The following is a 56,945-nucleotide window of genomic DNA, read 5'->3' as shown; positions in this document are numbered from 1 at the left end:
GCAGATCACGACGCGCTTTCCCGCGGTGCACGGCGCGCCGGTGCATCTCGGTCATCCTGAGCAGATCGGCATCGCTGATATCAACACGCCGGACTACGGCGATCCGGTGCCCGTCGCCGCGGACGAAATCCCTGTGTTCTGGGCCTGCGGCGTCACACCGCAGGCGGTCATCGCCGCGGCCAAGCTGCCCTTCGCCATCACCCACGCGCCGGGCCTGATGCTGATCACTGATCTCAGGAACAAGGATCTCGCCGTCCTCTAGTCAGCCAGCTTGTGCTGCTTTTTGAGCCTTTACCACCGACGTCAACCGCTTCATCGATGCGCTTTCATCAGAGGATCTTGCCATGACCATTACGCGCCGTAACGTCCTGCTTGGAGCCACCGCTGCCGCTGCTCTCGGTCCGATCGCCGCCCGCGCCCAGACGTCGGAAGTGAAGATCGGCGTCATCTATCCGTTCTCGGGCGCCAGCGCCCAGATCGGCGTCGACGCGCAGCGCGCGTTCGAGACGGCGGCCGAGATCATCAACGGCAAATACGACTACGACCTGCCGCTGGCCCGTACCGAGGGTCTGCCGGGTCTCGGCGGCGCCAAGATCAAGCTGGTGTTCGCCGATCATCAGGCGGATCCGCAGAAGGGCCGCGCCGAGGCCGAGCGCCTGATCACGCAGGAGAAGGTCGCAGCCGTCATCGGCTCCTATCAGAGTGCCGTCGCGGTCACCGCGAGCCAGATCTGCGAGCGCTACCAGATCCCGTATCTCTCCGCCGACAACTCCTCGCCGAGCCTGCATCGCCGCGGCTTGAAATACTATTTCCGCGCCGCGCCGCATGACGAGATGTTCTCGCAGGCGATGTTCGACTTCTTCGATGCGATGAAGAAGAAGGGCACCAAGATCGAGACGCTCGCGCTGTTCCACGAGGACACCATCTTCGGTACGGATTCGAGCAACGCCCAGCTCAAGCTCGCCAATGAGCGCGGCTACAAGATCGTCGCCGACATCAAGTACCGCGCCAACTCGCCGTCGCTGTCGGCCGAGGTGCAGCAGCTCAAGGCGGCCAATGCCGACGCGCTGATGCCGTCGAGCTACACCACCGACGGCATCCTCTTGGTCAAGACCATGGCCGAGCTCGGCTACAAGCCGAATGCGATCGTGGCGCAGGACGCCGGCTTCTCGGAGAAGGCGCTGTATGACGCGGTCGGCGACAAGCTCGAAGGCGTGATCTCGCGCGGCTCGTTCTCGCTCGATCTCGCCGCCAAGCGGCCGATGGTCGGCAAGATCAACGACATGTTCAAGGCCAAGTCGGGCAAGGACTTCAACGACTACTCCTCGCGCCAGTTCATGGGCCTGATCGTGATGGCCGATGCCATCAACCGCGCCAAGTCTACCGATGGCGAGAAGATCCGCGACGCGCTGGCCGCGACCGACATGCCGGGCGAGCAGACCATCATGCCGTGGAAGCGGGTGAAGTTCGACGAGAGCGGTCAGAACAACGACGCCGACCCGGTGCTGCTGCAATATGTCGGCGGCAAATTCGTCACCATCTTCCCGACCCAGGCCGCGGTGGCCCAAGCCACCTGGCCGATGAAGTAGCAACCTCGAGTGTCGTCCCGGGCAAGCCGCGACGCGCGTCAGCGCGTGGCGGCGCCGACCCGGGACCCATACTCCGAGGCCGTGGTTGGACGATGATTGGTCGTCGTCGTGCCCCACAAAAACAGTCGTGGTTATGGGTCCTGGCTTTCGCCAGGACGACACCAAGTGTCACATCGAGAGTGGGGCAAGATCTGTGACAGCAGAAACAATCATCCAAAGTCTCGCCAGCGGCCTCTTGATGGGCCTGCTCTACGGCCTGATCGCCGTGGGGCTGGCGCTCATCTTCGGGCTGATGGACGTCGTGAACTTCGCCCATGGCGAGTTCCTGATGATCGCGATGTACGCGACCTTCTTCCTGTTCGCGTTCTTCGCGCTCGACCCGTTGCTTGCAGCGCCGCTGGTCGCCGCGGCATTGTTCGTGTTCGGCGCGGTGGTCTATCTGCTGATCGTCAGATTCGCGGTCCGTGCCAAGGCCAATACCGGCATGGTGCAGATCTTCTCCACCTTCGGGCTCGCGGTGCTGATGCGCGGGGTCGCGCAGTACTTCTTCACGCCGGACTATCGCAGCATTCCGCACTCCTGGCTCGGCGGCAAGACGATCTCGATCGCGGGGATCTACCTGCCGCAGCCGCAACTGGTCGGCGCGCTGATCGCGATCGCGGCCTTCGCCGGGCTCTATTTCTTCATCCATCGCACCGATTTCGGCCGTGCGCTGGAGGCGACGCGTGAGGACGCCGGCGCGGTGGCGCTGGTCGGCATCGACAAGAACAAGGTGTTCGCGCTCGGCTGGGGCCTAGGCGCGGCGCTGGTCGGTCTTGCCGGCGCGGTCATGGCGATCTTCTTCTACGTCTTTCCCGATGTCGGTGCGTCGTTCGCGACCATCGCCTATGTGACGGTGGCGCTCGGTGGGTTCGGTAGCGTGTTCGGTGCCTTCGCCGGCGGCATCGTCGTCGGCCTGGTCGAGGCGATCACCACGCTGATCCTGCCGCCGTCACTCAAGACCGTCGGCATCTACGGCGTCTATCTCCTCGTCGTCTTCATCCGCCCGCGCGGCCTGTTCGGATCGATCTGATGGACAAGGTATTCCTTCAACGTCGCCGGCGCGACCTCATCATTGCGGCATGCCTGGCACTGGTCGCGAGCCAGGTGCCGCGCTACGTCACCGACGTGTACATCCAGAACATGATGATCATGACCCTGATGTATGCAGCGCTGTCGCAGAGCTGGAACATCCTGTCCGGCTATTGCGGCCAGATCTCGCTCGGGCACGCGCTGTATTTCGGGCTCGGCGCCTACGTCACCGCGCTTCTGTACACCAAGTTCGGGATGCTGCCCTGGTTCGGCATGTTCGCCGGTGGGCTAATGTCTGCGGTCATCGCGATGGCGCTCGGCTATCCTTGCTTCCGGCTGGGCGGACACTATTTCGTCATTGCCACCATCGTGATCGCCGAGATCACTCTCGTGCTGTTCCAGAATTGGGAATGGGCGGGAGCAGCGCTCGGCATCACCATCCCGATGTCGAAACAAGATAGTTGGCTCGCGCTTCAATTCGCCAAGAACAAGCTGCCATACTTCTACTTCGCGCTCGCGCTGGCCTGCGTCGCCTGGTTCGTGACCTGGTGGCTAGAGGATTCGAAATGGGGCTATTGGTGGCGGGCCGTGAAGGACAATCCGGTCGCGGCCGAGAGCTTGGGCGTTGTCGTGTTCAATTCCAAGATGGGCGCTGCGGCCGTGTCGGCGTTTCTCGTTGCCGTCGGCGGCGGCTTCTACGCGATGTACGTCACCTATATCGACCCCGAGAGCGTCATGGGCTTCCAGTTCTCGTTGCTGATGGCGCTGCCTGCCGTGCTCGGAGGCATCGGCACCTTGTGGGGCCCGATGCTCGGTGCCGTCATCCTGATCCCGCTGACCGAGCTGACGCGTTCATATATTGGTGGGTCCGGCCGCGGCGTCGATCTCATCGTCTATGGCGGCCTGATCATCGCGATCTCGCTGGCAAGGCCGCAGGGGCTGGTCAGCCTGTTCTCCCGCAAGCCGAAGCGGGCTGCTCAGCCGGTCCGAGAGGCGGTGGCGTCATGACCGCGCTGTTGGAAACCCGCAACATCACCCAGCGCTTCTCCGGCCTGACCGCGAACTCCGACGTCTCGATTTCGGTCGGGCGCGGCGAGATCGTCGGCCTGATCGGGCCGAACGGCGCCGGCAAGTCGACCTTGTTCAACCTGATTGCCGGCGCGTTCAAGCCGACTGAAGGCGCGATCATCTTCGACGGCGAGGACGTCACGGCGCTGCCGGCGGCCGAGCGCTGCCAGCGTGGCATCGGCCGCACCTTCCAGGTCGTGAAGAGCTTTGAGAGCATGACGGTGATCGAGAACGTCATCGTCGGCGCGCTGGTGCGCAACACTGTCATGCGCGAGGCGCGGCGGAAGGCGCATGACGTGCTGGCCTTCTGCGGGCTCGATACGCGTGCCGACGTGCTGGCGAGCGATCTCGTCCCGTCGGAGAAGCGGCGGTTGGAAGTGGCCCGCGCCCTCGCGACCGAGCCGAAGCTGCTGCTGCTCGACGAGGTGCTGACCGGCCTCACGCCCGTCGAGTCGCAGAAGGGCGTCGAACTCGTGCGCCGCGTGCGCGACACCGGCATCACGGTGCTGATGGTCGAGCACGTCATGGAGATCGTGATGCCGCTGGTCGATCGCGCCATCGTGCTCGATCTCGGCAAGGTGCTGATCGAAGGCAAGCCCAAGGATGTCGTCCGCGATCCCAAAGTCATTTCCGCCTATCTTGGAGACCGCCATGCTGTCGGTGCGTGACGTTACCACCGCCTATCAGGGCCTGGTCGCGATCTCGAATGTCTCGATCGACGTCAACAAGGGCGAGATCGTCTGCGTCGCCGGTGCCAATGGCGCCGGCAAGTCGACGCTGCTGAAGTCGATCGCCGGCGCCGAGCGGCCGCGTGCGGGCACTGTCACCTTCGACGGCAATCGCATCGACGGCATGGCGCAGCATCTGATCACCGCCAAGGGCATCGCCTATGTGCCGGAGAACCGCCGGCTGTTTCCGCGGCTCTCGGTGCGCGACAACTTAAGGCTCGGCAGCTATCTGTATCGCGGCGAGGCCAATCGCGAGGAGCCGCTCGACTTCGTGTTCAAGCTGTTTCCGCGGCTGTCGGAGCGGCTGGAGCAGCGCGCGGAAACGCTGTCCGGTGGCGAGCAGCAGATGCTGGCGATCGGCCGCGCGCTGATGACGCGGCCGCGGCTCCTGATGCTCGACGAGCCGTCGCAGGGCATCATGCCGAAGCTGGTCGACGAGATCTTCCAGGCCGTCAAGCGCATCCGCGATGCCGGCATGACCGTGCTGATCGTCGAGCAGCGCATGGCCGAATGCCTGGAGATCGCCGACCGCGCCTACATCCTCCAGACCGGCCGTGTGCTGATGCAGGGCACGGCAGCGGAGATCAGCGGCAACAAGGATGTGCGGAAGGCGTATCTGGGGCTGTGAGTTGATGCCCGTGTAGGGTGGGCAAAGCGGCACCGTCAGGCGCCGCGTGCCCACCGGCGGTGCCGGTGAGGGAGGTCGGTGGGCACGGCGCGCGAGACACCTTTGCAAATGAGCGACGACCGCGGCGCGCCTTTGCCCACCCTACGTTTTCATGCAGCTACACCATGCCCTTACCAGCGTCGGAGCCCTGGCGGCGCTGGCGGGCCTGCAGCACCAGGATCACGGACAGCGCGGCGAAGATCACCACGAACGACACCGCCGAGGTCAGCGTGCCCAGCGCGTAGATGTCGGGCTTCGTCACCGTCGTTGTCAGGCCCTGCAGCTCCAGCGGCAGGGTGTTGACGGAGCCGATCGCCTGGCTGGAGCGGGCGAGCTCGTCCCAGGAGAGCGTAAAGCCGAACAGGCCGATGCCGACCACGCTGGGCAGGATGATCGGCAGCACGACGTGGCGGAAGGTCTGCCAGGGCGTGGCGCCGAGGTCGCGCGCGGCTTCCTCCAGCCGGCCGTCGAAGCGGTTGAAGATCGCGAACATGATCAGGAGGCCGAACGGCAAGGTCCAGGTCAGGTGTGCACCTAAGCCCGAGGTGAACAGGCCCATGGCGGTGGTCCAACCGTCCGCCAGCCAGCCCAGGCCGACATCGGCGCCGTGCTTGTTGATGAAGTCGTCGATCAGCCGGAATTCGAGCGCTATGCCGAGCGAGGTGATGATCGACGGCATGATCAGGCTGGCGATGGCCGTGTAGAACAGCACCGAGGCGCCGCGGAACGGCTTGCGGAAGGCCATGCCGGCGGCGACCGACAGCACCACGGTGATCACCATCACGACGAGCCCGAGCGCCAGCGACCGCTTGAACGCTGCGCCGATATCGACGATGCCGCCGCCGGAAAACACTTTTCCGAACCAGGTCAGCGACACCCCGTTCATCGGAAAGGTGAGGCCGCCGTCAGGCCCCTGGAATGACAGGATGTAGATCGCGATCATCGGCCCATACAGGAACAGCACATAGGCCGAAAAGAACAAGGCGAGGATGTAGAACGAGCGCGGCCGCTTGTCGCCCATGGCTCAGAGCTCCTTGCGCACGTCGACGATCCGCGTCAGCGCGGAGATGATGATGATGGTGATACCGAGCAGGATCACGGCATTGGCGGCGGCGGCCGGGAATTGCAGCGCGGAGAGGCGCGCTTCGATGATCTTGCCGGCGGAGGCAATCTGCTGGCCGCCCATCACGCCGATGGTGACGAAGTCGCCCATGACGATCGTGATCACGAAGATCGAGCCGATCACGATGCCGGGCTTCGACAGCGGAATGACGATGTTGACCAGTGTCTGCCAGCCCGACGCGCCGGCATCATAGGCGGCCTCGATCAGCCGCTTGTCGATGCGGATCATCGAATTGAAGATCGGCACCACCATGAAGAACGTGAACAGGTGCACCAGCGCCAGCACCACCGAAAATTCGGAGAACAGCAGCCATTCGATCGGCTTGTTGACGATGCCCACACCTTGCAGGCCCTGATTGACGAGGCCGTTGCGCCCCAGCAGCGGGATCCAGGCGATCATCCGGATCACGTTCGATGTCCAGAACGGGATCGTGCACAACAGCGACAGCACGATCTGCCAGGTCTTGCTGCGAACGTGGAAGGCGAGGAAATAGGCGACCCAGAAGCCGATCATCAGCGTCAGGCCCCAGGTCAGCAGGCAGAGCTTCAGGGTCTTGAGATAGGTCTTCAGGATGGTGCACAGTTCGGGCAGGTTGGCGACGCAGCCCTCGAACGTGTCGGTGTAGCCGCGGAAGCTGAACGCCGGGATCATCTCATATTCGTTGTAGTCCCAGGCGCTGACGACGACGACGAGCACGAGCGGCAACAGGAAGAACAGCGCGAACACCAGCATCATCGGGCCGGCCTGCAGCCAGGCGATCGAGCGCATGGTGATCTTGCGCAAAGCGCTCTCCGCCGGCGCCACGCTGTCAGGCGAATTGTCGATCGTCACGGCCACGGATGCAACCTGTCGTCCTGTGTGCGGGGAGAGAGACAAGGAGGCCTGCCGCGCGGGAAAGCACGGCGCGGCAGGCCGGGATCGTCACATCAGGCGGCGATGAACTCATTCCATTTGCGGACCATGTAGTCGTTCTCGTCCATGACCGCGTTCCAGCACACGACGTTGCCCATGCGGTCCTCGTAGGAGCCGCCGTCGCGCACGGCGCCGGCCTTCTCCATCAGGGTGCCGTCCGGCGCCTTGATGTCGGCCTTCGCCGGCTTGCCTTCCATCCAATAGCCCCACTCGTCCTCGGTCATGTTGGCCTTGGCGGTGGAGAGCACGGCCGAGTAGTAGCCCTGGCGGTTGAGATAGGCGCCGGCCCAGCCGGACAAGTACCAGTTGACGAACTCATAGGCCCAGTCGAGCTTCGGGCCGCCGGCCACCGCCTTGGAGACGCAGAAGCCCGAGGCCCATGAGCGGTAGCCTTCCTTGAGCGGCTGGAAGGTGCAGGGGATGCCCATCGAGCGCACCTTGGTGACCGCCGGCGACCACATCGACTGGATCACGGTCTCGCCCGAGGCCATCAGGTTGACGGACTCGTTGAAGTCCTTCCAGAACGCGCGGAACTGGCCGGCCTTCTTGGCCTCGGTCAGGACCTTCATCGTCAGGTCGATCTCGGCCTTGGTCATGTTGCCCTTGTCGGCATATTTGTACTGGCCGGTCGCCTCGACGACGAGGGCGGCGTCCATGATGCCGATCGAGGGGATGTTGAGGATCGAGGCCTTGCCCTTGAATTCGGGGTTGAGCAGCTCGGCCCAGGAGTTGATCGGGCGCTTGATCAGGTCGGGACGGATGCCGAGCGTATCGGCATTGTACACGGTCGGGATCAAGGTGACGAACTCGGTCGGCGTCGCCGAGAACGTCTTGGAGTTCGGGCCGTCGAGATAGAGCACCTTCCACGGCGCGGTGCCCTGGCCGCCGATCTTCTTGCCGTTCGGCAGCTCGCCCTTGGTGAAGACGGGCGTGATGTTGTCGAACTCCTTGATCTTGCGCGCATCGAGCGGAAAGATGTTGCCGGACGGCACCAGCTTCTTCAGCGAGAAATATTCGGTGTCGAGCACGTCGAAGGAGTTCGGCTGGGTGATGACGCGCTTGGTCACGTCGTCGGTCGTCGCCGTGATGTATTCGATCTTGATGCCGGTGTCGGCGAGGCACTTCTTCGAGATCTCGTCGCCCTCGTTCACGGCGGTGCCGAGATAGCGCAGCACCTTGGCGTCGGCTGCGTGGACATAGGGCGCGCTGAGCAGCGTGCCCGAGCCGGCGAGACCGGCGACGCCCGCCGCGCCCTTGAGCAGCGTGCGGCGGCTGACGGATGTTGTCTTCGATCGGTCGGTCATGATCATCTCCTTGGGAAAACGAGCAAACGAAATCAGGCGACCAGCTCAGCGGCCGGTGCGGCTGCTGCTGCGGGACGGGTCGTCAGCGCATCGGCGAGCGCCGGATTCCAGGTGACGACGACGCGCTCGCCGATGCTGTGGGTCTGTGCATCGAACTGATCGTCGCTGAGCTGCGCCGAGATCTCGGGGCCGCCATCGGTCGCGACAGCGACCAGCACGTAGGTGCCCTGATATTCGATCTTGCTGATCGTGCCCGACACCGCCGGACCGTCGATCGCAGCGTTCGGCGCCTTGAGCTGGATGCGGTCGACGCGCACCGCGAAGGTCTCGCCATTCACCGGGATCACGTTGTGGCCACCGATGAAGCGGGCGGCGAATTCGGTGCGTGGATGATTGAAGATCTCGCGCGGGCTGCCCTGCTGCTCGATGCGGCCGCCATTCATCAGCACCACGAGGTCGGACAGCGCCATGGCCTCGTCCTGGCCATGGGTGACATGGACGAAGGTGAGGCCGAGCTCGCGCTGCAGCCGCTTCAGCTCGGCGCGCATGCGCAGGCGCAGGAACGGGTCGAGCGCCGACAGCGGCTCGTCGAGCAGCAGGATCTGCGGCGAGGTGATCAATGCGCGCGCCAGCGCCACGCGCTGTTGTTGTCCGCCGGAGAGCTGCGCCGGCAGGCGGCCGGCATAGCCCTGCATGTCCACCAGCTCGAGCAGCTCGCGTGCCTTTGCGTGGCGCTCGGGCTTGGCGACGCCCTTCATCTTCAGCGCAAACGCCACGTTGTCGATCACCGAGAGATGCGGAAACAGCGCGTAGGACTGGAACATCATCGCGGTGCCGCGCCCGGCGGGCGGCAGCTCGGTGACGTTCTTGGCGCCGACGATGATGTCGCCCGATGTCGCCGACTCGTGGCCGGCGATCATGCGCAGGGTGGAGGTCTTGCCGCAGCCGGACGGACCGAGCAGGCAGCAATAGGAGCCGGCGGGAATCCGCAGATCGATCGCGTCGACGGCGGTGACGTGACCGTACATCTTCGTCACCCTCACCAGTTCCAAGCTCGCGCCCGCCGCCATCCGCCCTCCGTCGTCCTGTCGCGTGTCGGTCATGATCGCAGCTCGCTCCATCGGGCGGCTGCGATCCGACCGTCTCATGTCTGCAACGGATATGCCAAGGGTCGCCGTGGGGGCGGGGCGGTGCGCGAAGATTGCGCGCTGGGCGAGATGCGTATGCAACGCTCGAAAGGGCATTCCCCGGTCTAGGCGGCAGCCCGCTCAGATCGGGCGCCGATCCGGCCAAACAGCCGCGCCCACGCCGATGTGGAGGCATTTTGCCCTTGTCCTTTCGTGCTCCGGGCGTGCCGAGCGACGGGCTGCAATCGATGGTGGAAGAGCGGGGCGCATCCTCGCGCCGCGGCAGTGGTGTGCTGCCGGTGCCGTCCTTGTTCGATCGATCCGCCCGTGATTGCTGCCGCAGCCTTATCTTGCCTCAATATTAGGCATCGTTGCCGTCTGGAGGCAAGGCAGCTTGATCAGTGGCAAGGCGGCGCAGGCTCCGCGGCATGCAGGCAGGCCGGGCGGGACGCTAGACCCGCCGTGCCCGCGATCTGGCCTGCGCGGCGGCCACCAGCATGCGCTCAGCGATGTCACGGAGCTCGCTGACCGCGATTGGATCGGAGGCGGCGAACGCGTCATAGGAGTCGGTTGCGATCGGAAACCAGCGATAGAAGCGGGCCTCCTCATAGAGCACCCGGACAGCGGCATCGATCTCGGCTGGCGTTGTTGCGGGATATTGCATGCCCATCCATCCGGACCGGTGGGATCAGTGATGATCGCCGTGATCGGGCAGGCCGAGGCCGAACACTTTCACCAGATCGTCGACCTGTTGCGGCGAGAGGTGACGCGGGTTGAGTCCGCGCAGCAGCAGATACAACTTTGCGGTCTCCTCGAGCTCCTCCATCGCGAACACGGCGGCTTCCAACGTATCGCCGGACACCACCGGCCCGTGATTGGCGAGCAGCACCGAGGCGTATTTGCCGGCGAGACCCTTGATGGCATCGGCTACCGCGGGATCGCCGGGACGATGATAGGGCACCAGCGCGGTCTGACCGCAGCGCATCAAATAATAAGGTGTCAGCGGCGGCAGCGCGGCGCGCGGATCGATGTCCGGCAGCATCGAGATCGCGACCGAATGGGTCGAGTGCAGATGCACCACGGCGCGGGCAGCATTGCGCGTCTGGTACAGCGCGGTGTGCAGCGGCACCTCCTTGGTCGGCGCGTCGCCCGAGACCAGCTTTCCCGCGGCATCGAGCCGCGACAAACGGGCCGGATCGAGGAAGCCGAGCGAGGCATTGGTCGGCGTGACCAGCCAGCCGCCATCATCGAGCCGCACGCTGATGTTGCCGGAAGAGCCCTGCGTCAGCCCGCGCTCGAACAGCGAGCGGCCGAACCGGCAGATGGCCTCGCGAATCGCAGTTTCCGCCACGGGACTTTCCTCGCATTTCGCTCTTTGGCCGCTTTGTCTCACGCTTTGGCAACGCGGCCAAGCCGTGATACCCAGAGTGCAGTCCGGGGCAACCGGACGTCACCAGGAAACGCTTCAGGGATCTGCCGCATGCCGTCGCCATCGCAATTGAAAGTCGCCGTGATCGGGCTCGGCTCGATGGGGTTCGGCATGGCGACCTCGCTGAAACGCGCAGGCTTCGAGGTGACCGGATGCGATGTCTCGGCGGATGCCGTGGCGCGCCTCGTCGCCGACGGCGGCAAGGGCGCGGCGAGCCCGGCCGAGGCGGCGCGAGGTGCCGACATCGTGGTCAGTGTCGTCGTCAACGCGGCGCAGACGGAAGCCATCCTGTTCGGCCCCAGCGGTGCTGCCGAAACCATGCCGAAGGACTCCGTGTTCGTCTCCTCCGCGACCATGGACCCTGACGTCGCGCGGCGGCTCGCGAAGCAGCTCGAAGCCACCGGCCGGCACTACCTCGACGCGCCGATCTCCGGCGGCGCGCAGCGCGCGGCACAGGGCGAGCTGACCATCCTGGCCTCGGGCAGCGCGGCTGCGTTTGCCAAGGCGCGGCCGGCGCTCGATGCGATGGCGGCCAAGCTCTATGAGCTCGGCGATGCGGCCGGGCAGGGCGCCGCGTTCAAGATGATCAACCAGCTGCTCGCCGGCGTGCACATCGCCGCTGCCAGCGAGGCCATCGCCTTCGCCGCCAAGCAGGGCCTCGACATCCGCAAGGTCTATGAGGTCATCACCGCCTCGGCCGGCAATTCCTGGATGTTCGAGAACCGCATGCCGCACGTCCTCGACGGCGACTACACGCCGCGCAGTGCGGTCGAGATCTTCGTCAAGGATCTCGGCATCATCCAGGACATGGCGCGCAACCATCGTTTTCCGGTGCCCGTCTCGGCCGCCGCGCTGCAGATGTTCCTGATGACGTCGGCCGCCGGCATGGGCCGCGACGACGACGCCTCGGTGGCGCGGATGTATGCGCAGGTCACCGGCACGACGCTGCCGGGCTCCTCCAAGTAGCAAGCAGTACGACGAGTTTTCACGCCATGCCCCGTTTCGCCGCCAATCTCTCGATGATGTTCACCGAGCATCCGTTCCTCGATCGCTTCGCGGCGGCCGCCAAGGCCGGCTTCACCGCGGTCGAATTCCTGTTTCCCTATGATCATCCGGCCGAGGAGGTCGGCAAGCGGCTGCACGGCAACGGCCTGACGCAAGCGCTGTTCAACCTGCCGCCCGGCAATTGGGATGCCGGCGAGAAGGGCTTTGCCGCGCTGCCGAAGCGCTTCGATGATCTCAAGGCGAGCCTTGAGACGGCGCTGCCCTATGCCAAGGCCACCGGCGTGAAGCGGCTGCACATGATGGCGGGCATCGCCGAACGTAGTGATGCGAAGGCCGTGGAAGCCTACACCAAGTCGGCGGCCTGGGCTGCGGAGTTCTTCGCGCCCCACGGCCTCGACGTCGTCATCGAGCCGATCAATGCACGCAACGTGCCCGGCTACTTCCTTAACGATTTCGGCTTCGCGCGCGATCTCATCCGCGAGCTGAAGATTCCCAATCTCAAGCTGCAGTTCGACATCTATCACTGCCAGATCATCCATGGCGACGTCACCATGCGGCTGCGCGAGATGATGGACATCATCGGCCACATCCAGATCGCCAGCATCCCCTCGCGCAACGAGCCCGACGGCGAGGAGCTGAACTATCCGTTCCTGTTCGCCGAGCTCGACCGGCTCGGCTATGCCGGCTTCGTCGGCTGCGAGTACAATCCGCGTGGCCGCACCGAGGACGGGCTCAACTGGTTTGCGCCCTACAAGGGAGTGAAGCCGTGACCTTGAAGCTCGGCTGCATCGCCGACGACTACACCGGCGCCTCCGACCTCGCGAACACGCTGACCCGCGCCGGCCTGCGCACGGTGCAGACGATCGGCGTGCCGGCTGATGACCTCACGCTGCCGGAGGTCGATGCCGTCGTGGTGTCGCTGAAGAGCCGGTCGATCGAGGCTTCGCTTGCCGTGGCCCGCTCACGCGAGGCCGACAAATGGCTGCGCGCACGGGGTGCCGACCACGTGCTGTTCAAGATCTGCTCGACGTTCGATTCCACCGACGCCGGCAATATCGGCCCTGTCATGGATGCGCTCGCCGGTGATGCGGGCGACGGCATCGTGCTGGTGACCCCGGCCTTCCCGGAAACCAGGCGGACCGTCTATCAAGGCAACCTCTTCGTCGGCAGCGTGCCGCTCAACGAGAGCCCGCTCAAGGATCATCCGCTCAACCCGATGCACGACGCCAATCTGGTGCGCGTGCTGGCGCGCCAGAGCCGCAGGAAAATCGGCTTGGTCGACCTCGCCGCCGTCGTGCACGGGCCGGAGGCGATCGGCCACAGGCTGCAGGAATTGGCCGCGCAGGGCATTGGTGCGGCGATCGTCGATGCCGTGTTCGACGCCGACCTGATTGCGATCGGCGCGGCCGCCTTGAAGAACCGGGTCTCTGTCGGCGCGTCCGGCATCGGGCTCGGGCTGGCGCGCGCTCTGGTCGAGGCCGGGCACGTGCATGCCCACGGCTTGGCGCATCACGCGGATGCACCTGTCGGCGGCATGGCCGCCTGCCTCGCCGGAAGCTGCTCGCAGGCGACGCTGCAGCAGATCGCGCAGGCCGAGACCATCATGCCGGTGCTGCATCTCGATGCGGCGGGCCTGGTCGCCGGTCCGGACGAGGCGCAGCGCGCGCTGGCCTGGGCGCGTGAGCGCATTGCCAGGGGGCCTGTGCTGATTGCCTCCAGCGCGACGCCGGATCAGGTCAGCGCGCTGCAATCCAGGCATGGCCGCGAGGCGGCGGGGCACGCCATCGAGCAGGCGATGGCCGATCTCGCCGAGGGGCTGATTGAGGCCGGCGTGCGGCGGTTGATCGTCGCCGGCGGCGAGACCTCGGGCGCCGTCGTTGACCGGCTGGGGATTCCCGGCTTCCTCGTTGGTCCAGAGATCGCGGCCGGCGTGCCGGTGCTTCGCGCAATCGGCGCGCAGGGCGGCGACATGCTGCTGGCGCTGAAGTCCGGCAATTTCGGCGGGCCGCAGTTCTTCGCCGACGCGCTCGGGCTGATGCGATAACATCCGCGTCCGCCCAGCTGATTCCGATTTCATCATCTGCATATTCCGTGAGCCGGCTGGCCGCGCCGTCGCGCGCGCTGCCGCCATAAGCATCGGGACGCACACCGAAAAAGCAGAAGTTTTTTGCGTGTAATGCCCGATAACTCCCGTAAATTAACGGTCTCTAGGGACCTCACCGCTATACCTCCGGTACGGACCGTCGCGTGACGCGTCCATCTGTGGGTAGGGCAATGAAACTGAATCGGATCGGCTACAAACTCGGGCTTGCTGGCGCCATCGGCGCATCTCTCGCGGTCGGCATGATCGCAAATCAGATGATTGCCGAGAGAGCGGTCAACGAAGCCAATCAGCGGGCGGAGAGCTCCCGGCGCGTGGTCGAGAGCGTCATGTCGGCCAGCATCAACATGCAGCAGACCCAGCTCGCGGGCCGCTCGGCCCGGCTGGCGCGGGTGCCGGCCGATGCCGAGAAGGCCGCTGCCGACATTCAGCAGTTCTCGGCCGCGATGGTCACGGACATCGACGGCGCCCTTGCGAACGTGGCGACGGCCGAAAATCGGTCTCGGCTGAGCCGGCTCAAGGAGCTGATGACGAACTACGCCGCCGGCGCGGTGGAGCTTGCCCAGGCGCAGAAGGCGCTGCTGCTGCAGATCGACAAGCGGAGCGCGGTCTCCAACGAGTGGACCAACGGTCTCAAGGCGCTGCTCGCCTCGCCGGCGCTGCCGAAACTTGCCTTCCGCGAGCGCGTCGAGCGGCAGCTTCATGCGGCCGATGCCAAGCTGAACTACATGCGGTCCCAGGCCTGGCGGTTCGGCATGACCGGGGATGCCGTGACGATCGCGCATCTGAAGCAGACGGTGCCGATCCTGAAGAGCTCGCTGACCGATGCCCGCATGCTGGCCGATGACCGCGAGATCCAGGCGACGATCAGCAAGCTCAACGGCATCGCGTCGGACTTCGTCGCTGCGAACGACGAGGTGGTCAAGATCGAAGGAATCAAGGAAGCGGTGCTGCGCGACCGTACGCTGGTCTATCTCGGCGAGGCTGGCGAGCTCATGACGGCAGCGATCCAGGATGCCCGCGCGCGCAACGCCAGCGCAAGATATGATGCCGACGAGGTGGCCGCGCAGGCGAGCCGTATCATGCTGGTCGTCGGACTGGCCGTCCTGGCATCCGTGCTCAGCTCGGTCGTCTTCTCGTTCCTGGGAATCGCCCGTCCGTTGACCCGGCTCAATGCGGCGCTCGGCGAGATGGCGCGCGGCCGGCTCGACATCGTCATCCCCGGTGCATCGCGCGGCGACGAGATCGGCGATCTTGCCAAGACCGTGACGGTGATCCGGGGCAACGCGGAGGAGAAGGCGCGTGCCGAGGCCGAAACGAAGAATGCACAGGACGCGATCGCGGCGCGCCAGCGCAAGGCCGACATGCAGCGGCTGGCCGAGCAGTTCGAGGCCGCGGTCGGCGAAATCGTGAACACCGTCTCGTCGGCCTCGAGCCAGCTCGAGCAGTCCGCCACCACGCTGACCCAGGCCGCGACGCGCTCGCAGGGCTTGACGACGGCGGTTGCGTCAGCCTCGGAGGAAGCCACGACCAACGTCCAGTCGGTGGCGTCTGCGACCGAGCAGATGGCCTCTTCGGTCACCGAGATCAGCCGCCAGGTGCAGGAATCGGCGCGCATCGCCAACGACGCCGTCGGCCAGGCCCGCACCACGACCGGGCGTGTCAGCGAGCTGTCCAAGGCGGCCACCCGCATCGGCGATGTCGTCGAACTGATCAACACGATTGCCGGCCAGACCAACCTGCTGGCGCTCAACGCCACCATCGAGGCGGCGCGCGCCGGCGACGCCGGCCGCGGCTTCGCGGTCGTCGCCTCCGAGGTCAAGGCGCTGGCGGAGCAGACCGCGAAGGCAACCGGCGAGATCGGCCAGCAGATCTCGAGCATCCAGGTCGCGACGCAGGAGTCGGTCAGCGCCATCAAGGAGATCTCCTCCACGATCGAGAAGCTGTCGGAAATCTCCTCGACCATCGCAGCGGCCGTCGAAGAGCAGGGTGCGGCGACGCAGGAGATCTCACGCAACGTTCAGCAGGCCGCGCATGGCACGCAGCAGGTCTCGTCCAACATCGCCGATGTCGAGCGCGGCGCGGCCGAGACCGGGTCGGCCTCGGCCCAGGTGCTCTCAGCGGCACAGGCGCTGTCCGGCGACAGCAATCGCCTCAAGCAGGAGGTCGCGAGCTTCCTCGGCTCGGTGCGGGCGGCGTAACGCTGAGCCGCGGAAGCGACGAACTGCTGGTCGCGCGGGGGATTGGAAGGCCGGAGCATCGAACGCTCCGGCCTTCTGCGTTTTCTGGCCCAACAGGGACTGTCCGCGGCCCCGTCGCCCGCGGCTTTTCTGTTCGCGCTACATCGACGCCGGAAAACTAACCTGCGCAGTCAATCTGCGTTTTTAACTTGCATTAAGAGTCGGCGTGTAGGGTCTGGTCATTCGCGGCCAACGCGCAGTCGAGCCCCACGGGCAAACGGCGCTTCTCTCGTTCGGTCGCACGGCATGAGATGACGCGCCGCACGGCCAAGCCGGAGCGCGTTACCGATCTGGACGGGCAACGATCACTTTTCGATCGCTGTTCCGTATTTGCACGGACACGGTCTTAACCAGACTTAATTTGGGCTCCCGTAGCTTTCACGCGTGGGCTGCGGGCCCGTTTGCGTGACGACGAGGCGAGCCCACGCCCGTCGACGTGATCTGTCCCCGAGCGCCCCCAGCATGAGTCGCGCCGTGGAGACCGACATGTCCTTTGCAATGCCCCATCGCCTCAAGCTCACCATCGGGATCAAGATCTATGCCCTGATCGGTCTGAGCTTCCTCGGCCTGATCGGCCTGACTGCCTTCAATTCCCGCGAGCTCGCCGCGGGCCTCAAGCAGCAGAAGCAGCTCGAGCTCCGGCATCTGACCGAGCTCGCGCTCGGCATCTTCGCCGAGGAGCATGCGGCCGCGCAGAAGGGGACGATCTCGGTCGCCGAGGCGCAGAAGCGCGCTCTCGAGCGCGCCTCCCAGCTGCGCTATGGCGGCAACGAGTATTTCTTCGTCACGGACATGACCGCGAAGATGCTGATGCATCCGATCTCGACCAAGCTGGTCGGGCAGGACGTCGCGGACATGAAGGATCCGAACGGCAAGAAGCTGTTCATCGAGATGATCGATGTGGTTCGCCAGCATGGTCGCGGCTTCGTCGACTACGATTGGCCGAAGCCCGGCTCCGAGACGCCGCAGCCCAAGCTGACCCATGTCGCGGGGTTCGCACCCTGGAATTGGCTGGTTGGAACCGGCGTCTATATCGATGACCTCTCGGCGCAGGCCTGGGCCTCGACGCGGCAGTCGTTGACGGCGGCCGGAATCGTGCTGCTGATCCTGCTCGTCGTGTCGACGCTCGTCGGGCGCGGCATCACCAACCCGCTGCATCGCATGACCAGCGCGATGAAGAGCCTCGCCGGCGGCCGTCTCGACGTCGAGGTCCCCGGCGTGGGACGCGGCGACGAGATCGGCGAGATGGCCGGTGCCGTCGAGGTGTTCAAGAGCAATGCGGTCGCACGTCACGCGCTGGAAGCGGAGCAGAAGGAAGCCGAGCAGCGGGCGCTGGCCCGCCGCAAGGCCGACATGCACAAGATGGCCGACGACTTCGAAAGCGCCGTTGGCGAGATCGTCGAGACGGTCTCGTCGGCTTCGTCCAGGCTGGAAGTGTCGGCGGATACGTTGAGCAAGACGGCGGTCCGCGCCGGCGAGCTCGCAACCACGGTGGCGGCCGCGTCGGAGGAAGCGTCCACCAACGTGCAATCCGTCGCCTCGGCCACCGAGGAGATGACGTCCTCGGTCACCGAGATCGGGCGCCAGGTGCATGAATCGGCGCGCATGGCCAATGAAGCGGTCGAGCAGGCGAAGAAGACCAACGAGCGGGTGAGCGAACTGTCGCGCGCGGCGAGCCGCATCGGCGACGTGGTCGAGCTGATCAACAGTATTGCCGGGCAGACCAATCTGCTGGCGCTGAACGCCACCATCGAGGCGGCGCGTGCCGGCGAGGCGGGGCGGGGCTTTGCCGTGGTCGCCGCCGAGGTCAAGGCGCTGGCGGAGCAGACCGCCAAGGCGACCGACGAGATCGGCCAGCAGGTGGCCGGCATCCAGGCGGCGACACAGGAATCGGTCGCGGCGATCAGGCTGATCTCCGGCAGCATCGAGCGGCTGTCGGAGGTTTCCTCGACGATTGCGGCCGCTGTCGAAGAGCAGAACGCCGCGACCAAGGAAATCTCGCGCAACGTGCAGCAGGCGGCGCACGGCACGCAGCAGGTTTCCGTCAACATCACCGACGTGCAGCGCGGCGCGACCGAGACCGGCTCGGCGTCGACCCAGGTGCTGGAGGCGGCCCAGGGTCTGTCGACAGACAGCAACCGCCTGAAGCGCGAGGTCAGCCGCTTCCTGCAGACGGTCCGCGCGGCCTGAGAGGCCGGCAGCAATCTCATCAGCTAAATCAGCGACCCGACCAACGTGTCTCAACGAGTTTGAAGCTCCGCCATGATCACCTTTCTTGACTTCCGGCCCCGCCACGAGGTGGTAAGCCGGATGCGATCGTTCGCGAATTCCTCGGCGATCATCCTCGCCCTCATGTTCACTACATCGATCCATGCAGCACCCGGCGACAACCTCGCCGTTGTGCGCGACCTCAGTGGCAGGATCGGTCCCGTCATCGGGGCGGCCCTTGCCTGCAGCGATATCCCTCGGCCGCGTATCCAAGCCATCATCGGCAAGTTCCAGGCCGTCATCCGGGAGGCCTCGAACAACGACGGCGATCGAAACGAGCTGACGCGCCAGTTCGACCGCTTCATCGCCGACGGTCGCGCGGCCGAGGCGAGTGGCCGCCAGGACTGCCGACGAGCCGAGCTCCAGCTCGGAGACATCGAGCGATCGATCGGCGCACCGGCAACGGCGGCCGGCGCGCCGCCGGATGCGATGCTCCCGGTCGCTGCGGCTGGTGCGACGAGTGTTGTGCCTGCTCCATCGGTTCGCGGCGTCACGGAGCGTGACATCACGTTCGGCAGCGTCTTGCCGCTGTCGGGCGCGAACAAGGAATCAGGACGTCTGCTCAAGGTCGGTATCGAAGCCGCCTTCAACCATGCCAACGACACTGGCGGGGTCAATGGCCGGATGCTCAAGCTCGCCGTCGCCGATGACGGCTATGATCCGAACCGCACGCTCGATGCCATGAAGCAGCTCTACGAGAAGGAGCGCGTGTTCGGCTTCGTAGGCAGTTTCGGGACCGTGACCGCGGCCGTTGCAATTCCATATTCGCTCGAGCGCCGGATGCTGTTCTTCAGCCCCTACACCGGTGCGAACGTCTCGCGCCACGATCCGCCGGACCGCTACGTCTTCAACTATCGCCCGAGCTATTCGGAAGAAGCCGATGCGCTGGTCCGTTATCTGGTGAAGCTGCGCCGAGTGCCGCCGCGCCAGATCGCGCTGTTCGCGCAGGACGATTCGTTCGGGGATGCAGGCTTTGCCGGCGTGGCGAAGGCATTTCGCGTCCTGGGCCTCAGCGACGCTGCGATCCTGCGCGTCAACTACACCCGCAACACCGTGGATGTGGAGCCCGCGATCAACCAGCTCAAGGCACAGAAGGTGCCCGTCCGTGCGGTCATCATGGTCGCGACTTCGCGCGCGGCAGCGAAGTTCATCGAAAAGGCGCGCGACGCGCTTCCCGGCGTCGTTTTCGTCAATGTGTCGGCGGTCGGTGCATCGGCGCTTGCCAACGAGCTCATGCTGCTTGGTTCGCGCTACGCCTCCGGGGTCATCGTGACCCAGACCGTTCCCGCCGTCTCCGGCTATTCGAGCGTGGTGCTCGACTACAAGGCCGCGCTGGCGAAGCATTTCCCCGGCGAGCCGCCGGACTACACCTCGCTCGAGGGCTACATCGAGGCGAGCATCCTGATTCAAGCCCTGAAGAAGGCCGGTCCGCAGCTCGATACCGAGCGGTTGATCGATACCCTCGAGTCGATGCGTAACATCGATCTCGGTCTTGGAGCCTTGCTCAACTTCGGCCCCGCCGAACATCAGGCCTCGCACAAGATCTGGGGCACGGCGCTCGACGAGACCGGCGCCTATCAGGCGATCGAGCTGGAGTGACCCGCGGCGCGGGCTAAAAAGGGGGAGCGAGCGCCAGCATGTGCGGCCCATGGCGGCCGCATCGCAAGCGCGAGATGCAGCAGCTCGCAATCATCGAGAAGCTGTCGGAGATTTCTTCGGCCATCGGCTGCAGATGCCGTCGGGCGACACCCCCCCTCAGGCGCGAGGTCGAACGTTTCCTGGTCGCGTCGGCCACCGAGGAGCTGTCCTCCTCGGTGACCGAGATCAGCCGCCAGGTGCCGGAATCGGCCCGCATCGCGAGCGAGCCCGTCAACCGGGCGCGGCGGACAAACGACCAGGTGAGCGAACTGTCCAAGGCCGCCGCGCGGATCCGCGACGTCGTCGAGCTCATCAACACCATCGCCGGCCAGACCAACCTGCTGGTGCTCTAGGCCACCATCGAAGCGGCGCGCGCCAGCGAAGCCGGCCGCGGCTTCGCGGTGGTTGCCACCGAGGTCAAGGCGCTGGCCGGGCAGACCTCGAAGGCGACCGGCGAGATCGGTCAGCAGATTTCCGGCATCCAGAGCGCGATCCAGGAATCGGTCGGCGCCATCAAGGAGATTTCCGGCGCCATCGAGCGGCTCTCGGAGATCGCCTCGACCATCGCTGCTGCGGTCGAGGAGCAGGGGGCGGCGACGCAGGAGATTTCCCGCAACGTCCAGCACGCCTCGCAGGGCACCAAGGACGTCTGGTCCAACATCATCGAGGTGCAGGGCGGCGCCAATGAAACCGGCTCCGCCTCGTCCGAGGTGTTGTCCGCCGCGCAGGCGCTGTCGTCCGACAGCAACCGGTTGAAGGCCGGAGTCAGCCGATTCCTGGAGACTGTCCGCGCCGCCTGAGTGCGCACGGCCGCCGATGATAGGAGGGCGCGGCTGCGCAAGCCGCGCCCTTTGCTTTGCCCGCCGGACAACGGCAACCGCCCATGAATGGGGTCCAGCGATCCGTATTTCAACGGTTGCGGCACTTTATCTTAGGTTAATCGGCGACTGCGACAATGGACGCATCGTTTGCAGCAAAATTAGCCATGCCGATGCCGGCATGGCTCGAAAGACTCGCCATGCGTAAGAATTTGCCGGCCACCAACGTCGAGTATCCGATCACGGATGACACGCTGATCGTGTCCAAGACCGACACGAAGGGCAAGCTGACCTTCTTCAACCAGGATTTTGTCGATGCGGCCGGCTTCACCGAAGCCGAGCTGATGGGGCAGCCGCACAACATCGTGCGTCATCCGGACATGCCGCCTGAAGCCTTCGACAATCTCTGGACCACGCTCAAGGCCGGCCGTCCCTGGGTCGGCGCGGTCAAGAACCGCCGCAAGAACGGCGACTATTACTGGGTGCTGGCGACGGCGTCGCCGATTTGCAAAGACGGCCAAGTCGTCGGCTACACCTCGGTGCGCACCAAGCTGCCCGCCGACCAGCGCGCGGAGGCCGAGCAGGTCTATGCGGCGATCCGCGAAAGGCGGCCGCATGGTTACAAGATCGACGACGGCATCGTCCGCCGCCGCTCGGTGTTCGACCATCTCTCGATGTTCACCGGCTCGATCGCGGCAAGGCTGCGAACGCTGGTCGGATTGCAGACGCTGTTCCTGCTCGTGCTTGGCGTCATCTCGTTCGGGGAGGGCGGGCTCGCCGGAATGACCGCCGTGGCGATTGCTGCCGCTGGTGTCGTGCTGTGTGGTCTGGTCGGGCTGCGTACGATGAACGTGATCGTGGCGCCGCTCGATCATCTGAACGAGACGATGGAGAGCATCACCCAGGGCACGCTCGACACCCGCATGCGCATCGAGCGCGACGACGAGATCGGCCGCGCCTTGCGTAACCTGCAGACCGTTCAGACGATGGTGCGGTTCAACGACAGGGAGCTCGGAGAGCAGGAGCGGCGCGCAGCCGCCGCGCGCAAGCGGGAGATGTCGGAGCTCGCCAACGGTTTCGAAGGCGCCATCGGCAACATCGTCAATACGGTGTCCTCGGCCTCCAGCGAGCTCGAGAGCTCGGCCAACTCGCTGTCGAGCACCGCCGTGCGGGGGCAGGAGCTTTCCACCACTGTTGCCGCGGCCTCCGAAGAGGCGTCGGCCAATGTTCAGGCCGTCGCGTCGGCGACCGAGGAGCTCACCTCGTCGGTCCGTGAGATCAGCCGCCAGGTGCAGGAGTCCGCGCGCATCGCTTCCGATGCGGTCGAGCAGGCACGCCGCACCAATGATCGTGTCGGCGAGCTGTCGAAGGCGGCGACCCGCATTGGCGACGTCGTCGAGCTGATCAACACGATCGCCGGGCAGACCAATCTGCTGGCGCTCAATGCCACCATCGAGGCCGCGCGGGCGGGCGAGGCTGGCCGCGGCTTTGCCGTCGTCGCCTCCGAGGTCAAGGCGCTGGCCGAGCAGACTGCAAAGGCGACCGGCGAGATCGGCCAACAGATTTCCGGTATCCAGGGGGCCACGCAGGAGTCGGTCGGCGCCATCAGGGAGATCTCGACGACGATCGAGCGGCTGTCGGAGATCGCCGCGACGGTGGCGGCCGCGGTCGAGGAGCAGGGCGCAGCGACCGCCGAGATCTCGCGCAACATCCAGCACGCCGCCGCGGGTACACAGCAGGTGTCCGCCAACATCACCAACGTCCAGCGCGGCGCCAGCGAGACCGGCGACACCTCGGGGCAGGTGCTCAGCGCCGCGCGCCAGCTCTCCGGTGATAGCGAGCGTCTCAAGCAGGAGGTCGGCCGCTTCCTGCAATCGGTTCGCGCCGCCTGATCCGCGACATGACGAAGCCGGCGACAGCGGCCGAGATTGCCCGCTGTCGCGTCCGATAGTCGAACGACACAGCCCCGACCGATAGCCGCGGGCACAGCCGATGACGCCGCGGCGAACCACGTCGACGTGGACGCTCATGCGTGCGCCGTTCGTCAGCCGGCGCCCCGCTCGACCGGATCATCCCCGACCGTTGCAGACTCCCCACACCTGACGCCCCGGCCAGAAAGGCCGTTGTGGCGCCATAATCCCGCTAAGGTGCAGAGATTAACTTGTGCTAGAGTATTTATTCAACCAGCGGTACATTTAGTGGCAGGCAATGTGATTGCGAGCAGACCTTCGCGCAGGACCCTGGTGCTAACGGCCGCGACGGCCGCGGTCGCCTTGGGTCTCGATGCGGGGATTGCCGTGGTTGCCGCCAAGCCGCGCCGCCGCACTGAGGATCCCGCGCACGGCTATCGCCGGATCACGATCGGCGAGGCGGAGGTGATCGCCCTCTACGACGGTGTGTGGGAAAAGCCGCACGAGGCCGGCTTCATCGGCAATGCCAGCATCGGCGACGTGAAGGAAGCACTGCGCGCTGCGGGTCTGAGCCCCGCCTTCGTCCCGGTCCCGATCTCCACCTTCGTGGTGCGGCTGAAGGGCAAGACCGTGCTGTGCGATGCCGGCGGCGGCGGTCAGGTCCAGGGCTACAATTCCGACTCGATCTTCATTTCGGGCCGCCTGCTGGACAATCTGAAAGCAGCCGGCATTCGCCCGGAGGACATCGACACCATCCTGATCTCGCACTTCCATCCCGATCATATTTTCGGACTGCTCGGCGAGGACACCAACGCGCCGGTGTTTCCCTCCGCCGAGATCATCGTGGCTGCGGCCGAATACAAATTCTGGACCGATGCATCTCTGACCAGCCGGCTGCCGCCGTGGCGGCAGTCGCTGGCGCGCCGCATCCAGAGCGTGATCCCGGGCTGGAAGAACGTGCTGCCGGTCGAGGGCGAGGACGAGGTGGTGCCCGGCATCCGCTTCGTCAGCGTCCCCGGTCATACGCCGGGGCACACCGCGTTTCATCTCAGCTCCGGAGCGGAGCAACTGATGATCTCGGGCGACACCGCCTATGTGCCGGCGTTGTGCCTGCGCCATCCCGAATGGCACGGCGCCTATGACCAGGACGGCGCGGCTGCCGAGGTCAGCCGGCGCAGATTGCTCGATCGTATCGTTGCAGAAAAGATGTTGGTTTGTGGATCTCATTTTCCGTGGGCCGCGTTCGGTCGGCTCACCCGCGATGGCGCCCATTATGCGCTCGACCTGCTCCCCGCGTGATCCCGAACCGGCCTCGGAAGAGAGGCTCGGGATCGCGCCATGACGACGCATTATGAGGTGCTCGGCGTATCGCCGCGGGCCGATCTCGACACGATCAAGCGGGCATTCCGCCAGGCCGCCAAGGCGCACCATCCCGACCTCCGGGGCGGCGCCGATCCGGCGTCGGAGCACCAGCTCAAGTTGATCATCGTCGCCTACAACGTGCTGCGCGACCCTGACCTGCGCGCCGAATACGACGCCCATCTTGCTTCTGAGCGCGACCGCGTCCGCCGCGAACGCTGGGACGCCATCCTGCAGTTCACCGCGGCGACCGCCGTGCTCAGCGCGATCCTGATCGGCCTCGAGATTCTGCTCTTGCCCTCCGCCGGTGATTGGATGAACAGGCCGGCGACGCGCTCGATCGTGACACCGTCGCCGCAGGCCCGATCGGGGCCGCAGCGCAAGGTCGCAGGTGAGACCGTCCCGGCGCCTGCCGTCCAGGACGCGACCGGAGCCGTGCTGCCGGTGCCGCCTCCGCCGGCAGAGCCGAGAGCCGCAGAGCAGGTCGTCCCGGCTGCACCGACGACCGCCGCATCCTTCCTGAAGCGGGGGATGGACCGCAGCCGGCAGGGCGATCTCGAGCGCGCTGTCGCTGATTTCGACGAAGCGATCCGGCTCGCGCCCCGCAATGCCGATCTCTATCGCTATCGCGCCAGGGATCTGGTCCGCATGGGCCGCATCGACCGCGCGCTTGGCGATTTTGAGCGGGCGATCCGGCTGGATCCGAACGACCCGGTGCTGTTTCACGATCGTGGCCTTGCGTTCCAGCGCAAGGGCGATCTCGACGAGGCCCTTGTCGATCTCGACCACGCCGTGCGCATGGGCTTCAGCGATGCCGGAATGTACAGCGACCGTGGCGCGGTATGGCTGGCGAAGGGGCGCTACGACCGCGCGCTCGCCGACTTCAACCAGGCCCTCAAGCTGGATCCGGAATTGGCGATCGCGGCCGCACGGCGGGATGAGGCCCTCGCGCGCAAGCGCGACCAGCAATTGGCGGGCGACGACCGCGCGCCTCCGGCGGCTGCGGAGACCACGGGCACGGTGCCTGCCGACGTGAAGCCCAGGCGTAGCGGGCGCTGAGCGCCGGACCGTGATCTGCGCTCCGACATCCGGGAGACGGTGAGCAGCGTTGTGCTCACACCCGTCGGTGCGGCCGTTCCATTGCGCGCCGGTCTGCGATCCAGGAGCGCGCCATGACCGTCTACGTGTCCGTCACCGACTTCCGCGGCTGGCGCGATTCTGGTGGCACACGCTGCGCGCCGTCCGCCAGGCGCGTGCGGCTCCCGGGAATCTGCGCGTCGAGCTTCGTCCGGTGAATGGCATCTATCATACGCTGACGGTCTGGAGCGACGAAGCCAGCATGCGCGCCCATGTCAGAAGCGGCGCGCACCGCCGCGCCATGATCGGCTTCTGCGACCTCGGCGGCGGCAGGACGCTCGGCTTCGTGGCGGACAGCGATCCTGATCCTGATTGGGACACGGCCTATGCGCGCTGGCAGCGTGACGCGCGGGAGGTGTGAGGCGACGGAAGCGAACTAATTCGTCCGCCACTCCGGCACACCATCGGCGGCCATCGTGATCGTGCCGAGCGCGCCGACCGGCGTCCTGTCCTGATCCATCAGCCGCGCCAGCGTGGCTGCGTCCTGCGCCGGAACGCGCGCCAACGTGCGCGTGTCCTGCTCGGTGCGCAGCATCGCAACGCCATGCTCGACCTCGCCGTTGCGATCAAACAGCGCGGTGAAGCTTTCGACCCGGCCGCCGCCGCCGGCTTCGCTGACGAACGCCGGTGCGGCGGCGCGATGCCGATCGGCCTCGGCCTGCACGCTCACCTCCTGCGACAGGGATGACGGCGGCTCGCGCGAGATCACCAGCGCATGATGCTTGGTGACGAAGCCGCCTTGGCCGTACAGCAGGCCGCGCCTGGCGCCGCCGCGCAGCCGCCGCACCATCGCGCAGGCGGCATGCGTCATGTAGGTGTTGAGCGGCGCGCCGAAGAAGGTCAGCCCGCCGGTGACGGTTGGCTCCACGTCGGCGCCGAGGCCGAGGATCCGCCGTGCCATCTTCGGCACGCAGGGAAAGCAGCTGTAGAGCTCGATGACGTCGAACGCCGCGCCGTTGCCGCCGACGATGTTCATCGCGGCCCGCAACACGGCGTTCTGCGGATGACTCTCGGCGAACTGATCGCGCGTGAGGTAGTCGCGCGGATCCTCCGCCGCTGCGCCACCGAGCGGATAGATCATGCGGCTGTCGGCAATGCCCGCCGCACGCGCCTTGGCCAGGCTGGTCAGGATCAGCGCCGCGCCCATGTTGACCATGGGATTGGCGACCATCAGCTTGGTGTAGGGCCAGGCGATCGGGCGGTTGTCGGCTGACGGCGTCGTGATCTCGTCCGGCGCGAAGTGCCGCTTCAGCCAGGCGTTGGGATTATAGGCGGCGACCGCGGAAAAGCGCGACCACAGCTCGCCGGATTCCGCGAGCGCCTGCCGCGGCGTCTGGCCCCATTTGGCGGCGCTCGCGACCTCGTAGAACGGATAGACCGAGACCGGGCGGAATACGCCGAGCTTCACCGCCAGCGGCTTCTGGAACGCGGCGCCGCGCTTCGGCTCCTCGACGTCGTGGGCGAACGGCGTCCACCGCAGGGGCACGCCGGCGCGTTCGGCCTTGGTCGCGGTCGATTGCGCCTCGGCGCCGCAGACCACCGCGACCTCGCATTCGCCGCGCGCGATGCGCAAGGCGGCCTCGTGCAGAAAGCGGATCGGGCTCTCGCCGCCGACCGGACCGTAATGGCAGTGCGCCGGCGTCACGCCGAGCCGCTGCGCGAGAAGCTGCTCGGGATCGCGGTAGCGCCAGCTCAGGAAGTTGACGACGTCGAGCGAGCCGATGTCGTGGATGAGCTTGGCGCCCGCGTCATTTTCCGCACGGCGGATCGCCTGTTCGAGCAGCGTCAGCGGCTCGAGACCGTCGCCGATGTCCTTGGGACGATCGACGATCTCGCCCACGCCGACGATCACGGGAATGCGGTCGGGGGGCAGGGTACTTGCAGTCATCGGCGTTTCCAAGAGCCGGCCCGTGACGGACCGTCATTGTTGTCTTGTCTCCGTTCTGTCATCGCAGGTTCGACCGCGCAATGCAGAAAATGCTGATGGCGCCCGCGCGCAGCATGGCTTCCGCTTCACGGCAGATGCGCCTAAAACGCTCGCTCCTGACGCTCACGCCGGAGTCTGCCGTGTCTGAACAGAACAGCTATGTGCCGCCCAAGGTCTGGACCTGGAACAAGGCCAGCGGCGGCCGCTTCGCCAACATCAACCGGCCGATCGCAGGTCCGACGCACGAGAAGGAATTGCCTGTCGGCCGTCATCCCTTGCAGCTTTATTCTCTGGGAACGCCCAACGGTGTGAAGGTCACAGTGATGCTCGAGGAGCTGCTGGCGCTCGGCCACAGCGGCGCCGAATACGACGCCTGGCTGATCCGGATCGGCGAGGGCGATCAGTTCGGTTCGGGCTTCGTCGCCATCAATCCCAATTCCAAGATCCCGGCGCTGCTGGATCGCAGCGGGCCCGAACCGATCCGCGTATTCGAGTCCGGCGCGATCCTGGTGTATCTGGCCGAGAAGTTCGGCGCCTTCCTGCCGACCGAGCCGGCCAAGCGCGCCGAATGCCTGTCCTGGCTGTTCTGGCAGATGGGTGCTGCGCCCTATCTCGGCGGCGGCTTCGGCCACTTCTATGCCTATGCGCCGACCAAGATCGAGTATGCCATCGACCGCTTCGCGATGGAGGTGAAGCGCCAGCTCGACGTGCTCGACCGCCGTCTCGCCGAAAGCGAGTATCTCGCCGGCCCCGACTACACCATCGCCGACATCGCGGTGTGGCCGTGGTACGGCGCGCTCGCCAAGGGCCTGCTCTACGAAGGCGGCGAGTTCCTCTCGGTGCAGGACTACAGGAATGTTCAGCGCTGGACCGACCAGATCGCGCAGCGCTCCCCCGTGAAGCGCGGCCGCATGGTCAACCGCGTCTCCGGCGATCCAAAGAGCCAGCTCCACGAGCGCCACGACGCCAGCGACTTCGACACCAAGACACAGGACAAGATCGGGCAGGGCACGTAGTTGCGCGTGTAGGGTGCACACAGGCGCGGCGAGCTCATCGCGGCGTGCAACAACTGTGGAGCGCGCCGTGCCCAATGTCGTCCCTCGCCGGCGCCGTCGGTGGGCACGCGCCGCCTGACGGCCCGCTTGCCCGCCCTGCGGTTCGATGCACGATTGCTCTTGTTGCACGTGCGAAGTCTCGGCCGTTGCCGCGCTGCGATGCCATGATTGCGGACGTTCACGGCTTTTCTCGCAGTGAGAGAATGTGCAACGATCAATTCGCAGCGGCCGTGCATGCCGCCAGATTTCGATGAGAGCCGGCGGTGATGACCGCGGGTTCAAAACGACCACTCCGGAGGGAGTTGCATGATCGACAGACGTGATCTGCTCAAGGGAGCGGGGATGGCTGCTTTGCTGGGCAGCTTCGGCACGACCCGTGCGCTGGCCGAGGAGACGGTGACGTTGCCCTTCGCCAATGGCGAGCGCCCGCTGGTGAAATATCCGCAGAAGCGACCGATGATCGGTCTGACCAGCCGGCCGCCGCAACTCGAAACGCCATTCGGGGTGTTCAATGACGGCGTGATCACGCCGAACAATGCCTTCTTCGTCCGCTATCATCTGGCGGGCCTGCCTTACGATCTCGATCCGGACAAGTTCACGCTCGCGATCAGGGGAAAGGTCGACAAGCCGCTCAAGCTGTCGCTCAAGGACATCCGCAAGATGAAGGCGACCGAGATCGTCGCCGTCAACCAATGCTCCGGCAACAGCCGCGGTTTCTTCGAGCCGCGCGTCGCAGGCGGCCAGCTCGGCAACGGCGCCATGGGCAATGCGCGCTGGCGTGGCGTGCCGCTCAAGACCGTGCTCGACATGGCGGGTGTTCAGGCCGGCGCCAGACAAGTCACCTTCGGCGGCATGGACGGTCCGGTGATCGACAAGACGCCGGATTTCGTAAAAGCGCTCGACCTCGATCACGCTATGGATGGCGAGGTGATGCTGGCCTACGGCATGAACGGCGAGGATCTGCCGTTCCTGAACGGCTTTCCGCTGCGCCTGATCGTGCCCGGCTACTACGGCACCTACTGGGTCAAGCACCTCAACGAGATCACTGTCATCGACAACGTCTTTGACGGCTTCTGGATGAAATCGGCCTATCGAATTCCGGACACGCCGAACAATGCCGTCGAGCCCGGAACCACGCCGAAAGCGACGATCCCGATCAACCGCTTCACGGTCCGCTCATTCATCACCAGCCTGGCCGACGGCGCAAAGCTCAAGGCGGGCAGGGCAATGCTGCGCGGCCTCGCATTCGACGGCGGAACGGGAATCAAGCAGGTCGCGGTCTCGACCGACGGCGGCAAGACCTGGACCGACGCCAAGCTCGGCAAGGATCTCGGGAAATATTCCTTCCGCGAGTGGAAGCTGCCGGTGAAGCTGGCCGCGGGGGCCCACGATCTCAAGGTGCGTGCCACGAGCAATTCCGGCGAGACCCAGCCGGAGACGCCGCGCTGGAATCCGGCCGGCTATCTGCGCAACGTCGTTGAAACCGTCCGCGTCACGGCGGCCTGAGGAGCATCACCATGCGTCGGACGCCTTTCCTCATCGCCACGCTGGCCGTCGGACTTGGCTGCCTGGCGGGCCGCCCCATCTCGCTCACGGCAGCCCCGGTCAACTATCAGGTTCCGCAGGAGACGGCGGCCTTCAAGCCGGGGCCCGATCTCGCCGTCGTGCAGGGCAATTGCACGGCCTGTCACTCCGCCGACTACATCAAGACCCAGCCGCCGATGCAGAACAAGAAGGAGTTCTGGCAGGCCGAAGTCACCAAGATGATCAAGGTCTATGGCGCCCCGATCGACGCGGCCGATGTCGGCAAGATCGTCGACTATCTCGCCGCGACCTACTGACTGCCCGCGCCGGCGGCCGGGAACGCTCAGGCGGCGCCCCTCGCCGGCGGGAAATCCATCCGGTCGTCGGTGCGGCAATAGCGGTCGGCGAACATGCGCCCGACAGGATGGAACAGCTCCATCTCGACCCGCATCTTCTCGGTGTCCCACAATTCGTCGCGGATGTGGAAAGCGAGGCCTTCGCCGAGCACCAGCACGCGATCGCCATTGACGTCGATGAGCTGCCAGGTCTTGCACTCCATCGCGAACGGTGCCTCCGCCAACCGCGGAACGCCGATCATCCGCGACGGTGTAAGCTTGAGCCCGAGGTGATCCGGCTCGCCGATCTCAGGTGGAAAGTCGCCGCCGGTCTCGTGCATCGCCTGCGCCAGCGGCTCGTCGGTGATGTGGACGACGAACTCGCCGCTGCGGCGGATGTTGACGAGAGTGTCCTTGACCCGCCCATCGGGCCGCAGGTTGATCGCGAACACGCACAGCGGCGGGTCCTCGCCGAGCACGTTGAAGAACGAGAATGGCGCGGCGTTGACGATCCCGGTCTCGCTTCTCGTCGTCACCCAGGCGATCGGCCGCGGCAGCACGAAGGAGGTCAGAATCTTGTAGCGCTCGCGTGGGCTGAGATCGGTGGAGAGGTATTCCATCTAGAGGCCTCTGGTGCGTCGGTTCCCCGACCGTAGTGGGCCGTGACGCGATGCGGAAGCCAATAAAGCGGGCAGGGGTTGCGCACATCAGCGCCGTCTTCGCGGAAATTCGATGTTCCCGGGAACGGCTCCGCCAGCGCTACGTTCGGACAGCACAGCAACGACAAATGGAGGTCGCGCCATGAAACCAATGATCAGTCTGATTGCTTGCGCATTCGTCGTCTCGGCCACGTCCGCGCTGGCGCAGGGCAGCCCACAGACCGCGCCGCCGCCGAGTGCGCAGAATTCCGGAGCGGGCATCCAGGGCGCGCCGGGCAACAAGAACGGACCGGGCACTGAGACGGGAAGCGGCACGGTGGGCTCGTCCACGATCAACCGCCATAATCCGGACGTCAGCGCGCAGGACCCGTCGAACATCAAGGGCATGCCGGGGAACAAGAGCGGCCCGCCGGCCAAGAAACCGCAGGACTGACGTCTGCGAGGGCGGCTGCGCGATTGCGCGGCCGCCCTTCGCATTTCGCCCGTCGTGCCGTCGCGCTGATTGTCAGATTAGGGAAGGGCGGCTGCCCCGTTGGTCACGATCAGATTGTCGGTATCTGCCGGGGCCAGCTCGCTCGTCGCATCGCCGCCGAGATATTTGTCCAGCGTCGCCTGGATCCGTTCCCGCGCCGTGTAGGGGCCACGGTCGCTCATCCAGGTGTGCTGGAACTCGGTCTTGATGATGTCGATGCCGCTCTTCTTGTCGACATGCGTCGGCACCACGCCGGGGTCGGTCTTGAATTGCGGATCATCCGAGCGGAACGACAGGATCTTGAGCTTGTCCCTGATGACGAAAGGCACGCGCAGATTGTCGAGCGTCACCACCTGCGAGACGATGTTCGGATGCTCCTTGGCGAAATACATCGCGGTGTCGCCGCCATTGGAGTGGCCGACCAGGGTCAGGTGATCGTAGTCGGCATTCGGATGACGCTTCTTCATCTCGTTCAGCACGCAGAGGATGTTGGCCTCGCCCTTCTGGTAGACGTCGAGCCGGCCGACATATGGCATCCCGACCTTGGTGACGAGCGGCGGATCGGTCGGCAGGTCCTGCTGGACGCTGGCGACGAGATAGCCGCGCGCGGCGAACACGTTCGCGAGGAACGAGTACTCGGTGTTCTTGACCGTGTTGCCGTTGCTGATGATGGCCACGGGCAGCCGCCACAGCCCGGCATTGGCTTTCATCTCGTAGTCCTTGCGCACCGCGACATCGACATTGATCGACCGCTGCCGCGCGGCATCGAAGAACTCGCGGCTCTCGTGCTGGATGCCCCACTTTGCCATCGCAAAGTAGCCGGCCACAGCCAGAGCAGACACACAGGCCAAAACCGTCACACCGCGCTTCATGGCATCCTTCCCTTCGAATTCTCTCCGTTATGTGATGGGTGACAACGCCGGCGTCACGGGGGCGTGGCAGCCAGAGGCGGATTAAATTTCGGAAATCTTGGAGCGCAGCACGGAACAATCCCCGTCTGGCGAGCCGGCGCACCGGCTCACCACCCGTTGCGAGGGATCAGAATGCGGTATAGCCGCCGTCGATCACGAAGCAGTCGGCGGTGTGATAGGACGACGCCTTGCTCATGAGGTAGACGGCGATGCCGCCGAAATCCGACGGCTCGCCGAAGCGGCGCACCGGGATACGCGGCATGACGTTGGCGACGAACTTCTCGTTGCCCATGATGCCCGCGGTCATGTCGCTCTTGATCCAGCCAGGCAGGATGGCATTCGCGGTGACGCCATAGCGCGCCAGCTCCACCGCGAGCGCGCGGCACAGCGCATTCAGCGCGGCTTTGGTCCCTGCATAATGCTCGTTGCGCGCGGTGCCGAACAGCGAGGCCAGGCTCGAGGTGGCAACCAGCCGGCCGAACGCGTCACCGGCTTCGGCGCGCGCGGTCATGTGCCTCGCGGCAGCCTGGAACGCATGGAACACGCCGTCGAGATTGGTTGCGAACATCGTGCGCCATTCCTCCTCGCTGCGCTCGATGAACGGCTTGCGGCCACCGCCGCCGATGCCGGCATTGGCAAAGCAGCCGTCGACGCGGCCGAACGTGTCGAGCGTGGCCTTCATCGCCTCGTTGACGGAAGCGGCGCTGGTCACGTCGCAGATGCGGGTGTCGACCTTGCCGGGCCCGGCGGCCATCGACGCCGCAGCAGCCTTGTTCTTCTCGGCGTTGCGGCCCCAGATCGAGACGTTACAGCCACTGGACGCAAGTGCCTGGGCGATTCCGAGGCCTATGCCTCCATTGCCGCCGGTGACGACGGCCACACGGCCGGTGAGGTCGAACATGGTCATGGGGTTCTCTCGGGCGTTTCCGTGATGATGTGAGCGCGCTGCGCGTCGCTTCGGTTATTTGGATGATGCAACCATGGACAAGCGAAGCGCAAAAATCAAATATGCTGACCGAACCGGGCTGCGCTTCGAATTTCCGCCGCGAAGAATGCAGCGACCGAAAAGCTCTTGAGAGGAAACCATGCAGTACAAGCACGTCACGCTCGATTTCGACGGGCCCGTCGCCATCCTCACGCTCGACCATCAGGAGGTGATGAACGCGGTCTCGATCGACATGCTCGGCGGGTTGGCCGAAGCGCTCGACGAGATCGAGGAGAAGAAGGCCGAGGTGCGCTGCCTCGTCGTGACGGGCGCCGGCCGCGCGTTCTGCACCGGCGCCAACCTGCAGGGCCGCAATGCGCAGGCCAAGCCCGGCCGCAGCAATGCCGGCGCCGCGCTCGAGACCGCCTTCCATCCGTTCCTGCGCCGCTTGCGCAATCTGCATTGCCCGATCGTGACCTCGGTGAACGGCCCGGCCGCCGGCGCCGGCATGAGCTTCGCGCTGATGGGCGACATGATCCTGTGCGCGAAGTCCGCCTACTTTCTGCAGGCCTTCCGCCGCATCGGACTGGTGCCTGATTGCGGCTCGACCTGGCTGTTGCCGCGCCTCGTCGGCAAGGCCCGCGCGATCGAGCTGTCGCTGCTGGGCGAGAAGCTGCCGGCCGAGACGGCGCTGCAATGGGGCCTCGTCAACCGCGTCTATGACGATGCGGTCCTGAAGGAGGAGACGATGAAGCTCGCGCACGAGCTCGCCAACGGGCCGACGGTGGCGCTGGCGCAGATCCGCCAGCTGTACTGGGACAGCCCGGAGAACTCGTTCGAGGAGCAGCTCAACGCCGAATTCCAGTCGCAGCGCATCGCGGGCAGCACGTCGGATTTCAAGGAGGGCGTCACCGCGTTCCTCGAAAAGCGCCCGGCCAAGTTCAAGGGCCAATGATCGAGGCCGAGCTGTCGCGCTGCGTCGCCTCGTTCATGCCGGGGGCGACCGGCGTACGCGGCGCCGCGAAACTCTCCGGCGGCGCCAGCCAGGAGACCTGGCGCTTCGACATCGTCCATCCCGGTGGTGATGTCGGCGCCATCCTGCGCCGCTCGCCGAAAGGCTACGGCGCCGCGCCCGGGCGTGCCGCCGGGCTCGACAACGAGGCGGCGCTGATGCGGCTCGCTTATGCCGCCGGCGTGCCGTCGCCCGAGGTCCTGCACGTGCTGCGGCCGGAGGACGATCTCGGCGCCGGTTTCATCATGCGCCGCGTCGAGGGCGAGACCATCGCGCGCAAGATCCTGCGTGATGCCGAATTCTCCGAGGCGAGGCCGCGCCTCGCGCGCCAGCTGGGCGGCATCGCCGCCGGCATCCACGGGATTCGACGCGAGATGCTGCCCGCGTTGCGCGGGATGACCGCGACCAAGGAGATCGCGGAGCTCGCACGGGAATATCAAAGCTTCGACTGGCCGCGCCCGGTGTTCGATCTGGCCCTGTGCTGGCTGTCGCAGAACGATCCCGGTCCCCCGGCCGAGATCACGCTGGTGCACGGTGATTTCCGCAACGGCAATCTCATCATCGGCCGCGATGGCGTGCGCGCCGTGCTCGACTGGGAGCTCGCCCATCTCGGCGATCCCATGGAGGATCTCGGCTGGATTTGCGTCAACTCCTGGCGCTTCGGCGAAATCGACAAGCCGGTCGGCGGCTTCGGATCGCGTGAGGAGCTGTTCGCCGGTTATGAGTCCGCAGGGCGCAAGGTCGATCCTGACAGGGTGAAATTCTGGGAAGTGATGGGCACGTTGCGCTGGGGCGTGATGTGCTGCGGCATGATGCAGCGTTTTCGCATCGGTCCCGACCATTCGATGGAGCGCGCCATGATCGGCCGCCGCGCGTCGGAGACCGAGATCGATCTGTTGCGATTGCTCGCGCCGAGGGGAGAGGGCTGATGCAGGACGAGCCGACGCCGACCGAGCTGGTGCAATCCGTCGCCGACTTCCTGCGCAACGACATCGTGCCGCTGATCTCTGGGCACCAGGCGTTCAAGCTGCGCGTGGGCATCAACGCGCTCGATCTCGTGGTGCGACAGCTCACACAGGCGGCTGCGGCAGATGAGGCGGAGCATGCGCGGTTGAGAGAATTGCTGGGACAGGATGGTGATTTACTCGAACTCAATCGAGCGCTCGCGGCTCAGATCGCCAGCGGCGCCGTTGGTCTCCAGACACCGGGCCTGAAGCAGCACCTCTGGCGGACCACTCTCGCCAAGCTCGCCGTCGATCAGCCCAACTACGCGTCCTACAAGCGCGAAGCTGGGAGGAGTACCGATGGCTCCTAACCCGCCGGCGTCATGCCCGAGCTTGACCCGGGCATCCATCTCTTCACGAGTCTGCTGCGAGACGTGGATGGCCGGGTCAAGCCCGGCCATGACGGTGCGAACACAACCCGGCGCGATCAGGCCCAGAGCACGCGAAGTATCGGATAACTCACCGCCCGAGCCACCTCGGCGGCCGCTTCTCCGAGAACGCCTTCGGTCCCTCGATGTAGTCCTGCGAATGGATCATCGCCTGCACCGCCGGATAGTCGCGCTGCTCGGTGATGGCCTGCTCCAGCGAGACCGCAAGGCCCTTCTCGATCGCCTGCTTGGAGGCGCGGATCGACATCGGCGAGTTCTTGGCGATCGTCTCCGCCCAGCGCTCAGCGGCCGCCAGCGCCTCGCCCTGCGGCACCACCTCGTTGACGAAGCCGAGCTCGTGGCCCTCGCGGGCACCGACGTGGCGCCCGGTGAGGATCATGCCCATCGCGCGCTTCATGCCGATCTGGCGCGGCAGGCGCTGCAGGCCGCCGGCGAGCGCGGCGAGGCCGACGCGCGGCTCGGGCAACGCGAAGGTCGCATTCTCGGAAGCGATGATCAGGTCGCAGGCGAGCGCGATCTCGAAGCCTCCGCCCATCGCGACGCCGTTGACGGCCGCGATCAGCGGCTTGTCGCGATCGAAGCGCGAGGTCAGGCCGCCGAAGCCGCTCTTGCCCCAGCCGCGCGCGCCGCCGGCCGCCTGCCATTTCAGATCGTTGCCGGCGCAGAACGCCTTGTCACCCTCGCCGGTGACGATTGCCACCCATTGCTCGGGATCGGCGGCGAAGGCGTCGAACACGCGCTCGAGTTCATGATGCGCCTCGATGTGCAGGGCGTTGTAGACCTCGGGGCGTGCCAGGGTGACGATCGTGATCGGCCCCTTGCGCGTCACTCTCGAAAACTTCAGCTCCATCGGCTGTTCCTCCTGTTTTCTGATTGGCTGTCGCGCATCAGCTTAGCGCCTGCGCAGGTGTTGCAGTCATCCAAATACGCAACGGCGCTGCGCGCCACAAGCGCGCGACGGGAGGTCGCGCCGACCAGGACCAAGAACGACAACGAAACGCACAGGGAGACACGCCGTGGATTTTTCCTTGCCGAAGGAATTGGTCGCCTATCTCGACGAGCTCGATCGCTTCATCGCCGCCGAGATCAAGCCGCTGGAGCAGGCCGACGACAACATCCGCTTCTTCGATCATCGCCGCGAATGGGCGCGCACCGATTTCGAGAATGGCGGCCTGCCGCGGCATGAATGGGAGCAACTGCTGCGCAAGGCCAAGGATCGTGCCGATGCGGCCGGTCATCTGCGCTTTGCAATTCCGAAGCGCTATGGCGGCAAGGACGGGTCCAACCTCTGGATGGCCGTGATCCGCGAGCATTTCGCCTCCAAGGGCCTCGGCCTGCACAACGACCTGCAGAACGAGCACTCGATCGTCGGCAATCTGCCGATCGTCACCATGCTCGACCGGTACGGCCGCGACGACCAGAAGGCGATGATCGACGGCTCGATCACCGGCAAGTACCGCATCACATTCGGTCTCACCGAGCCGCATCACGGCTCGGACGCGACCCACATGGAAACCAAGGCCGTTCCGGCCACCCGCGACAACATCAAGGGCTGGCTGATCAACGGCGAGAAGATGTGGACGACGGGCATGCACGTTGCCACCCACTGTGCACTGTTCGCGCGCACCTCGGGCAATGATGGTGACGCGCGCGGCATCACCTGCTTTCTGGTGCCGGCCAAGACCGAGGGTGTGAAGGTCGAGGAGTATCTCTGGACCTTCAACATGCCGACCGATCATCCGCGCGTCAGCTTCACTGACGTGTTCGTGCCGGAGGATGCCCAGTTCGGCGAGGTCGGGCGCGGGCTGTCGCTGGCGCAATGCTTCGTCCATGAGAACCGCATCCGCCAGGCAGCGAGCTCGCTCGGCGCGGCCGTCTACTGCATCAATGAGAGTGTGAATTACGCGCGTGAGCGCAAACCGTTCGGCAAGGCGCTGGCCGAGAACCAGGCGATTCAGTGGCCGCTGGTCGAGCTGGCGACGCAGGCCGAGATGCTGCGGCTGCTGATCCGCAAGACGGCCTGGGAGATGGACCAGCTCACCCAGGCCCAGGTCGAGCACACACTCTCGGACAAGGTCTCGATGTGCAACTACTGGGCTAACCGTCTGTGCTGTGAGGCGGCCGACCGCGCCATCCAGGTCCATGGCGGCATGGGCTATTCGCGCCACAAGCCGTTCGAGCACATCTACCGCCACCACCGCCGCTACCGCATCACCGAGGGCAGCGAGGAGATCCAGATGCGGAAGGTGGCAGGATTCCTGTTCGGCTATATGGGGGTGAACAAGAGGTGAGGGTGGCTTGATCGGAGCATCGTCAGCGCAGCAATCCAGAGACGTGGACGTGGCCCTGGATTGCTTCGGCGCAAGTGCGCCTCGCAATGACGGTGTCGAGAGCGTATCGGCTCTCTCCACGTCATCGCGAGCGCAAGCGAAGCGATCCAGAATGTCTCGCTGCGAAAGGTGTTTGACTTTAGTTCACCTGCCGGTCCTTGCCCGCCCAGTACGGGTCGCACAGATTACGCCGCAGGATCTTGCCGGAAGGATTGCGCGGCAGGGCGTCGAGGAAGTCGACGCTCTTCGGCGTCTTGAAGCCGGCGATGCGGGTTCGGGTGAAATTGATGATGTCGGTCTCGGTGGCGCGCTTGCCGGGCTTCATCACGACGATCGCCTTGACGGCCTCGCCCCATTTGTCGTCGGGAATCCCGATCACCGCGGCCTCGGCGACATCGGGATGATCGCAGATCGCGCTCTCGACCTCGGCCGGATAGATGTTCTCGCCGCCGGAGATGATCATGTCCTTGATGCGGTCGTGAATGTAGACGTAGCCGTCCTCGTCCATGTAGCCGGCATCTCCGGTGCGCAGCCAGCCGTCCTTGCCAAGCGTGCGCGCGGTGGCCTCCGGCAGATTCCAGTAGCCGGCCATGTTGGAGCCGGAGCGGGTGGCGATCTCGCCGACCTGGCGCGGGGGCAGCGGGTTGCCGTTGATATCGATGATCGCGACCTCGACGCCGGGCAGCGGCTTGCCGGCGGAGCGCATGCGCTCCAGTCCCTCGACATGGTCCTCGGGCGGCAGCGCGATGATGGTGCCCGTGGTCTCGGTCATGCCATACATCTGCACGAAGCCGCATTTGAACACGTCGATGCATTCCTTGAGCAGCGCGGCCGGGATTGGCGAGGCGCCGTAGAGCATGTACTTCAGCCGCGAGAAATCGACCTGCCGCGCCCGCGGCTGCCGCACCACGAACTGCATCGCCGCCGGCACCATGAACAGCTTGGTGATGCCAGACTGCTCGAAGAAGTCGAGGATCCTGGTCGGATCGAACTCACGGGCGATCACGCCGCGGGCGCCGTGATAGAGGCTCATCAGGCCCCAGCCGGAGCCGCCGATGTGGAAGATCGGCATCGCGATCAGCGAGACGTCGTCGGTCGACCATTTGTTCCAGTCCGGTTTCTCCTCGGGATTGCCGGTGTTGACGAGGTTGAGGAAGTTGGCGTGCGACAGCATCGCGCCTTTCGGCTTGCCGGTGGTGCCGGAGGTGTAGAGCTGCAGCGCGATGTCCTGCGGCGTGATCGGAACGCCCGGATCATCCGCGCTCTGCGCGTCGCGCCAAGCCGTGTAGTCCTGCCATTCCGGTGCGCCGCCCTCGGTGGTGATGATGTGCCGCACGCTTGGAATCTGGTCGCGGATGTTTCGGATCATCGTAATGAATTCCGGTCCGACGAACAGGGCAGGGGCCTTGCAGTCCTCGACGATGAAGGCGACCTCGGGACCGGCGAGGCGCCAGTTCACCGGCGCCATGACGACGTTGGCCTTCATGGCGCCGACGAGCAACTCGAAATAGATGTCGCTGTTCTTGCCGAAATAGGCGATCCGCTCGTGCGGCTTGATGCCGAGCGCCTTCAGCGCGTTGGCGACCTGGTTGGTCTTGCGGTCGAACGCGGCGAAGCTGGTGATGCGCCCCTCGAACTCATAGGCGGTGGCGGAGCCCAGCGTTTGCGCTCTGTCGCGCACGACGTCGACGAGCGTCGACGATGCCGTCGAGACGGACATGTTTCCCCTCCGATTGCGTCTTGTTCTTTGTTTGATGTCTTGTCGTGGTCCTCGCCCCGGATCGCGCCGGAGCAAGCATCTCTCGATCAGTCTACAGGGCGCACGTCGCCGATCAACCAGGTGATTGGACCATCAGCTCGTGCGCGTCGCGCGGTCCTTCTCGTTCTGCGCCTTGATCGACTCCTTGGCCTTGGTCCAATCGTCGTCGCTCCAGTCGCGCAACTGATAGAAGTTGCCGCCCATCGCCAGCGCCTGGGCGCCGTCCATCGCGATGGTCTCGCCGTTGATCCAGTTGCAGCCGCCGGAGATCAGGAACACCGCGAGGTTCTGCAGCTCCTCCATGGTGCCGACGCGGCCCATCGGGTTCATCGCCTTGGTCCGCGCGCCGGCCTCGTCGCCGGGCTTGATGCGCTTGCTCATGCCTTCGGTCGGGATTTCGCCGGGCGCGATGGTGTTGAGGCGGATGCCATAGCGGCCCCATTCGGTCGCAAGCGACATCGTCATGGCGTGGATCGCCGACTTGCTCATCGCCGATGGCACCACATAGGGCGAGCCGTTGCGCACCCACGTCACCGTGATCGACACGACGTTGCCCGGCTGCTTCGCAGCGATCCAGCGCTTGCCGACGGCATGCGTCACGTAGAACGTGCCGTGCATCACGATGTTGGCGACGGCATCGAAGCCGCGCGGGCTCAATTCCTCGGTGCGGGAGATGAAGTTGCCGGCCGCGTTGTTGATCAGATCGGTGAGACCGCCTTCCTGGAAGATGGCCTCGATCATTTCCTCCACCGCCATGGCATTGCGGATGTCGACGCCATGGCTGGTCACGCGGCCGCCGTAGAGGTCCATCAGTTCGGTCGCGGTCTCGTCGCAGACGATTTTCCGCCGGCCGCAAATATGCACTTCGGCGCCGAGTTGCAGGAAGCGGGCAGCCATCGCTTTGCCAAGGCCCGTGCCGCCGCCGGTCACCAGAATGCGTCGACCTTCGAGGAGATTGTCCTTGAACATGGGAGTTTCCGCCTGACATGTTGTGAGTTAATTGGTCGATTGACTAAATCGCTCCGACAGCATTCTGTAAAGTCACAAAGACATCCGTAGGGAGACCGCTCGATGGACAACCGCCTCGCGATCGAGATCAAGGACGGCGTCGCCGACGTTCGCCTGGTTCGCGCCGACAAGATGAATGCGTTGGACATGGAGATGTTCGAGGCGCTGGTCGCGGCGACCGACCGGCTGTCGAAGGAGAAGGGACTGCGGGCGGTGGTGCTGTCCGGCGAGGGGCGTGCCTTCTGCGCGGGCCTCGACATGGGCCGCTTCGCCGCGATGAAGGAGTCCGGCGGCAACGGCATACCCGGCGGCGAGAAGCGCGACCTCACCGTTCGCACCCACGGCAAGGCGAATTTCGCCCAGCAGGCTGTCTGGGGCTGGCGGCAGCTGCCGGTGCCGGTGATTGCTGCAGTGCATGGCGTCGCCTATGGCGGCGGCTTCCAGCTCGCGCTCGGCGCGGACATGCGCTACGTCGCGCCCGACACCAAGATGTCGATCATGGAGATCAAATGGGGTCTGGTGCCCGACATGGCGGGCACGCCGATCCTGGCGACCTTGATGCGCGACGACATCCTGCGTGAACTGACCTACACCGGTCGGGTGTTCTCGCCGGAGGAGGGGCAGTCCTACGGCCTCGTCACGCGCATCTGCGCCGATCCGCGCGCGGCGGCGCTGGAGACGGCACGCGAGATCGCGGGCAAGAATCCGGATGCGATCCGCGCCGCCAAGCGGATGCTGAACAATCTCTCGGTCGATCCGGGGCCGGCGCTGCTCGCCGAGTCGGTCGAGCAGCAGAAGCTGATCGGCAGCCCGAACCAGCTCGAATCGGTGCGTGCCAACATCGAGAAGCGCGCGCCGAAGTTTGCGGACTGAGTCCGTCATTCCGGGATGCTCCGACGGAGCAGGCCCGGAATCTCGAGATTCCGGGGTCGATGATCCGCCGCAAAACGGCTCCGCCGTTTTGTCGCGGCGCATCGCCCCGGAATGACGGCGGAAACTCAAACCGACGCCAGATCGGATAACAAAGAAAATGGAAACGTCCTCCCTGTTCCGCGGCATCATCTCCGGCGAGCGCCGGCGCAGCCACGCCGAAATCGCCGACCGCGCCGCGCGGATTGCCAGCGGCCTCGCGCAGCTCGGCGTGGGCCAGGGCGATAGCGTCTGCATGCTGATGCGCAACGACATCGCCTTCATCGAGGCGGCCTATGGCGCGATGCGGCTGGGCGCCTATGGCGTGCCGGTGAACTGGCACTTCAAGCCGGAGGAGATCGACTACATCCTCAAGGACTCCGCGACGCGCGTGCTGATCGGGCACGCCGATCTGCTGCATCAGCTCGCCGGGGCGATACCGGCCGATGTCACGGCGCTCAGCGTGCCCACACCGCCGGAGATTCTGTCCAACTACAAGATCGGCGCGGATCTGATCGAACCCCCGGAGTTCGCAATCGAGTTCGAGGGCTGGCTTGCCCAGCAGAGCCCTTACGAAGGGCAGCAGGTGCCGCAGCCGCAGAACATGATCTACACCTCCGGCACGACCGGTCATCCCAAGGGCGTCCGCCGCAATGCGCCGACGGTGGAGCAGGCCGCCTCGGCCGAGCGCATGCGCGCGTTGATCTACGGGCTGAAGCCGAACGCGCGCGCGCTGCTGCCGGGGCCGCTGTATCATTCGGCGCCGAACGCCTTCGGCCTGCGGGCGGGCCGTCTCGGCGGCGCGCTGGTGCTGATGCCGCGCTTCGAGCCGGAAGAATTTCTCGGCATCATCCAGACAGAGCGGATCGATACCATCTTCATGGTGCCGACCATGTTCATCCGGCTGATGAAGCTGCCGGAGGAGGTTCGCCGCCGCTACGACGTGTCGTCGCTGCGCCATGTCATCCACGCTGCGGCGCCGTGCCCGGCCGACGTCAAGCGCGCGATGATCGACTGGTGGGGACCCGTCATCTACGAGTTCTACGGCTCGACCGAATCCGGCGCCGTCACCTTCGCAACCTCGGAGGACGCGCTGAGGAAGCCAGGCACCGTCGGCAAGGTCTCGCCTGGTGCCGAGCTTCGTTTTCTCGGCGAGGACGGCCGCATCCTGCCGCAGGGCGAGGTTGGCGAGATCTATTCGCGCATCGCGGGCAATCCGGATTTTACCTATCACAACAAGCCGGAGAAGCGTGCCGAGATCGACCGCGACGGCTTCATTACGTCCGGGGACGTCGGCTACATGGACGCTGAGGGCTACGTCTTCCTGTGCGATCGCAAGCGCGACATGGTGATCTCCGGCGGCGTCAACATTTATCCGGCCGAGATCGAAGCCGTATTGCATGCCGTGCCCGGCGTGCACGATTGCGCCGTATTCGGCATTCCCGATGCCGAGTTCGGGGAAGCCCTGATGGCCGTGGTCGAGCCGCAGCCCGGCGTCGTGCTGGACACCGGCGAGATCAGACACCGGCTCAGGGCTTCTCTGGCCGACTACAAGGTGCCCAAGCACATCGAAATCCAGGACAAATTGCCTCGTGAGGATTCCGGCAAGATCTTCAAGCGGCGGCTGCGCGACCCCTATTGGGCGCAGGCAGGGCGAAAGATCTGATCGATTGGCGGCTCTCAGCGATGAGAAGACGTCACGTGAGCATTGAATAGGGCAGGCGACGCCTCTTTCTTGATCTTGCGCTGCGGTATAGATACGGCAGACTGACCCGTAAATGGGCAGCTGCTGGAGAGCGCATCCATGTCGCCGCAAACCATGACAGAGGAAATCCGTCCCAACCGCGCCGCCGAGGCGCAGGCCATGGAGGAGGATGCGCGGCTCCGGGACGATATCCGGCTGCTCGGCCGCATCCTCGGCGATACGGTCCGCGACCAGGAAGGCGCCGAATTGTTCGACCTCGTCGAGCGCATCCGCCAGACATCGGTGCGCTTCCACCGCGACGAAGACCGCCAGGCGCGGCGCGAGCTGGAGCAGATCCTCGACGGCATGACGACGGCTGAGACCGTCCGCATCGTCCGCGCCTTCAGCTATTTCTCGCACCTCGCCAACATTGCCGAGGACCAGAACAACATCCGGCGCATGCGTGCCAAGAGCGATTCCAATGGCGGGGCCGGCATGCTGGCGGCGACGCTCGCTCACGCCAAATCCGCCGGGTTCGAGGCTTCCGATCTGCGCAAGTTCTTCTCGACGGCGCTGGTCAGCCCGGTCCTGACCGCGCACCCGACAGAGGTGCGGCGCAAGAGCACGATGGATCGCGAGATGGAGATCGCGATGCTGCTCGACCGCCGCGAGCGGATGCAGTTGACGCCGGATGAGCGCGAGGCGAATGACGAGGCGCTGCGCCGCGCCGTGCTGACCTTGTGGCAGACCAACCTGCTGCGCCGGACCAAGCTGACGGTGCTCGACGAGGTCACCAACGGGCTGTCGTTCTACGACTACACGTTTCTGCGTGAGGTGCCGCGTCTGCTGTGCTCGCTCGAGGACCGGCTCAATGACGGAGCGGAGGTCGCGGGCGATCTCGCCTCGTTCCTGCGCATGGGGAGCTGGATCGGCGGCGACCGCGACGGCAATCCGTTCGTGACCGCCGAAGTGATGCGCGGAACGCTCAAGCTGCAATCCAGCCTGGCGTTGCACTACTATCTCGAGGAGCTGCATCTGCTCGGCAGCGAGCTGTCCATCGCCGCGCATCTCGCCGATGTCTCGGAGGAGCTGCGTGCGCTGGCCGAGCGCTCGCCGGACACGTCGCCGCATCGTCACGGCGAGCCTTATCGCCTGGCGGTGTCCGGCATCTATGCGCGCTTGGCGGCGACGGCGAAGAAGCTCGGTATCCAGATCAGCCGCCTTCCCGTGGCGGCGGTGGCGCCTTACGACAGCGTCAAGCAGATGCAGGATGATCTCGACGTGCTGCATCACTCGCTGATCGCCAACAATGCCGAGGTGATCGCACGCGGGCGGCTGCGGCTGCTGCGGCGTGCCCTGGATTGCTTCGGCTTCCATCTGGCCCGGCTCGACATCCGCCAGAACTCGGCGGTGCACGAGCGAACCGTCGCCGAGCTGATCGACACCGCGATGCCCGGCATGTCCTATATGGCGTTGAGCGAGGATGCCCGCGTCGGCCTGCTGGTCAGCGAGCTGCGCAACGCCAGGCCGCTGGTGTCGCAATTCGTCAAGTACAGCGATGAGACCGTCGGCGAGCTCGCGCTGTTCCGCGCCGCTGCCGAGGCGCACGCGACGTTCGGCGCCGACGTGATCCCCCAGTGCATCATCTCGATGTGCAAGGGCATGTCCGACATGCTCGAGGTGGCGTTGCTGCTCAAGGAGGTCGGCCTGATCGATCCATCGGGCCGCTGCGCCGTCAACATCGTGCCGCTGTTCGAGACGATCGAAGACCTGCAGGCGTCCAGCGGCATCATGGACCGCATGCTGGCGCTGCACGATTACCGCCGCCTGGTCGACAGCCGCGGCGCCGTGCAGGAGGTCATGCTCGGCTATTCCGACAGCAACAAGGACGGCGGCTTCGTCACCTCGGGCTGGGAGCTCTACAAGGCCGAGATCGGCCTGGTCGACATCTTCGAACGCCATGGCATCCGGCTCAGGCTGTTCCATGGCCGCGGCGGATCGGTCGGCCGCGGCGGCGGTCCGAGCTATGACGCCATCATCGCCCAGCCCGGCGGCGCTGTGAACGGCCAGATCCGGATCACCGAGCAGGGCGAGATCATCTCCAGCAAATATTCCAACGCCGAGGTCGGACGTAACAATCTGGAAATTCTCGCCGCCGCGACGCTCGAAGCGAGTCTGTTGCATCCGCGGCAGCCGGCGCCGAAGCGCGAGTATCTGACTGCCATGGATCGGCTCTCGGAGCTCGCCTTCAAGGCCTATCGCGGCCTCGTCTACGAGACCGACGGCTTCGTCGAATATTTCTGGGCCTCGACGGTCATCAACGAGATCGCCACCCTCAACATCGGCAGCCGTCCGGCGTCGCGCAAGAAAACTCGCGCCATCGAGGATCTGCGTGCGATCCCCTGGGTTTTCTCCTGGGCGCAGTGCCGGCTGATGCTGCCGGGCTGGTACGGCTTCGGCAGCGCGGTCGAGACCTGGGTCGCGGAGAATCCGGAACAGGGCATGCCGTTCCTGCGCGAGCTTTATCAGGAATGGCCGTTCTTCCGCATGCTGCTGTCGAACATGGACATGGTGCTCGCCAAGAGCTCGATCGCCATCGCCTCGCGCTATGCCGAGCTGGTCCCGGACGAGGCCCTGCGCGAAAAGATCTTTGGCCGCATCCGGCGCGAATGGAATCTGGTGATCGAGACGTTGCTCGATATCATGGGACAGGAGCGCTTGCTGCAGGGCAATCCGCTGCTGGAGCGCTCGGTGCGCAACCGCTTTCCCTATCTCGATCCGCTCAACCACGTGCAGGTCGAGCTTCTCAAGGAGCACCGCGCGCAGAACCCGGACGAGCAGGTGCTGCGCGGAATCCAGCTCACGATCAACGGCATCTCGGCGGGCTTGAGAAATACCGGATGAGGGCGAGTGGCGAGTAGCGAATAGAGGGTCTATTCGCTACTCCCTATTCGCCATTCGCTATCTTCAGGGCTTCAGCGCACCCTGCGCACTCGTATACACCGCATAGAGCGACGTCGAGCCGCAGATGTAGAGCCGATTACGCTGCTGGCCGCCGAAGCACAGATTGGCGACGGTTTCCGGAATGTGAATCTTGCCCAGCAATGTTCCGTCCGGGGCATAGCAGCGTACGCCGTCCTCGTTCGGATCACCCCAGCCGACCGAGCACCAGACCCGCCCGTCGCGATCACATCGGACGCCGTCGGAGATGCTGGGCTTGGGCATTTCGGCGAAGACCTTGCTGTTCGCCAGCTTGCCGGCGGCGTGATCGACGTCGAACACGCGGATATGCGCGGGATTGTCGGGCCCGTCGGTGAAGCCAGTGTCGATGACGTAAAGCTTCGTTTCGTCGGGTGAGAAGGCGAGCCCATTGGGCTCGACGAAGTCGTCGGCAACGACCTTGACCTCTCCCGATTTCGGATCGACCCGATAGACATTGTGCTTGTCCTGCTCGGGCGCCGCCTTGAGGCCCTCATAGAAGCCACCGATGCCGTAGACCGGATCGGTGAACCATATTGCGCCGTCGGCCGCGACCACTGCATCGTTCGGCGAATTCAATCGCTTTCCATTATAGCTGTCGGCGATGATCGTGATCGAGCCATCGAGCTCGGTGCGAGTGACCCGCCGACCGCTATGTTCACACGTGATCAGCCGTCCTTCTCGATCGATGGTGTTGCCGTTGGAATTCATCGAGGGCTGCCGATAGACGCTGAGGTGACCATCGTCCTCGGAGAACCGCATGATGCGATTGTTCGGGATGTCGCTGAACAGCAGATAACGACCGGCGGCAAAATAGACCGGGCCTTCGGCCCAGCGCATTCCGGTCGCGACGCGTTCGACGGCCATCGTGCCCGCGAAGGCCGGAAACTCCGCCGGCCCGAATGACAGCTTGGGCTTTTTCGACGACTCCAGGTGAGAGTCCGGATAGCGGCTGCCCGGCAAGGGACCGAGAGGCAGCGGATCTGTCGAGATTGTCGGTGCACCGGTCTGGCCGAAGGGCGTGACGGTTGCAGCCGATGCTGACGTCACGGTTGCCGTGGCAGCGGCGAATGCCGCGGCTCCTTTCAGCAGTCTGCGCCTGTCGAAGCCATCTGCTCCGACCAGCGAGTTCTGCGCGACGTCGTGTCGTGGAGTCGTCATATGTGTCCTCCCATTTTTTTTGTTGGGAGGCGACCATACGACAGAATCGTGGCGACGTGCGGGTCGTCTCGATAAAAAACAACTTGAGAGTGTGTGCGCTGCGAATGGACTTTGCGCGCTGCAAATCTCAGATCGGATCCCAGCCGAACACGTCGGCGGAACGATCGAGCTTGTAGAACGACGGCTTCAGCGCCGGCATGCCATGCTCCGCAATGGTCTGCGGCGTCCAGCCTTCGCCGCGGTGCACCGAGCGCAGCGGGCGCGACTGGCTCATCAGGAAGATCTCGTTCATGCGAACGGCGAAGATCTGGCCGGTGACGTCTTTCGAGGCATCGCCGAGCAGATAGGCGACGACGGGCGCGATCTTCTCGGGCCCCATCCGCTTCATGCGTTCGACGCGCTCCTTCTCGGCCTCGGTCTCCGCCGGGATGGTGCCGATCATGCGGCTCCAGGCAAACGGCGAGACGCAATTGGAGCGCACGTTGAAGCGGCCCATGTCGAGCGCGATCGACTTCGACAGGCCGACGATGCCGAGCTTTGCCGCGGCGTAGTTGGCCTGGCCATAATTGCCGATCAGGCCTGAGGTCGAGGTGAAATGGACGAAGGAGCCGCTCTCCTGCTCGCGGAACAGCCGCGCGGCGGAGTGAGCGACATAGAACGAGCCCATCAGGTGGACCTTGATGACGGCTTCGAACGCCTCGATGCTCATCTTGTGGAAGATCATGTCGCGCAGGATGCCGGCATTGTTGACCACGCCGTCGAGCTTGCCGAAATGGTCGATCGCTGCCTTCACGATCTTGCTGGCCGGGATCGCTTCGGACACGCTCTCGAAATTCGCCACCGCCGTGCCGCCGCGCTTCTTGATTTCCTCGACCACTTCCTCCGCCGGCGCCGCGCTGGTGCCCGAGCCGTCGGAGGCGACGCCGGGATCGTTGACGACGACCTTGGCGCCTTCGGCGGCGCACAGCAGCGCGATTTCGCGGCCGATGCCGCGGCCGGCGCCGGTGACGATGATGACTTTGTCCTGGAGCGATTTGGTCATGAGTGGTTCTCCTTGTTGTCATTCCGGGGCGATGCGCAGCATCGAACCCGGAATCTCGAGATTCCGGGTCTGGTGCTTCGCACCATCCCGGAATGACGAGTGCTGCTACTTCTCGTTCGTGAAAATAATCGTTCCTGACGCGGCGAACATGCCGCCGACGCCGTGACACACCGAGATCTTGGCTCCGGGCACCTGCGCCGGGGCGATGCCACGCATCTGGCGCACGCTCTCCTGCAGCGCATACATGCCGTACATGCCCGAATGCATGTAGGACAGGCCGCCGCCATTGGTATTGAGCGGCAGCTTGCCGCCGGGACGGGTGTGACCGGCAGCGATGAACGGCCCGGTCTCCTCATGCGGCATGAAGCCGAGATCGCCGAGCCCGAACAGCGGCAGATGCGCGAACGCGTCGTAGATCATGAGATGGTCGACGTCGGCATGGCCGATGCCGGCTTCCTTGAAGGCGAGGGGGCCCGCGACCTTAAAGGCACGCGACGAATTGAACGTCTCCATCTGGCTGACCATCGGCGTCTCCACGCTTTCGCCGGTGCCGAGAATATAGACTGGCCTCTGCGGAAAATCCTTGGCGCGATCCGCCGAGGTCAGGATCAGCGCGCCGCCGCCATCGGTGACGAGGCAGCATTGCAGCAGGCGGAACGGATAGGCGATCATGCGCGAGTTCAGGACGTCCTCGACGGTGATCGGGTCCTTCATCATCGCGCGCGGATTCTTCTCCGCCCATTCGCGCTGCACCACCGCCACCATCGCGAGCTGCTCATGCGTGATGCCGTACGTCTTCATGTAGCGCAGCACGGGGATCGGGAACATGCTGGGCGGCCCTGAGATGCCGAACGGCGCCTCGAACTGGCCCTGCAGACTGTCCGGCGGAATCGAGCGCGGCAGCTTGCCGATCATCGATTTGCCGCTCTCGGCGTGGGTGATCAGCACGGTCTTGCACAGGCCGGCCTCGATCGCCGCGGCAGCGTGGCGGACATGCAGCATGAAGGAGCAGCCGCCGACCGAGGTGCCGTCGACCCAGGTCGGCGTGATGCCGAGGTAATGACAGATCTGCTGCGGCGTCTCGACCGCGGTGGCGAAGCCGTCGATATCGGACAGCTTGAGCCCGGCATCGGCGATCGCATTCAGCGCCGCGTCCGCATGCAGCTGGATCTGCGACATCGTCGGGATGATTCCGAGCTCAGTGGTCTCGGCGGCGCCGACCACGGCAACCTGGTTTCTGCGCATCGGCTCAGCCCTTCGCCGGACGGAACAGGGGCAGGGTGATCTGCTCGTCCAATTTCTCGAATGTAACTTCGAGGGCCATGTCGAGCTCCAGTGCTTCCGGTGTCTGCGGGCAGCCTGTGATGTTGCTCATCATGCGCGGGCCTTCTTCGAGCGCCACGACGGCAATGGCGTAGGGCGGCGTGAAGCCGGGCGCAGGGGGACGATGGTTGATGACGTAGCTGTAGAGCGTGCCCCGGCCTGAGGCCTTGAAGACGCTGACCTTGCGGTTGGCGCAGGCCGGACAGAACGGGCGCGGCGGGAAGTAGACGTGGGCGCACGCGTCGCAGCGCTGCAGTCGCAATTCAGCGGCTCTGGTGCCGTCCCAGAAATGCTGGGTCTCGGGCGTCGGCTTGGGACGTGCGCGCGCTGGCTCGGCCATCCGATGGATCCTCCCTGCGGCGGGCTCCGTCGCCCGCTCCTTTGCATCCGTGATGCGCCATTTGACGCAGACGCGTCAACGGTCCATCACGCCACGCATGCGGCCCTCCGGGAGGCGCAGAGGTGTTGGACGGCAATTGCCGCCTGATGAAAATTGGTCTTTGATGCCGCGAGTATGATCGGAGCCGAGATGAAGCTGCGCGACATCGCCCATTCCAGGACCGGCGACAAGGGTGACACCTCGAACATCTCGGTCATCGCCTACGACCCCAAGGATTACCCGCTGCTGCTCGCACAAGTGACGGCCGAGCGGGTCAGGGCCCACTTTGCCGGCATTGTCCGGGGCGAGGTGGTCCGCTATGAGCTGCCCAACATTGCGGCGCTGAATTTCGTGATGAGCCGGGCGCTCGGCGGCGGGGTCACCCGTTCGCTGGCGCTGGATGCGCACGGCAAGTCGCTGAGCTCCGCGCTGCTCGATCTGGATATCGCGGCTGATGCCGCAGACATGCGATAGGACGCCATGACCGCTTCAATTCCGACCCTGGCCGCGCTGGCCGACGATCTCGCCGCCGGCCGCACCACCGCGCGCAAGCTGGTGGAGGAGTGTCTCGCCCGCATTGCCGATCCCGCGGGTGAGGGGGAGCGCGCCTTCATCCATGTCGACGAGGAGGCCGCGCTGGCTGCCGCTGACGGCATGGACGCGCTGCGTAGGGCCAATGCGGCGCCGTCGCCCTTCGCCGGCATTCCGGTCTCGATCAAGGACCTGTTCGACATCAAGGGCCAAGTGACCCGCGCCGGCTCGCGCGCGCTCGACGACTCCGCGCCGGCCGACGCCGATGCGCCCGCGGTGGCGCGGCTGCGCCGGGCCGGCTTCGTCGTGATCGGCCGCACCAACATGACCGAGTTCGCCTATTCCGGCATCGGCATCAACCCGCATTACGGCACGCCGAAGAGCGCCTGGAAGCGCGAGGTCGGTTATGTGCCCGGCGGCTCCTCGTCGGGCGCCGCCGTCTCGATCGCCGACCGCATGGCCTATGGCGCGCTGGGCACCGACACCGGCGGCTCCTGCCGCATCCCCGCCGCCTTCAACGGCATCACAGGCTTCAAGCCGACGCAGGCCCGCGTGCCGCTCGACGGCGGGGTGCCGCTGTCGTCGACGCTCGACAGTTTTGGGCCGCTCGCCAACACCGTCGCATGCTGCGCGATCCTCGACTCGGTGCTGGCCGATGAGCCGATCCGGCCGCTGGCCGCGCGACCGGTGAAGGGCCTGCGGCTCGCGGTGCCCACGACGATCGTGCTCGACGAGCTCGATGCCGAGGTTGCCGAGACCTTCGAGCGGGCGCTGCAGAGCTTGGCGAAGCAGGGCGCGCTGATCGAGCGCATCGAATTTCCGGAGTTTCTCGACGTCGGCGTCATCGGCATGAAGGGCGGCTTTGCCGCGGCCGAGAGCTACGCCTGGCACCGCTTCCTGCTTACGGCCAAGGGCGACGTCTACGATCCGCGCGTCTCCGTCCGCATCATGCGCGGCGAGGCGATCACGGTGCCCGACTACATCGAGATGCTCAACGCCCGCCGCTCGCTGGTCAAGCGGGCCGCCGCACGGATCGCGCCGTACGACGCGCTGGTGATGCCGACCACCGCCAACGCGCCGCCCAGGATTGCCGATCTCGCCGACGACCAGGTCTTCGCCCGCGAAAACATCCGTGCCCTGCGCAACTGCACGTTCATCAACATGATCGACGGCTGCGCCATCTCGCTGCCGGCGCATCGCCATGGCGAGGTCCCGGTCGGCCTGATGCTGGCGCAATCCGGCGGCAACGACCGCAAGCTGCTGGAGATCGCGGCCGGGGTCGAGAGCGTGGTGCGGGGCTGAGGCGGCGGCGGGGAGCAGCGTTGTCTCTGATCGAGTTTGCTCTACCCCGGAAAACGGGTGGCGCTGGACCAGCCTGATGGCCACATTGCTTGCATGATCAAGGCACGCAAGATGACTCCATCGTCGCCCGAACCCACGCCGGGCCCCAACGCGGTCGACTGGGCGATGGTGGAACGCGACCTCGATGCGCGCGGCTGCGCCGTGTTGACGCAGTTGCTCTCGCCCGACGACTGCCGCGCGTTGGCGGCGCTCTATCCGGACGACAGTCGCTTTCGCAGCCGCGTGGTGATGGCGCGGCATGGCTTCGGGCGCGGCGAGTACAGATATTTCAGCTATCCGCTGCCGGATCCGATCGCTCGGCTGCGGCCGCAGCTCTATGCGCATCTGGTCGCAATCGCCAATCGCTGGAATGCGACGATGGGGATCGATGTGCACTATCCGGCCGAGCACGCGCAATTTCTCGCGCGCTGCCACCAGGCCGGCCAGACCAGGCCGACGCCGCTGTTGCTGCAATATGTCGAGGGCGACTACAACTGCCTGCATCAGGATCTCTATGGCGAGCATGTGTTTCCGCTGCAGGTCGCGATTCTGCTGTCCGAGCCGGGGCGTGATTTCGAGGGCGGTGAGTTCGTGCTGACCGAGCAGCGGCCGCGCATGCAGTCGCGCGCCGAGGTGGTGCCGCTGCGGCAGGGCGATGCCGTGGTGTTCGCGGTCCACAATCGTCCGGTGCAGGGCACGCGCGGCAGCTACCGCGTCAACATGCGCCATGGTGTCAGCCGGCTGCGCTCCGGCCGGCGCCATACGCTGGGCGTGATCTTTCACGATGCGAAGTGAGGCGCATGACGGCGGATCTGTTTGATGGACTCGAGGCGGCAGGACCGGCCCGCGAGCAGCTCGCGCCCGGCGCGGTGCTGCTGCGCGGCTTCGCGCGGCCGCAGGAGGCCGAGCTGATCACCGCGATCGAGGCGATCGCGGCGCAGGCGCCGTTTCGCCGCATGGTGACCCCGGGCGGCCATCAGATGTCGGTCGCGATGACGAGTTGCGGCGCGTGTGGCTGGGTCACGGATCGCAGCGGCTACCGCTATGATGCGCGCGATCCGGACAGCGGCCAGCCATGGCCGGCGATGCCGCCGCTGTTTCATCAACTTGCCGAGCGCGCCGCAAGCGAGGCCGGCTTCGCAGGCTTTGCGCCCGATGCCTGCCTGATCAACCGCTATGAGCCTGGCGCCAGGATGTCGCTGCATCAGGACCGCGACGAGCGCGACGTCGGCGCGCCGATCGTCTCGGTCTCACTCGGGCTGCCGGCGACGTTCCTGTTCGGCGGGCTCAAACGCACCGACAAGACGCAGCGTTATCGGCTCGTTCATGGCGACGTCGTCGTCTGGGGCGGGCCGGCGCGGCTCGCATTTCACGGCGTTGCGCCGCTCGCCGACGGTGAGCATGCTCGGCTCGGCCGCCGGCGCATCAACCTGACCTTCCGCCGAGCGCGGTAGTCCTGGCCGGTCTGTGACCTTCCTCGTTTTGCAACGGGCATCCTTGGCTCTATGCTGCCCCCGGGAGAGGGGCCATGAGCACTGTCGAACTTGCGGAGGAGCGAGCGCCGGCGGCGACGCGAATAGGACTTCACCTTGCGCTGCTGCAGCTGGTGTTCACGCTGCTGTGGACGACCTATGTGATCTATCTGCCTAAGCTCGCGGCCCAGGCCGGCATCGCGCCCTCGGCCGTCGTTCTGATCCTGATGCTGGACCAGGCGATCTTCACGCTCTCGGATACGGCCATGGGGGTCGCGGCCGATCGCATCGGGCGCGTCGCCGCGTGGTTCGGTCTCTTCGTCGGCCTGCTGGCTGCGGTATCCTGCGCCGCCTTTGTCGCGCTGCCTTTCGTGGCGGCGTCGGCGGGTCCAGCGGTCTTCATCGGACTGATCGCGATCTGGGCGCTGACCTCCTCGGTGTTGCGCGCGCCGCCCTTGACCCTGCTCGGGCGCCATGCGGCCCGGCCGGCCATTCCGTTCCTGGCAGCGCTGGTCATGCTCGGCTATGGCGTGGCTGGCGCCGTGTCGCCATATCTCGGCGTGATCCTGCGCGACTACGATCCGCGATTGCCGTTCGTCATCTCATCGGCGGTGCTGCTGCTGACCGCGCTCGGTCTCGCGCGCATCCCGCAGGATGCCGGTCCGGCCGCGCAAGCGCCGGCCAAGCCCGAATCCAAGCCAGAGCCCAAGCCGCTGCGGGGATTGCCGCTGCTGTTCATTGGCGCGATGGTGATCCTCGCGCTCGGCTACCAGCTGCATTTCAGCATCAACAGCTCGGCGTTCTATCTGCGCTTTGCCAAGCCGGAGGATCTGCCCTGGCTGATGCCGGTGTTCTGGATCGGCTTCAACCTCGTGCTGTTCCCGGCCAGCGTCGTGGTGAAGCATCGCGGCGGGCTCATGGTGATGGGAATTGCCGGGCTGCTCGGTGCACTCGCCATCGTCAGTGCCGAGCTCGCGGGTGCGCTGACCGTGCTGATCGTGGCGCAGTTCATCGCCGGTGCGGCCTGGGGCTGCATGATGATGAGCGCGATCTCGGCAGCGCTCGCCATCGGGACGACGGGTGCCGAGGGCAAGGTGACCGGGCTGGTATTCTCGGCGCTGGCGCTGGCCACTTTCGCGCGGATCGCCGCCGTCGCCGGCGGTCTGCAGCAGCTGCCCGACTACGCACCGCTGGTGCAATGGGCACCGGTCGCGTGCTGGCTCGTGGCCGGCGCCGGCCTGCTGGCGATGGCCGCGGCCGGATTGCAGGGACGCCGCGCGTCCCCGCCGTGAGCTCGATCAGCGCCCTCAGGGCTTCGGCGGATGGATGAAACCCCAGGGCGAGACCTCGCTGTCGCGAGGCACCTCGATGTCGATCAGATACGGCCCGCCATGGGCGAGCGCGGTCTCCAGCGCCGACTTGAACTGGTCGGGCGACGTGACCTTGCTGGCGGCGATGCCGAAGGATTCGGCGAGCCTGACGAAATCCGGATTGACGAGATCGGAGGCGACGACGCGGCCGTCGAAGCGCTCGCGCTGGTCGCGCCGCACATTGCCATAGGCATTGTTGTTGAAGACCAAAGTGACGACGCCGATGTTGTATTGCACGGCAGTCGCCAGTTCCTGCACGGCGAACATGAAGCCGCCGTCGCCGGTGATCGCGACGACAGGCTTGTCGGGATGCGCCACCTTGGCGCCGAGCGCGGTCGGAAAGCCGGCGCCGAGCGTGCCCTGGTAGCCCGAGGTGATGAAGGTGCGCGGCTCGTAGACCGGAAAGCCGTACCAGGAGGCGAAGCCGACTTGTGACAGCTCGTCGGTGACGATGGCGTCTTTCGGCAGCACCTCGCGCAGTACGTTCAGATAGGCCATCTGCGGCTGCACCTGCTGGATCTCCTGCAAGGTCGTAGCGCTGGCGTCGCGGATGGACGCGCGACGGCCTGTTGTCTTGCGATAGCCCGCTTTACTGACGGCGGCCGCGAGCGCGGCCGTGCCCGCCTTGGCGTCGGCGACGATGCCGGCATCGACGATCAAGCGCCGCATCTCGGCGGGATCGATGTCGATGCGGATCGACTTCAGGCCATCCGGCTTGAACGGCCAGCGGAACGTGGTCGGCAGCTCCATGCGGGTGCCGATGCCGATCATCAGGTCGGTGGTCGGCCAGAGCTTGTAGGCCGCGGCCATGGTGAGCCCGAGTTCATGCGCATTGGAGACGATGCCGCGCCCGGAGCGGAAGGCGACCACCGGCGCGTCGATCATCTCGGCGAGCTCGCGGATCTCCTCGCGCGCATCGATCGCGCCCGCACCGACGAAAATCATCGGTGTCTTCGCAGCCGTGATCAGCGCGGCGGCCTTGGCGATGCGGTCGGGATCGGGCTGCGGCGGCGCGAACGGAGCCAGCGGCTTTGCGGCGGCCGTCTCGGCCTTCTGCGTGAACACGTCCCAGGGCATTTCCAGCGCCGCGGGGCCGCGCCTCCCGGACATCATCTCTTGAAAGGCGCGCGACACGAGCGTCGGCGCGCTGTCGGGATATTCGATGCGCTCGGCCCATTTGACGAAGGTCCGCAGGGTCGCGAGCTGGTCCGGCATCTCGTGCAGATGGCCGCGGCCACGCCCGAGATAGTCGGTCGGCACCTGGCCGGTCAGGCACAGCACCGGCTCATTGCAGCCGAAGGCGGTGAGCAGCGCAGCACCAGCATTCAGCACGCCGGGACCCGGTACGACGCTGAACACGCCGGGCTTGCCGCTGGCGCGCGCATAGCCGAACGCCATGTAGCCGCAGGCCTGCTCATGGCGGGCGCCGATGACTTTCAACTGCGCCTGGTGGAAGGCGTCGAACAGGCCGTAGACCTGCGCGCCGGGCAGGCCGAACACGGTGTCGACGCCGTGGGCGACGAGCCCGCTGACGATGGCTTCGCCGCCGGTCATGGTGGTCATGCTGACATTCCGTTTCTGAACTTCTACAGGGCTTCGTCGACGACGCCGTTGCGCAAGGTGCCGACGCCCTCGGCTTCGATCTCGATGACGTCGCCAGGCTTCAGATAGCGCGGCGGATCGAACCGTGCACCGGCGCCGGTGGGCGTGCCCGTCACGATCACGTCACCGGGGACGAGCGTCGTGAAGGTCGAGATGTAGTTGATGAGGTAGCGGAAGCCGAAGATCAGCCGCGATGTGCGGTCGTCCTGGCGCAATTCGCCATTGACGCGCGTCGTCAGCCTGACGTCGGCGAGCTGGCTCTCATTGGTGTAGGGCACGATCCAGGGCCCGAGGCTGCCGGTCGAATCGAAGTTCTTGCCTTGGGTGACGTTGAACTTGGCGTGCCGT

The 56,945-nt window shown here is 65.6% G+C and carries 52 protein-coding genes and 1 pseudogene (2 of these 53 only partly in view); 34 read left to right on the top strand and 19 right to left on the bottom strand.

Annotated elements, in window-relative coordinates:
- The 6 genes from QW881_RS13090 to QW881_RS13065 form a co-directional block, all read left to right on the top strand.
- On the top strand, nucleotides 1-262 hold the 3' portion of the coding sequence (locus QW881_RS13090; RefSeq protein ID WP_315757786.1) for a putative hydro-lyase. It extends 557 nt beyond the left edge of the window; the window shows 262 of its 819 coding nt (coding positions 558-819); its start codon lies off the left edge, out of view; the stop codon is at nucleotides 260-262.
- Nucleotides 263-344: 82 nt separating this feature from the next.
- Entirely contained in the window at nucleotides 345-1,589 is a 1,245-nt protein-coding gene (locus tag QW881_RS13085; protein ID WP_315757785.1) for an ABC transporter substrate-binding protein, read from the top strand.
- Between the two features lie 193 nt (nucleotides 1,590-1,782).
- Nucleotides 1,783-2,661, top strand: a complete 879-nt coding sequence (locus tag QW881_RS13080; protein WP_315737227.1) for a branched-chain amino acid ABC transporter permease — start codon at nucleotides 1,783-1,785, stop codon at nucleotides 2,659-2,661.
- Nucleotides 2,661-3,668 carry a branched-chain amino acid ABC transporter permease gene (locus tag QW881_RS13075; protein WP_315757784.1) on the top strand — a complete coding sequence of 336 codons (1,008 nt, stop codon included), beginning with the start codon at nucleotides 2,661-2,663 and terminating at the stop codon, nucleotides 3,666-3,668. The genes QW881_RS13080 and QW881_RS13075 overlap by 1 nt, the downstream gene beginning before the upstream one ends.
- Nucleotides 3,665-4,396, top strand: a complete 732-nt coding sequence (locus QW881_RS13070) for an ABC transporter ATP-binding protein (protein WP_315757783.1) — start codon at nucleotides 3,665-3,667, stop codon at nucleotides 4,394-4,396. Before QW881_RS13075 ends, QW881_RS13070 begins: the two co-directional genes overlap by 4 nt.
- The gene (locus QW881_RS13065) at nucleotides 4,380-5,084 is read left to right on the top strand and encodes an ABC transporter ATP-binding protein (protein ID WP_315737230.1); all 705 of its coding nucleotides are present in this window, start codon (nucleotides 4,380-4,382) and stop codon (nucleotides 5,082-5,084) included. Before QW881_RS13070 ends, QW881_RS13065 begins: the two co-directional genes overlap by 17 nt.
- 157 nt (nucleotides 5,085-5,241) lie before the next feature.
- Here QW881_RS13065 and QW881_RS13060 read toward each other — a convergent pair whose 3' ends face one another.
- The 6 genes from QW881_RS13060 to QW881_RS13035 form a co-directional block, all read right to left on the bottom strand.
- Nucleotides 5,242-6,144 carry an ABC transporter permease gene (locus QW881_RS13060; RefSeq protein WP_315757782.1) on the bottom strand — a complete coding sequence of 301 codons (903 nt, stop codon included), beginning with the start codon at nucleotides 6,142-6,144 and terminating at the stop codon, nucleotides 5,242-5,244.
- 3 nt (nucleotides 6,145-6,147) lie between these two features.
- Nucleotides 6,148-7,083 carry an ABC transporter permease gene (locus QW881_RS13055; protein WP_315757781.1) on the bottom strand — a complete coding sequence of 312 codons (936 nt, stop codon included), beginning with the start codon at nucleotides 7,081-7,083 and terminating at the stop codon, nucleotides 6,148-6,150.
- Nucleotides 7,084-7,172: 89 nt separating this feature from the next.
- Nucleotides 7,173-8,462: a PotD/PotF family extracellular solute-binding protein gene (locus tag QW881_RS13050; RefSeq protein WP_315757780.1), complete on the bottom strand. Its 1,290-nt coding sequence runs from the start codon at nucleotides 8,460-8,462 to the stop codon at nucleotides 7,173-7,175.
- Between the two features lie 32 nt (nucleotides 8,463-8,494).
- Nucleotides 8,495-9,532, bottom strand: a complete 1,038-nt coding sequence (locus QW881_RS13045; RefSeq protein ID WP_315757815.1) for an ABC transporter ATP-binding protein — start codon at nucleotides 9,530-9,532, stop codon at nucleotides 8,495-8,497.
- A gap of 508 nt (nucleotides 9,533-10,040) precedes the next feature.
- A complete protein-coding gene (locus QW881_RS13040) occupies nucleotides 10,041-10,253 on the bottom strand; it encodes a hypothetical protein (RefSeq protein ID WP_315737235.1) in 213 nt (70 codons plus the stop codon).
- A gap of 24 nt (nucleotides 10,254-10,277) precedes the next feature.
- On the bottom strand, nucleotides 10,278-10,940 hold the full coding sequence (locus tag QW881_RS13035; protein WP_315757779.1) for an aldolase: 663 nt from the start codon (nucleotides 10,938-10,940) through the stop codon (nucleotides 10,278-10,280).
- Between the two features lie 120 nt (nucleotides 10,941-11,060).
- Here QW881_RS13035 and ltnD point away from each other — a divergent pair, with 120 nt between their 5' ends.
- The 12 genes and pseudogenes from ltnD to QW881_RS12975 all read left to right on the top strand — a co-directional run bounded on the left by ltnD (nucleotide 11,061) and on the right by QW881_RS12975 (nucleotide 25,855).
- Nucleotides 11,061-11,984, top strand: a complete 924-nt coding sequence (ltnD, locus tag QW881_RS13030) for an L-threonate dehydrogenase (protein WP_409999018.1) — start codon at nucleotides 11,061-11,063, stop codon at nucleotides 11,982-11,984.
- 26 nt (nucleotides 11,985-12,010) lie between these two features.
- Nucleotides 12,011-12,793: a 2-oxo-tetronate isomerase gene (gene otnI / locus QW881_RS13025; RefSeq protein WP_315757777.1), complete on the top strand. Its 783-nt coding sequence runs from the start codon at nucleotides 12,011-12,013 to the stop codon at nucleotides 12,791-12,793.
- Nucleotides 12,790-14,067 (top strand): 3-oxo-tetronate kinase, encoded by a 1,278-nt coding sequence (gene otnK, locus QW881_RS13020; RefSeq protein ID WP_315757776.1) that lies wholly within the window; start codon nucleotides 12,790-12,792, stop codon nucleotides 14,065-14,067. Before otnI ends, otnK begins: the two co-directional genes overlap by 4 nt.
- A 230-nt stretch (nucleotides 14,068-14,297) precedes the next feature.
- Nucleotides 14,298-16,325, top strand: a complete 2,028-nt coding sequence (locus QW881_RS13015) for a HAMP domain-containing methyl-accepting chemotaxis protein (RefSeq protein ID WP_315757775.1) — start codon at nucleotides 14,298-14,300, stop codon at nucleotides 16,323-16,325.
- A gap of 525 nt (nucleotides 16,326-16,850) precedes the next feature.
- A complete protein-coding gene (locus QW881_RS13010) occupies nucleotides 16,851-18,554 on the top strand; it encodes a methyl-accepting chemotaxis protein (protein WP_315737241.1) in 1,704 nt (567 codons plus the stop codon).
- Between the two features lie 120 nt (nucleotides 18,555-18,674).
- Nucleotides 18,675-20,231: an ABC transporter substrate-binding protein gene (locus tag QW881_RS13005; RefSeq protein WP_316158373.1), complete on the top strand. Its 1,557-nt coding sequence runs from the start codon at nucleotides 18,675-18,677 to the stop codon at nucleotides 20,229-20,231.
- Between the two features lie 182 nt (nucleotides 20,232-20,413).
- Nucleotides 20,414-21,070: pseudogene (locus tag QW881_RS13000) on the top strand (methyl-accepting chemotaxis protein); the annotation flags it as partial.
- 218 nt (nucleotides 21,071-21,288) lie between these two features.
- The gene (locus QW881_RS12995) at nucleotides 21,289-22,980 is read left to right on the top strand and encodes a methyl-accepting chemotaxis protein (protein WP_315757773.1); all 1,692 of its coding nucleotides are present in this window, start codon (nucleotides 21,289-21,291) and stop codon (nucleotides 22,978-22,980) included.
- 351 nt (nucleotides 22,981-23,331) lie between these two features.
- A complete protein-coding gene (locus QW881_RS12990; protein ID WP_315757772.1) occupies nucleotides 23,332-24,297 on the top strand; it encodes an MBL fold metallo-hydrolase in 966 nt (321 codons plus the stop codon).
- A 39-nt stretch (nucleotides 24,298-24,336) separates the two neighbouring features.
- Nucleotides 24,337-25,416 carry a J domain-containing protein gene (locus QW881_RS12985; RefSeq protein ID WP_315757771.1) on the top strand — a complete coding sequence of 360 codons (1,080 nt, stop codon included), beginning with the start codon at nucleotides 24,337-24,339 and terminating at the stop codon, nucleotides 25,414-25,416.
- Between the two features lie 113 nt (nucleotides 25,417-25,529).
- A complete protein-coding gene (locus tag QW881_RS12980) occupies nucleotides 25,530-25,652 on the top strand; it encodes a hypothetical protein (RefSeq protein WP_315757770.1) in 123 nt (40 codons plus the stop codon).
- Entirely contained in the window at nucleotides 25,649-25,855 is a 207-nt protein-coding gene (locus tag QW881_RS12975; protein WP_315757769.1) for a hypothetical protein, read from the top strand. Before QW881_RS12980 ends, QW881_RS12975 begins: the two co-directional genes overlap by 4 nt.
- Nucleotides 25,856-25,870: 15 nt before the next feature.
- On the opposite strand, the gene QW881_RS12970 is transcribed toward QW881_RS12975, so the two are convergent.
- Nucleotides 25,871-27,382, bottom strand: coding sequence for an acetyl-CoA acetyltransferase (locus tag QW881_RS12970; protein WP_315757768.1), 1,512 nt, complete (start codon nucleotides 27,380-27,382; stop codon nucleotides 25,871-25,873).
- Between the two features lie 179 nt (nucleotides 27,383-27,561).
- Between QW881_RS12970 and yghU the strand changes: the two genes are divergently transcribed.
- From yghU to QW881_RS12955, 3 genes are all read left to right on the top strand, one after another.
- A complete protein-coding gene (gene yghU, locus QW881_RS12965; protein WP_315757767.1) occupies nucleotides 27,562-28,437 on the top strand; it encodes a glutathione-dependent disulfide-bond oxidoreductase in 876 nt (291 codons plus the stop codon).
- Between the two features lie 345 nt (nucleotides 28,438-28,782).
- Entirely contained in the window at nucleotides 28,783-29,982 is a 1,200-nt protein-coding gene (locus QW881_RS12960) for a molybdopterin-dependent oxidoreductase (RefSeq protein ID WP_315757766.1), read from the top strand.
- A gap of 11 nt (nucleotides 29,983-29,993) precedes the next feature.
- Entirely contained in the window at nucleotides 29,994-30,317 is a 324-nt protein-coding gene (locus tag QW881_RS12955) for a cytochrome c (protein ID WP_315757765.1), read from the top strand.
- Between the two features lie 26 nt (nucleotides 30,318-30,343).
- Here the strand turns inward: QW881_RS12955 and QW881_RS12950 are convergent, their stop codons facing one another.
- Nucleotides 30,344-30,955: a flavin reductase family protein gene (locus QW881_RS12950; protein WP_315757764.1), complete on the bottom strand. Its 612-nt coding sequence runs from the start codon at nucleotides 30,953-30,955 to the stop codon at nucleotides 30,344-30,346.
- Between the two features lie 181 nt (nucleotides 30,956-31,136).
- Here QW881_RS12950 and QW881_RS12945 point away from each other — a divergent pair, with 181 nt between their 5' ends.
- Nucleotides 31,137-31,427 carry a hypothetical protein gene (locus tag QW881_RS12945; protein ID WP_315757763.1) on the top strand — a complete coding sequence of 97 codons (291 nt, stop codon included), beginning with the start codon at nucleotides 31,137-31,139 and terminating at the stop codon, nucleotides 31,425-31,427.
- A 77-nt stretch (nucleotides 31,428-31,504) separates the two neighbouring features.
- On the opposite strand, the gene QW881_RS12940 is transcribed toward QW881_RS12945, so the two are convergent.
- Together QW881_RS12940 and QW881_RS12935 are read right to left on the bottom strand one after the other, a co-directional pair.
- Nucleotides 31,505-32,338, bottom strand: a complete 834-nt coding sequence (locus QW881_RS12940; protein WP_315757762.1) for an alpha/beta hydrolase — start codon at nucleotides 32,336-32,338, stop codon at nucleotides 31,505-31,507.
- A 166-nt stretch (nucleotides 32,339-32,504) separates the two neighbouring features.
- Nucleotides 32,505-33,284, bottom strand: a complete 780-nt coding sequence (locus QW881_RS12935) for an SDR family oxidoreductase (RefSeq protein ID WP_315737254.1) — start codon at nucleotides 33,282-33,284, stop codon at nucleotides 32,505-32,507.
- 178 nt (nucleotides 33,285-33,462) lie between these two features.
- On the opposite strand from QW881_RS12935, the gene QW881_RS12930 reads away from it, so the two are divergent.
- Genes QW881_RS12930 through QW881_RS12920 form a run of 3 tightly spaced genes read left to right on the top strand, consistent with a single transcriptional unit; the run spans nucleotide 33,463 to nucleotide 35,629 of the window.
- The gene (locus QW881_RS12930) at nucleotides 33,463-34,257 is read left to right on the top strand and encodes an enoyl-CoA hydratase/isomerase (protein ID WP_315757761.1); all 795 of its coding nucleotides are present in this window, start codon (nucleotides 33,463-33,465) and stop codon (nucleotides 34,255-34,257) included.
- The gene (locus tag QW881_RS12925; RefSeq protein ID WP_315757760.1) at nucleotides 34,254-35,243 is read left to right on the top strand and encodes a phosphotransferase family protein; all 990 of its coding nucleotides are present in this window, start codon (nucleotides 34,254-34,256) and stop codon (nucleotides 35,241-35,243) included. Before QW881_RS12930 ends, QW881_RS12925 begins: the two co-directional genes overlap by 4 nt.
- On the top strand, nucleotides 35,243-35,629 hold the full coding sequence (locus tag QW881_RS12920; RefSeq protein WP_315757759.1) for a DUF6285 domain-containing protein: 387 nt from the start codon (nucleotides 35,243-35,245) through the stop codon (nucleotides 35,627-35,629). The genes QW881_RS12925 and QW881_RS12920 overlap by 1 nt, the downstream gene beginning before the upstream one ends.
- A 148-nt stretch (nucleotides 35,630-35,777) precedes the next feature.
- On the opposite strand, the gene QW881_RS12915 is transcribed toward QW881_RS12920, so the two are convergent.
- Nucleotides 35,778-36,557, bottom strand: coding sequence for an enoyl-CoA hydratase-related protein (locus QW881_RS12915; protein ID WP_315757758.1), 780 nt, complete (start codon nucleotides 36,555-36,557; stop codon nucleotides 35,778-35,780).
- Nucleotides 36,558-36,723: 166 nt separating this feature from the next.
- Between QW881_RS12915 and QW881_RS12910 the strand changes: the two genes are divergently transcribed.
- Complete coding sequence (locus QW881_RS12910; RefSeq protein WP_315737259.1) at nucleotides 36,724-37,998, top strand: acyl-CoA dehydrogenase family protein; 1,275 nt, start codon at nucleotides 36,724-36,726, stop codon at nucleotides 37,996-37,998.
- A 178-nt stretch (nucleotides 37,999-38,176) separates the two neighbouring features.
- Here QW881_RS12910 and QW881_RS12905 read toward each other — a convergent pair whose 3' ends face one another.
- On the bottom strand, nucleotides 38,177-39,757 hold the full coding sequence (locus QW881_RS12905) for a fatty acid--CoA ligase (protein WP_315757757.1): 1,581 nt from the start codon (nucleotides 39,755-39,757) through the stop codon (nucleotides 38,177-38,179).
- Nucleotides 39,758-39,889: 132 nt separating this feature from the next.
- Nucleotides 39,890-40,765: an SDR family oxidoreductase gene (locus QW881_RS12900; RefSeq protein WP_006613814.1), complete on the bottom strand. Its 876-nt coding sequence runs from the start codon at nucleotides 40,763-40,765 to the stop codon at nucleotides 39,890-39,892.
- A gap of 102 nt (nucleotides 40,766-40,867) precedes the next feature.
- Between QW881_RS12900 and QW881_RS12895 the strand changes: the two genes are divergently transcribed.
- From QW881_RS12895 to ppc, 3 genes are all read left to right on the top strand, one after another.
- The gene (locus QW881_RS12895; protein WP_315757756.1) at nucleotides 40,868-41,677 is read left to right on the top strand and encodes a crotonase/enoyl-CoA hydratase family protein; all 810 of its coding nucleotides are present in this window, start codon (nucleotides 40,868-40,870) and stop codon (nucleotides 41,675-41,677) included.
- 157 nt (nucleotides 41,678-41,834) lie between these two features.
- On the top strand, nucleotides 41,835-43,379 hold the full coding sequence (locus tag QW881_RS12890) for an acyl-CoA synthetase (RefSeq protein ID WP_315757755.1): 1,545 nt from the start codon (nucleotides 41,835-41,837) through the stop codon (nucleotides 43,377-43,379).
- A gap of 138 nt (nucleotides 43,380-43,517) precedes the next feature.
- Nucleotides 43,518-46,301, top strand: a complete 2,784-nt coding sequence (gene ppc, locus QW881_RS12885) for a phosphoenolpyruvate carboxylase (protein ID WP_315757754.1) — start codon at nucleotides 43,518-43,520, stop codon at nucleotides 46,299-46,301.
- 63 nt (nucleotides 46,302-46,364) lie between these two features.
- Here the strand turns inward: ppc and QW881_RS12880 are convergent, their stop codons facing one another.
- From QW881_RS12880 to QW881_RS12865, 4 genes are all read right to left on the bottom strand, one after another.
- On the bottom strand, nucleotides 46,365-47,537 hold the full coding sequence (locus QW881_RS12880; protein WP_315757753.1) for an SMP-30/gluconolactonase/LRE family protein: 1,173 nt from the start codon (nucleotides 47,535-47,537) through the stop codon (nucleotides 46,365-46,367).
- Nucleotides 47,538-47,664: 127 nt separating this feature from the next.
- Nucleotides 47,665-48,579, bottom strand: a complete 915-nt coding sequence (locus tag QW881_RS12875) for an SDR family oxidoreductase (RefSeq protein ID WP_315757752.1) — start codon at nucleotides 48,577-48,579, stop codon at nucleotides 47,665-47,667.
- A 105-nt stretch (nucleotides 48,580-48,684) separates the two neighbouring features.
- Nucleotides 48,685-49,824 (bottom strand): thiolase C-terminal domain-containing protein, encoded by a 1,140-nt coding sequence (locus QW881_RS12870; RefSeq protein WP_315757751.1) that lies wholly within the window; start codon nucleotides 49,822-49,824, stop codon nucleotides 48,685-48,687.
- A 4-nt stretch (nucleotides 49,825-49,828) separates the two neighbouring features.
- Nucleotides 49,829-50,242, bottom strand: a complete 414-nt coding sequence (locus QW881_RS12865; protein ID WP_315757750.1) for a Zn-ribbon domain-containing OB-fold protein — start codon at nucleotides 50,240-50,242, stop codon at nucleotides 49,829-49,831.
- Between the two features lie 189 nt (nucleotides 50,243-50,431).
- Between QW881_RS12865 and QW881_RS12860 the strand changes: the two genes are divergently transcribed.
- The 5 genes from QW881_RS12860 to QW881_RS12840 all read left to right on the top strand — a co-directional run bounded on the left by QW881_RS12860 (nucleotide 50,432) and on the right by QW881_RS12840 (nucleotide 54,917).
- Nucleotides 50,432-50,755, top strand: a complete 324-nt coding sequence (locus tag QW881_RS12860; protein WP_315757749.1) for a hypothetical protein — start codon at nucleotides 50,432-50,434, stop codon at nucleotides 50,753-50,755.
- A gap of 6 nt (nucleotides 50,756-50,761) precedes the next feature.
- Nucleotides 50,762-52,114 carry an amidase gene (locus tag QW881_RS12855; protein ID WP_315757748.1) on the top strand — a complete coding sequence of 451 codons (1,353 nt, stop codon included), beginning with the start codon at nucleotides 50,762-50,764 and terminating at the stop codon, nucleotides 52,112-52,114.
- Nucleotides 52,115-52,279: 165 nt separating this feature from the next.
- Nucleotides 52,280-52,948, top strand: coding sequence for a 2OG-Fe(II) oxygenase (locus QW881_RS12850; protein WP_409999017.1), 669 nt, complete (start codon nucleotides 52,280-52,282; stop codon nucleotides 52,946-52,948).
- A 5-nt stretch (nucleotides 52,949-52,953) separates the two neighbouring features.
- On the top strand, nucleotides 52,954-53,607 hold the full coding sequence (gene alkB / locus QW881_RS12845) for a DNA oxidative demethylase AlkB (protein WP_315757746.1): 654 nt from the start codon (nucleotides 52,954-52,956) through the stop codon (nucleotides 53,605-53,607).
- A gap of 74 nt (nucleotides 53,608-53,681) precedes the next feature.
- Nucleotides 53,682-54,917, top strand: a complete 1,236-nt coding sequence (locus QW881_RS12840; protein ID WP_315757745.1) for an MFS transporter — start codon at nucleotides 53,682-53,684, stop codon at nucleotides 54,915-54,917.
- Nucleotides 54,918-54,932: 15 nt separating this feature from the next.
- Here the strand turns inward: QW881_RS12840 and QW881_RS12835 are convergent, their stop codons facing one another.
- Nucleotides 54,933-56,558, bottom strand: a complete 1,626-nt coding sequence (locus QW881_RS12835) for a thiamine pyrophosphate-dependent enzyme (RefSeq protein ID WP_315757744.1) — start codon at nucleotides 56,556-56,558, stop codon at nucleotides 54,933-54,935.
- A 23-nt stretch (nucleotides 56,559-56,581) separates the two neighbouring features.
- Nucleotides 56,582-56,945 carry the end of a fumarylacetoacetate hydrolase family protein gene (locus QW881_RS12830; RefSeq protein WP_315757743.1) on the bottom strand. Its footprint extends 509 nt past the window's final position, so only the last 364 of its 873 coding nucleotides appear in the window; its start codon lies beyond the right edge, outside the window; it ends in the stop codon at nucleotides 56,582-56,584.

It is taken from the genome of Bradyrhizobium sp. SZCCHNS3016, assembly GCF_032484535.1.
GTDB lineage: Bacteria > Pseudomonadota > Alphaproteobacteria > Rhizobiales > Xanthobacteraceae > Bradyrhizobium.
The sequence above is the reverse complement of the archived record's forward strand: the minus strand, read 5'-3'. Positions and strand labels throughout refer to the sequence as shown.

Coding starts and splice junctions, on each gene's coding strand:
- QW881_RS12895 (WP_315757756.1), top strand. CDS start 40,868: ATGGACAACCGCCTCGCGATCGAGATCAAGGACGGCGTCGCCGACGTT.
- QW881_RS12960 (WP_315757766.1), top strand. CDS start 28,783: ATGATCGACAGACGTGATCTGCTCAAGGGAGCGGGGATGGCTGCTTTG.
- QW881_RS13040 (WP_315737235.1), bottom strand. CDS start 10,253: ATGCAATATCCCGCAACAACGCCAGCCGAGATCGATGCCGCTGTCCGG.
- QW881_RS12835 (WP_315757744.1), bottom strand. CDS start 56,558: ATGACCACCATGACCGGCGGCGAAGCCATCGTCAGCGGGCTCGTCGCC.
- QW881_RS12930 (WP_315757761.1), top strand. CDS start 33,463: ATGCAGTACAAGCACGTCACGCTCGATTTCGACGGGCCCGTCGCCATC.
- QW881_RS13005 (WP_316158373.1), top strand. CDS start 18,675: ATGCGATCGTTCGCGAATTCCTCGGCGATCATCCTCGCCCTCATGTTC.
- ppc (WP_315757754.1), top strand. CDS start 43,518: ATGTCGCCGCAAACCATGACAGAGGAAATCCGTCCCAACCGCGCCGCC.
- QW881_RS12875 (WP_315757752.1), bottom strand. CDS start 48,579: ATGACCAAATCGCTCCAGGACAAAGTCATCATCGTCACCGGCGCCGGC.
- QW881_RS13060 (WP_315757782.1), bottom strand. CDS start 6,144: ATGGGCGACAAGCGGCCGCGCTCGTTCTACATCCTCGCCTTGTTCTTT.
- QW881_RS12850 (WP_409999017.1), top strand. CDS start 52,280: ATGGTGGAACGCGACCTCGATGCGCGCGGCTGCGCCGTGTTGACGCAG.
- QW881_RS12865 (WP_315757750.1), bottom strand. CDS start 50,242: ATGGCCGAGCCAGCGCGCGCACGTCCCAAGCCGACGCCCGAGACCCAG.
- QW881_RS13085 (WP_315757785.1), top strand. CDS start 345: ATGACCATTACGCGCCGTAACGTCCTGCTTGGAGCCACCGCTGCCGCT.
- QW881_RS13075 (WP_315757784.1), top strand. CDS start 2,661: ATGGACAAGGTATTCCTTCAACGTCGCCGGCGCGACCTCATCATTGCG.
- QW881_RS12945 (WP_315757763.1), top strand. CDS start 31,137: ATGAAACCAATGATCAGTCTGATTGCTTGCGCATTCGTCGTCTCGGCC.
- QW881_RS12890 (WP_315757755.1), top strand. CDS start 41,835: ATGGAAACGTCCTCCCTGTTCCGCGGCATCATCTCCGGCGAGCGCCGG.
- QW881_RS12970 (WP_315757768.1), bottom strand. CDS start 27,382: ATGACTGCAAGTACCCTGCCCCCCGACCGCATTCCCGTGATCGTCGGC.
- QW881_RS12925 (WP_315757760.1), top strand. CDS start 34,254: ATGATCGAGGCCGAGCTGTCGCGCTGCGTCGCCTCGTTCATGCCGGGG.
- QW881_RS12840 (WP_315757745.1), top strand. CDS start 53,682: ATGAGCACTGTCGAACTTGCGGAGGAGCGAGCGCCGGCGGCGACGCGA.
- QW881_RS13065 (WP_315737230.1), top strand. CDS start 4,380: ATGCTGTCGGTGCGTGACGTTACCACCGCCTATCAGGGCCTGGTCGCG.
- QW881_RS13015 (WP_315757775.1), top strand. CDS start 14,298: ATGAAACTGAATCGGATCGGCTACAAACTCGGGCTTGCTGGCGCCATC.
- QW881_RS13050 (WP_315757780.1), bottom strand. CDS start 8,462: ATGACCGACCGATCGAAGACAACATCCGTCAGCCGCCGCACGCTGCTC.
- QW881_RS12870 (WP_315757751.1), bottom strand. CDS start 49,824: ATGCGCAGAAACCAGGTTGCCGTGGTCGGCGCCGCCGAGACCACTGAG.
- QW881_RS12935 (WP_315737254.1), bottom strand. CDS start 33,284: ATGACCATGTTCGACCTCACCGGCCGTGTGGCCGTCGTCACCGGCGGC.
- QW881_RS12950 (WP_315757764.1), bottom strand. CDS start 30,955: ATGGAATACCTCTCCACCGATCTCAGCCCACGCGAGCGCTACAAGATT.
- alkB (WP_315757746.1), top strand. CDS start 52,954: ATGACGGCGGATCTGTTTGATGGACTCGAGGCGGCAGGACCGGCCCGC.
- QW881_RS12915 (WP_315757758.1), bottom strand. CDS start 36,557: ATGGAGCTGAAGTTTTCGAGAGTGACGCGCAAGGGGCCGATCACGATC.
- QW881_RS12860 (WP_315757749.1), top strand. CDS start 50,432: ATGAAGCTGCGCGACATCGCCCATTCCAGGACCGGCGACAAGGGTGAC.
- QW881_RS12920 (WP_315757759.1), top strand. CDS start 35,243: ATGCAGGACGAGCCGACGCCGACCGAGCTGGTGCAATCCGTCGCCGAC.
- QW881_RS12905 (WP_315757757.1), bottom strand. CDS start 39,757: ATGTCCGTCTCGACGGCATCGTCGACGCTCGTCGACGTCGTGCGCGAC.
- QW881_RS12940 (WP_315757762.1), bottom strand. CDS start 32,338: ATGAAGCGCGGTGTGACGGTTTTGGCCTGTGTGTCTGCTCTGGCTGTG.
- QW881_RS12980 (WP_315757770.1), top strand. CDS start 25,530: ATGACCGTCTACGTGTCCGTCACCGACTTCCGCGGCTGGCGCGATTCT.
- QW881_RS13070 (WP_315757783.1), top strand. CDS start 3,665: ATGACCGCGCTGTTGGAAACCCGCAACATCACCCAGCGCTTCTCCGGC.
- QW881_RS12955 (WP_315757765.1), top strand. CDS start 29,994: ATGCGTCGGACGCCTTTCCTCATCGCCACGCTGGCCGTCGGACTTGGC.
- QW881_RS13010 (WP_315737241.1), top strand. CDS start 16,851: ATGTCCTTTGCAATGCCCCATCGCCTCAAGCTCACCATCGGGATCAAG.
- QW881_RS12985 (WP_315757771.1), top strand. CDS start 24,337: ATGACGACGCATTATGAGGTGCTCGGCGTATCGCCGCGGGCCGATCTC.
- QW881_RS13045 (WP_315757815.1), bottom strand. CDS start 9,532: ATGGCGGCGGGCGCGAGCTTGGAACTGGTGAGGGTGACGAAGATGTAC.
- QW881_RS12995 (WP_315757773.1), top strand. CDS start 21,289: ATGCGTAAGAATTTGCCGGCCACCAACGTCGAGTATCCGATCACGGAT.
- QW881_RS12855 (WP_315757748.1), top strand. CDS start 50,762: ATGACCGCTTCAATTCCGACCCTGGCCGCGCTGGCCGACGATCTCGCC.
- QW881_RS12900 (WP_006613814.1), bottom strand. CDS start 40,765: ATGTTCAAGGACAATCTCCTCGAAGGTCGACGCATTCTGGTGACCGGC.
- otnI (WP_315757777.1), top strand. CDS start 12,011: ATGCCCCGTTTCGCCGCCAATCTCTCGATGATGTTCACCGAGCATCCG.
- QW881_RS12880 (WP_315757753.1), bottom strand. CDS start 47,537: ATGACGACTCCACGACACGACGTCGCGCAGAACTCGCTGGTCGGAGCA.